The sequence below is a fragment of the Kluyvera cryocrescens NBRC 102467 genome, assembly GCF_001571285.1.
Lineage (GTDB): Bacteria > Pseudomonadota > Gammaproteobacteria > Enterobacterales > Enterobacteriaceae > Kluyvera > Kluyvera cryocrescens.
In genome coordinates this window covers 1-57441 of the sequence record NZ_BCTM01000024.1, presented here as the reverse complement: position 1 = coordinate 57441, position 57441 = coordinate 1, and the positions used below count along the sequence as shown (strand labels likewise).

54 protein-coding genes and 1 pseudogene (1 of these 55 only partly in view) are annotated in these 57441 nt (G+C 55.1%); 35 read left to right on the top strand and 20 right to left on the bottom strand.

The window, feature by feature from the left end:
- The 10 genes from hflX to KCR01S_RS17075 form a co-directional block, all read left to right on the top strand.
- A protein-coding gene (gene hflX, locus KCR01S_RS17120; RefSeq protein ID WP_052284692.1) for a ribosome rescue GTPase HflX crosses the window boundary here: on the top strand, positions 1-736 show its 3' portion. The gene continues 545 nt to the left of window position 1, outside the view; only the last 736 of its 1281 coding nucleotides appear in the window; the start codon falls outside the window, past its left edge; its stop codon occupies positions 734-736.
- Positions 737-892: 156 nt separating this feature from the next.
- A complete protein-coding gene (hflK, locus tag KCR01S_RS17115; RefSeq protein WP_061284263.1) occupies positions 893-2152 on the top strand; it encodes an FtsH protease activity modulator HflK in 1260 nt (419 codons plus the stop codon).
- Positions 2153-2154: 2 nt separating this feature from the next.
- Positions 2155-3159, top strand: a complete 1005-nt coding sequence (gene hflC, locus KCR01S_RS17110; RefSeq protein ID WP_061284262.1) for a protease modulator HflC — start codon at positions 2155-2157, stop codon at positions 3157-3159.
- Between the two features lie 146 nt (positions 3160-3305).
- The gene (locus KCR01S_RS17105) at positions 3306-3503 is read left to right on the top strand and encodes a DUF2065 domain-containing protein (protein ID WP_052284695.1); all 198 of its coding nucleotides are present in this window, start codon (positions 3306-3308) and stop codon (positions 3501-3503) included.
- A 102-nt stretch (positions 3504-3605) separates the two neighbouring features.
- On the top strand, positions 3606-4904 hold the full coding sequence (gene purA / locus KCR01S_RS17100) for an adenylosuccinate synthase (RefSeq protein WP_061284259.1): 1299 nt from the start codon (positions 3606-3608) through the stop codon (positions 4902-4904).
- Between the two features lie 228 nt (positions 4905-5132).
- Positions 5133-5558 (top strand): nitric oxide-sensing transcriptional repressor NsrR, encoded by a 426-nt coding sequence (gene nsrR, locus KCR01S_RS17095; protein WP_061284257.1) that lies wholly within the window; start codon positions 5133-5135, stop codon positions 5556-5558.
- Between the two features lie 41 nt (positions 5559-5599).
- Positions 5600-8041 (top strand): ribonuclease R, encoded by a 2442-nt coding sequence (gene rnr, locus KCR01S_RS17090; RefSeq protein ID WP_061284255.1) that lies wholly within the window; start codon positions 5600-5602, stop codon positions 8039-8041.
- A gap of 58 nt (positions 8042-8099) precedes the next feature.
- Complete coding sequence (locus tag KCR01S_RS17085; protein ID WP_061284251.1) at positions 8100-8381, top strand: maltose acetyltransferase domain-containing protein; 282 nt, start codon at positions 8100-8102, stop codon at positions 8379-8381.
- 90 nt (positions 8382-8471) lie between these two features.
- Positions 8472-9203 (top strand): 23S rRNA (guanosine(2251)-2'-O)-methyltransferase RlmB, encoded by a 732-nt coding sequence (gene rlmB / locus KCR01S_RS17080; protein WP_052283246.1) that lies wholly within the window; start codon positions 8472-8474, stop codon positions 9201-9203.
- Between the two features lie 110 nt (positions 9204-9313).
- Positions 9314-10936 (top strand): isovaleryl-CoA dehydrogenase, encoded by a 1623-nt coding sequence (locus tag KCR01S_RS17075; protein WP_061284249.1) that lies wholly within the window; start codon positions 9314-9316, stop codon positions 10934-10936.
- A gap of 60 nt (positions 10937-10996) precedes the next feature.
- On the opposite strand, the gene yjfN is transcribed toward KCR01S_RS17075, so the two are convergent.
- Together yjfN and bsmA are read right to left on the bottom strand one after the other, a co-directional pair.
- The gene (gene yjfN, locus KCR01S_RS17070; RefSeq protein WP_061284247.1) at positions 10997-11284 is read right to left on the bottom strand and encodes a DUF1471 family protease activator YjfN; all 288 of its coding nucleotides are present in this window, start codon (positions 11282-11284) and stop codon (positions 10997-10999) included.
- Positions 11285-11400: 116 nt separating this feature from the next.
- Positions 11401-11709, bottom strand: coding sequence for a biofilm peroxide resistance protein BsmA (gene bsmA / locus KCR01S_RS17065; RefSeq protein WP_061284244.1), 309 nt, complete (start codon positions 11707-11709; stop codon positions 11401-11403).
- A 206-nt stretch (positions 11710-11915) separates the two neighbouring features.
- Here bsmA and yjfP point away from each other — a divergent pair, with 206 nt between their 5' ends.
- The gene (gene yjfP, locus KCR01S_RS17060; protein WP_061284242.1) at positions 11916-12653 is read left to right on the top strand and encodes an esterase; all 738 of its coding nucleotides are present in this window, start codon (positions 11916-11918) and stop codon (positions 12651-12653) included.
- A gap of 126 nt (positions 12654-12779) precedes the next feature.
- On the opposite strand, the gene KCR01S_RS17055 is transcribed toward yjfP, so the two are convergent.
- Positions 12780-13055 carry a YdgH/BhsA/McbA family protein gene (locus KCR01S_RS17055; RefSeq protein ID WP_061284240.1) on the bottom strand — a complete coding sequence of 92 codons (276 nt, stop codon included), beginning with the start codon at positions 13053-13055 and terminating at the stop codon, positions 12780-12782.
- A 347-nt stretch (positions 13056-13402) separates the two neighbouring features.
- On the opposite strand from KCR01S_RS17055, the gene rpsF reads away from it, so the two are divergent.
- The 5 genes from rpsF to KCR01S_RS17030 all read left to right on the top strand — a co-directional run bounded on the left by rpsF (position 13403) and on the right by KCR01S_RS17030 (position 15916).
- Complete coding sequence (rpsF, locus tag KCR01S_RS17050) at positions 13403-13798, top strand: 30S ribosomal protein S6 (protein ID WP_035893279.1); 396 nt, start codon at positions 13403-13405, stop codon at positions 13796-13798.
- Between the two features lie 6 nt (positions 13799-13804).
- Entirely contained in the window at positions 13805-14119 is a 315-nt protein-coding gene (gene priB / locus KCR01S_RS17045) for a primosomal replication protein N (protein WP_061284238.1), read from the top strand.
- 4 nt (positions 14120-14123) lie between these two features.
- A complete protein-coding gene (gene rpsR, locus KCR01S_RS17040) occupies positions 14124-14351 on the top strand; it encodes a 30S ribosomal protein S18 (protein WP_002210155.1) in 228 nt (75 codons plus the stop codon).
- Positions 14352-14390: 39 nt separating this feature from the next.
- Positions 14391-14840: a 50S ribosomal protein L9 gene (rplI, locus tag KCR01S_RS17035; protein ID WP_052283253.1), complete on the top strand. Its 450-nt coding sequence runs from the start codon at positions 14391-14393 to the stop codon at positions 14838-14840.
- A 146-nt stretch (positions 14841-14986) separates the two neighbouring features.
- Entirely contained in the window at positions 14987-15916 is a 930-nt protein-coding gene (locus KCR01S_RS17030; protein ID WP_061284236.1) for a DMT family transporter, read from the top strand.
- Positions 15917-15963: 47 nt separating this feature from the next.
- Here KCR01S_RS17030 and KCR01S_RS17025 read toward each other — a convergent pair whose 3' ends face one another.
- Complete coding sequence (locus KCR01S_RS17025) at positions 15964-16608, bottom strand: OapA family protein (protein ID WP_061284234.1); 645 nt, start codon at positions 16606-16608, stop codon at positions 15964-15966.
- Positions 16609-16808: 200 nt separating this feature from the next.
- Between KCR01S_RS17025 and fklB the strand changes: the two genes are divergently transcribed.
- The 3 genes from fklB to nudI all read left to right on the top strand — a co-directional run bounded on the left by fklB (position 16809) and on the right by nudI (position 19693).
- Complete coding sequence (gene fklB, locus KCR01S_RS17020) at positions 16809-17429, top strand: BamJ family beta-barrel-assembly machinery protein (RefSeq protein WP_061284232.1); 621 nt, start codon at positions 16809-16811, stop codon at positions 17427-17429.
- Positions 17430-17731: 302 nt separating this feature from the next.
- Positions 17732-19138 (top strand): D-serine/D-alanine/glycine transporter, encoded by a 1407-nt coding sequence (gene cycA / locus KCR01S_RS17015; protein WP_061284230.1) that lies wholly within the window; start codon positions 17732-17734, stop codon positions 19136-19138.
- Positions 19139-19267: 129 nt separating this feature from the next.
- Positions 19268-19693, top strand: coding sequence for a nucleoside triphosphatase NudI (gene nudI, locus KCR01S_RS17010; RefSeq protein WP_061284228.1), 426 nt, complete (start codon positions 19268-19270; stop codon positions 19691-19693).
- A 36-nt stretch (positions 19694-19729) separates the two neighbouring features.
- Here the strand turns inward: nudI and ytfE are convergent, their stop codons facing one another.
- Complete coding sequence (gene ytfE, locus KCR01S_RS17005) at positions 19730-20392, bottom strand: iron-sulfur cluster repair protein YtfE (protein WP_061284226.1); 663 nt, start codon at positions 20390-20392, stop codon at positions 19730-19732.
- Positions 20393-20624: 232 nt separating this feature from the next.
- Between ytfE and KCR01S_RS17000 the strand changes: the two are divergent.
- Positions 20625-22274: pseudogene (locus KCR01S_RS17000) on the top strand (methyl-accepting chemotaxis protein).
- 3 nt (positions 22275-22277) lie between these two features.
- Here the strand turns inward: KCR01S_RS17000 and KCR01S_RS16995 are convergent.
- From KCR01S_RS16995 to KCR01S_RS16985, 3 genes are all read right to left on the bottom strand, one after another.
- Positions 22278-23243 (bottom strand): DMT family transporter, encoded by a 966-nt coding sequence (locus KCR01S_RS16995; RefSeq protein WP_061284299.1) that lies wholly within the window; start codon positions 23241-23243, stop codon positions 22278-22280.
- A 75-nt stretch (positions 23244-23318) separates the two neighbouring features.
- Positions 23319-24143, bottom strand: coding sequence for an AraC family transcriptional regulator (locus KCR01S_RS16990; protein WP_061284222.1), 825 nt, complete (start codon positions 24141-24143; stop codon positions 23319-23321).
- Positions 24144-24224: 81 nt separating this feature from the next.
- On the bottom strand, positions 24225-25073 hold the full coding sequence (locus KCR01S_RS16985; RefSeq protein WP_061284219.1) for an SDR family oxidoreductase: 849 nt from the start codon (positions 25071-25073) through the stop codon (positions 24225-24227).
- A gap of 84 nt (positions 25074-25157) precedes the next feature.
- On the opposite strand from KCR01S_RS16985, the gene KCR01S_RS16980 reads away from it, so the two are divergent.
- A complete protein-coding gene (locus KCR01S_RS16980; RefSeq protein WP_061284217.1) occupies positions 25158-25565 on the top strand; it encodes a winged helix-turn-helix transcriptional regulator in 408 nt (135 codons plus the stop codon).
- A 70-nt stretch (positions 25566-25635) separates the two neighbouring features.
- Here KCR01S_RS16980 and cpdB read toward each other — a convergent pair whose 3' ends face one another.
- On the bottom strand, positions 25636-27579 hold the full coding sequence (gene cpdB / locus KCR01S_RS16975; RefSeq protein WP_112202503.1) for a 2',3'-cyclic-nucleotide 2'-phosphodiesterase: 1944 nt from the start codon (positions 27577-27579) through the stop codon (positions 25636-25638).
- A gap of 345 nt (positions 27580-27924) precedes the next feature.
- Between cpdB and cysQ the strand changes: the two genes are divergently transcribed.
- Positions 27925-28671 carry a 3'(2'),5'-bisphosphate nucleotidase CysQ gene (gene cysQ / locus KCR01S_RS16970; protein WP_061284211.1) on the top strand — a complete coding sequence of 249 codons (747 nt, stop codon included), beginning with the start codon at positions 27925-27927 and terminating at the stop codon, positions 28669-28671.
- A gap of 62 nt (positions 28672-28733) precedes the next feature.
- Positions 28734-29588 (top strand): D-alanyl-D-alanine carboxypeptidase family protein, encoded by an 855-nt coding sequence (locus KCR01S_RS16965; RefSeq protein ID WP_061284209.1) that lies wholly within the window; start codon positions 28734-28736, stop codon positions 29586-29588.
- Here the strand turns inward: KCR01S_RS16965 and KCR01S_RS16960 are convergent.
- Positions 29577-30131 (bottom strand): YtfJ family protein, encoded by a 555-nt coding sequence (locus tag KCR01S_RS16960; protein ID WP_061284206.1) that lies wholly within the window; start codon positions 30129-30131, stop codon positions 29577-29579. The genes KCR01S_RS16965 and KCR01S_RS16960 overlap by 12 nt on opposite strands.
- A 323-nt stretch (positions 30132-30454) precedes the next feature.
- Between KCR01S_RS16960 and KCR01S_RS16955 the strand changes: the two genes are divergently transcribed.
- The gene (locus KCR01S_RS16955; RefSeq protein WP_052282454.1) at positions 30455-30661 is read left to right on the top strand and encodes a DUF1107 domain-containing protein; all 207 of its coding nucleotides are present in this window, start codon (positions 30455-30457) and stop codon (positions 30659-30661) included.
- 75 nt (positions 30662-30736) lie between these two features.
- Here the strand turns inward: KCR01S_RS16955 and paeA are convergent, their stop codons facing one another.
- The 6 genes from paeA to KCR01S_RS16925 form a co-directional block, all read right to left on the bottom strand.
- Positions 30737-32080 (bottom strand): polyamine export protein PaeA, encoded by a 1344-nt coding sequence (gene paeA, locus KCR01S_RS16950; RefSeq protein WP_061284204.1) that lies wholly within the window; start codon positions 32078-32080, stop codon positions 30737-30739.
- Positions 32081-32226: 146 nt separating this feature from the next.
- Positions 32227-33771: an MFS transporter gene (locus KCR01S_RS16945; RefSeq protein WP_061284202.1), complete on the bottom strand. Its 1545-nt coding sequence runs from the start codon at positions 33769-33771 to the stop codon at positions 32227-32229.
- Between the two features lie 90 nt (positions 33772-33861).
- On the bottom strand, positions 33862-34884 hold the full coding sequence (locus tag KCR01S_RS16940) for a Gfo/Idh/MocA family protein (RefSeq protein WP_061284200.1): 1023 nt from the start codon (positions 34882-34884) through the stop codon (positions 33862-33864).
- A gap of 12 nt (positions 34885-34896) precedes the next feature.
- Positions 34897-35964 (bottom strand): Gfo/Idh/MocA family protein, encoded by a 1068-nt coding sequence (locus KCR01S_RS16935; protein WP_061284197.1) that lies wholly within the window; start codon positions 35962-35964, stop codon positions 34897-34899.
- Positions 35965-35966: 2 nt separating this feature from the next.
- The gene (locus KCR01S_RS16930) at positions 35967-37145 is read right to left on the bottom strand and encodes a Gfo/Idh/MocA family protein (RefSeq protein WP_061284195.1); all 1179 of its coding nucleotides are present in this window, start codon (positions 37143-37145) and stop codon (positions 35967-35969) included.
- Positions 37146-37164: 19 nt separating this feature from the next.
- Positions 37165-38319 carry a Gfo/Idh/MocA family protein gene (locus tag KCR01S_RS16925; RefSeq protein ID WP_061284193.1) on the bottom strand — a complete coding sequence of 385 codons (1155 nt, stop codon included), beginning with the start codon at positions 38317-38319 and terminating at the stop codon, positions 37165-37167.
- 189 nt (positions 38320-38508) lie between these two features.
- Between KCR01S_RS16925 and KCR01S_RS16920 the strand changes: the two genes are divergently transcribed.
- Positions 38509-39564: a LacI family DNA-binding transcriptional regulator gene (locus KCR01S_RS16920; protein ID WP_061284297.1), complete on the top strand. Its 1056-nt coding sequence runs from the start codon at positions 38509-38511 to the stop codon at positions 39562-39564.
- Between the two features lies 1 nt (position 39565).
- Here the strand turns inward: KCR01S_RS16920 and msrA are convergent, their stop codons facing one another.
- Positions 39566-40204 (bottom strand): peptide-methionine (S)-S-oxide reductase MsrA, encoded by a 639-nt coding sequence (gene msrA / locus KCR01S_RS16915; RefSeq protein WP_061284190.1) that lies wholly within the window; start codon positions 40202-40204, stop codon positions 39566-39568.
- 269 nt (positions 40205-40473) lie between these two features.
- On the opposite strand from msrA, the gene tamA reads away from it, so the two are divergent.
- The 3 genes from tamA to KCR01S_RS16900 are packed head-to-tail and all read left to right on the top strand — an operon-like array spanning position 40474 to position 46327.
- Positions 40474-42207 carry an autotransporter assembly complex protein TamA gene (gene tamA / locus KCR01S_RS16910; protein ID WP_061284188.1) on the top strand — a complete coding sequence of 578 codons (1734 nt, stop codon included), beginning with the start codon at positions 40474-40476 and terminating at the stop codon, positions 42205-42207.
- Positions 42204-45980 carry an autotransporter assembly complex protein TamB gene (tamB, locus tag KCR01S_RS16905; protein WP_061284185.1) on the top strand — a complete coding sequence of 1259 codons (3777 nt, stop codon included), beginning with the start codon at positions 42204-42206 and terminating at the stop codon, positions 45978-45980. Before tamA ends, tamB begins: the two co-directional genes overlap by 4 nt.
- A 2-nt stretch (positions 45981-45982) precedes the next feature.
- Entirely contained in the window at positions 45983-46327 is a 345-nt protein-coding gene (locus KCR01S_RS16900; RefSeq protein ID WP_061284184.1) for a gamma-glutamylcyclotransferase family protein, read from the top strand.
- A 146-nt stretch (positions 46328-46473) separates the two neighbouring features.
- Here KCR01S_RS16900 and ppa read toward each other — a convergent pair whose 3' ends face one another.
- Positions 46474-47001, bottom strand: coding sequence for an inorganic diphosphatase (ppa, locus tag KCR01S_RS16895; RefSeq protein WP_005134479.1), 528 nt, complete (start codon positions 46999-47001; stop codon positions 46474-46476).
- 402 nt (positions 47002-47403) lie between these two features.
- Between ppa and ytfQ the strand changes: the two genes are divergently transcribed.
- The 5 genes from ytfQ to KCR01S_RS16870 all read left to right on the top strand — a co-directional run bounded on the left by ytfQ (position 47404) and on the right by KCR01S_RS16870 (position 53677).
- The gene (gene ytfQ, locus KCR01S_RS16890) at positions 47404-48360 is read left to right on the top strand and encodes a galactofuranose ABC transporter, galactofuranose-binding protein YtfQ (protein WP_061284182.1); all 957 of its coding nucleotides are present in this window, start codon (positions 47404-47406) and stop codon (positions 48358-48360) included.
- Between the two features lie 143 nt (positions 48361-48503).
- Entirely contained in the window at positions 48504-50006 is a 1503-nt protein-coding gene (gene ytfR, locus KCR01S_RS16885) for a galactofuranose ABC transporter, ATP-binding protein YtfR (protein ID WP_061284180.1), read from the top strand.
- 10 nt (positions 50007-50016) lie between these two features.
- Positions 50017-51042, top strand: coding sequence for a galactofuranose ABC transporter, ATP-binding protein YtfT (gene ytfT, locus KCR01S_RS16880; RefSeq protein ID WP_156478778.1), 1026 nt, complete (start codon positions 50017-50019; stop codon positions 51040-51042).
- Positions 51029-52030, top strand: a complete 1002-nt coding sequence (gene yjfF, locus KCR01S_RS16875; protein ID WP_061284176.1) for a galactofuranose ABC transporter, permease protein YjfF — start codon at positions 51029-51031, stop codon at positions 52028-52030. The genes ytfT and yjfF overlap by 14 nt, the downstream gene beginning before the upstream one ends.
- Before the next feature lie 84 nt (positions 52031-52114).
- Complete coding sequence (locus KCR01S_RS16870) at positions 52115-53677, top strand: methyl-accepting chemotaxis protein (protein ID WP_061284295.1); 1563 nt, start codon at positions 52115-52117, stop codon at positions 53675-53677.
- Positions 53678-53725: 48 nt separating this feature from the next.
- Here the strand turns inward: KCR01S_RS16870 and fbp are convergent, their stop codons facing one another.
- A complete protein-coding gene (fbp, locus tag KCR01S_RS16865; protein ID WP_052282435.1) occupies positions 53726-54724 on the bottom strand; it encodes a class 1 fructose-bisphosphatase in 999 nt (332 codons plus the stop codon).
- Between the two features lie 175 nt (positions 54725-54899).
- Between fbp and mpl the strand changes: the two genes are divergently transcribed.
- Positions 54900-56276, top strand: coding sequence for a UDP-N-acetylmuramate:L-alanyl-gamma-D-glutamyl-meso-diaminopimelate ligase (mpl, locus tag KCR01S_RS16860; RefSeq protein WP_061284174.1), 1377 nt, complete (start codon positions 54900-54902; stop codon positions 56274-56276).
- Positions 56277-56355: 79 nt separating this feature from the next.
- Positions 56356-56886, top strand: a complete 531-nt coding sequence (locus tag KCR01S_RS16855) for a GNAT family N-acetyltransferase (protein ID WP_061284172.1) — start codon at positions 56356-56358, stop codon at positions 56884-56886.
- A 347-nt stretch (positions 56887-57233) separates the two neighbouring features.
- On the opposite strand, the gene KCR01S_RS25485 is transcribed toward KCR01S_RS16855, so the two are convergent.
- A partial coding sequence (locus KCR01S_RS25485; RefSeq protein ID WP_218007476.1) for a hypothetical protein occupies positions 57234-57441 on the bottom strand: 208 nt, incomplete at its 5' end.

Below are 57441 nucleotides of genomic sequence, written 5' to 3'. Positions count from 1 at the left end.
CAAACAGCGTGAGCAAGGACGCCGTTCGCGCGTCAAAGCCGATGTTCCGACGGTATCGTTGGTGGGGTACACCAACGCCGGGAAATCGACGCTGTTTAACCATCTGACTGAGGCGGAGGTCTACGCCGCCGATCAGCTGTTCGCTACCCTCGATCCGACGCTGCGTCGTATTGATGTTGCGGATGTAGGTGAAACGGTATTAGCCGATACCGTTGGTTTTATTCGCCATCTGCCGCATGACCTCGTGGCGGCGTTTAAAGCCACATTGCAGGAAACCCGCGAAGCGACGCTGCTGCTCCACGTGATTGATGCCGCAGATGTTCGCGTGCAGGAAAATATCGATGCGGTTGATACGGTGCTCGAAGAGATTGATGCACATGAGATCCCGACTCTGCTGGTGATGAACAAAATCGATATGCTCGATGAGTTTGAACCGCGTATCGATAGAGATGAAGAGAACAAACCTATTCGGGTGTGGCTGTCTGCGCAAACCGGAGTAGGGGTACCACTTCTTTTTCAGGCGTTGACGGAACTGCTCTCCGGCGAAGTCGCGCAGCACACGCTGCGTTTACCTCCGAAGGAAGGGCGTTTGCGTAGTCGCTTTTATCAGCTTCAGGCAATCGAAAAAGAGTGGATGGAGGATGACGGCTGCGTCAAATTGCAGGTTCGCATGCCGATTGTCGACTGGCGTCGCCTCTGTAAACAAGAACCGACACTGACAGACTACGTCGTCTGACCGTGCAGCTTGCCTGAAAACATTAGCCCATTGGGCACCCAGCGGTTCAGATCGCCTCAACGCGACGGCGACAACCAGGATGGAGTCGCGGTTAACAGCGAAAAGATCTGAACTGGGAAAAGCTATATCACCGCATAACAAATATGGAGCATAAACATGGCGTGGAATCAGCCCGGTAATAACGGACAAGACCGCGACCCGTGGGGGAGCAGCAATAATCAAGGCGGCAACTCCGGGGGAAATGGAAATAAAGGCGGTCGCGATCAGGGGCCGCCGGATTTGGATGATATCTTCCGTAAGCTGAGCAAAAAGCTTGGCGGTTTTGGGGGCGGTAAAGGCGGCTCCGGCAACTCCTCTCAGGGGCCTCGCACGCCGATGGGCGGTCGCATTGTCGGTATCGCTGCCGCCGCTGTGGTCGTTATCTGGGCGGCTAGCGGTTTCTATACCATCAAAGAAGCCGAGCGCGGCGTTGTGACGCGTTTTGGTAAGTTTAGCCATCTGGTTGAGCCGGGTCTGAACTGGAAACCAACGTTTGTCGACGAAGTGACGCCGGTGAACGTGGAAGCCGTGCGTGAACTGGCCGCATCCGGCGTGATGCTGACCTCCGACGAAAACGTCGTGCGCGTTGAAATGAACGTGCAGTACCGGATCACCGATCCTCAGCGTTATCTGTTTAGCGTGACCAGCGCCGACGACAGTCTGCGCCAGGCTACCGACAGCGCGCTGCGCGGCGTGATCGGCAAATACACCATGGACCGTATCCTGACCGAAGGTCGTACCGTTATTCGTAGCGATACCCAGCGCGAGCTGGAAGAGACCATTCGTCCATACAACATGGGTATCACCCTGCTGGACGTCAACTTCCAGGCCGCTCGTCCGCCGGAAGAGGTGAAGGCCGCATTTGATGATGCGATTGCCGCGCGTGAGAACGAGCAGCAGTACATCCGTGAAGCGGAAGCGTACACCAACGAAGTACAGCCGCGTGCGAACGGTCAGGCACAGCGTATTCTGGAAGAAGCGCGTGCGTATAAGACCCAGACCGTGCTGGAAGCGCAGGGTGAAGTGGCTCGCTTCGCTAAGATCCTGCCAGAATATAAAGCCGCACCGCAGATTACCCGCGAGCGTCTGTATATCGAGACCATGGAAAAAGTGTTGAGCCATACCCGCAAAGTGCTGGTTAGCGACAACAAAAATGGCAACCTGATGGTTCTGCCGCTGGATCAAATGCTCAAAGGCGGTAACGCTGCCCCTGCGGCAAAGAGCGATAGCAGTGGTGCGAATAACCTGTTGCGCCTGCCGCCTGCATCCTCATCCAGCAGCAGCGCAAGCAACACGTCGTCTGCCAATCAGGGCAACATCATGGACCAACGCCGTGCTAACGCGCAGCGTAACGATTACCAGCGTCAGGGGGAATAACGATGCGTAAGTCAGTTATCGCGATTATCATCATCGCGCTGGTAGTGCTTTACACCTCTATTTTTGTGGTTAAAGAAGGCGAGCGCGGGATTAAATTCCAGTTCAGCAGCGTCGTGCGTGACGGCGACAAGAAACCGTTGATTTATGAGCCGGGCCTGCACTTTAAGGTTCCGTTTATTCAATCGGTTAAAATGCTTGATGCCCGTATCCAGACCATGGATAACCAGGCTGACCGCTTCGTGACCAAAGAGAAGAAAGACCTGATCGTCGACTCTTATATTAAGTGGCGTATTAGCGATTTCAGCCGTTACTTCCTGGCCACCGGCGGCGGTGACGTCTCGCAGGCCGAAGTGCTGCTGAAACGTAAATTCTCTGACCGTCTGCGTTCTGAGATTGGTCGTCTGGACGTGAAAGACATCGTCACCGACTCCCGCGGTCGTTTGACCCTGGAAGTTCGCGACGCGCTGAACTCCGGTTCTTCTGGCGCAGATGATGAAGTGGCGACCCCAGCGGCGGATAACGCCATTGCGGAAGCGGCAGAGCGTGTAGAGCAGCAGGCTAACATCAAAGGGCCAACCGTTAATCCGAACAGCATGGCGGCGTTAGGCATTGAAGTGGTCGATGTGCGTATCAAGCAGATCAACCTGCCTGCTGAGGTCTCTGAAGCGATCTACAACCGTATGCGCGCCGAGCGTGAAGCTGTTGCCCGTCGTCACCGTTCACAGGGTCAGGAAGAGGCAGAAAAACTGCGCGCTACCGCAGACTATGAAGTGACGAAGACGCTGGCAGAAGCTGAACGTCAGGGTCGTATTATGCGCGGTGAAGGTGATGCGGAAGCGGCGAAACTGTTTGCCGATGCATTTAGCCAGGATCCAGACTTCTACGCCTTTATCCGTAGCCTGCGTGCATACGAAGCCAGCTTCGATAGCAATCAGGATGTGATGGTTCTGAGCCCGGATAGCGATTTCTTCCGCTACATGAAGACACCGGGTACCACGACGCGCTAATTGCGCGAATGTATGACCAAAACCACCGCCTCCCTTGGGAGCCGGTGGTTTTCTTTTTATGCCCACCATCATTTGTGTCGCTGGAGCGTTGGCAACGTTTGTCGATCCGCGCACAAAGCGTTCAGGGCATATCACGGGGATGAATAATGAATTCGACTATCTGGTTGGCGCTCGCGCTGGTATTGGTGCTTGAAGGTCTTGGACCGATGCTTTATCCCAAAGCCTGGCGCAAGATGATTTCTACTATGACCCAATTACCCGATACGATGTTACGTCGATTTGGCGGCGGTCTTGTGGTTGCAGGTATCGTCATCTACTACATGTTGACGAAAACGGTTGGCTGATTATAAAAACAGCATTTCTGTGCGATTTTGTGGTTAAAAAGTGCTGTATATCTGAAAAAGCGATGGTAGAATCCATTTTTAAGCAATCGGTGATTTTGAAAAATGGGTAACAACGTCGTCGTACTGGGCACCCAATGGGGTGACGAAGGTAAAGGGAAGATTGTTGATCTTCTTACTGAGCGTGCAAAATATGTTGTTCGCTATCAGGGTGGCCACAACGCAGGCCATACTCTCGTAATCAACGGTGAAAAAACCGTCCTCCATCTTATTCCATCAGGTATTCTCCGCGAGAATGTAACCAGCATCATCGGTAACGGTGTTGTGCTGTCTCCAGCCGCGCTGATGAAAGAGATGAAAGGCCTGGAAGACCGTGGTATCCCGGTTCGTGAGCGCCTGCTGCTGTCTGAAGCATGCCCGTTAATCCTTGATTATCACGTCGCCCTGGATGGCGCTCGCGAAAAAGCGCGCGGCTCTAAAGCTATCGGGACTACCGGTCGTGGTATCGGTCCTGCTTACGAAGACAAAGTGGCTCGTCGCGGTCTGCGCGTGGGCGATCTCTTCGATAAAGCCACCTTCGCCGACAAACTGAAAGAAGTGATGGAATATCACAACTTCCAGCTGGTGAACTTCTACAAAGTGGAAGCGGTTGATTACCAGAAAGTTCTGGACGATGTGATGGCCGTTGCCGACATCCTGACCAGCATGGTTGTTGACGTTTCCGATCTGCTCGATCAGGCACGTAAACGCGGTGACTTCGTGATGTTCGAAGGCGCGCAGGGTACGCTGCTGGATATCGACCACGGTACCTATCCGTACGTGACCTCTTCCAACACCACCGCGGGTGGTGTAGCAACTGGTTCTGGCCTCGGCCCGCGCTATGTTGACTACGTACTGGGCATCATCAAAGCGTACTCCACTCGCGTGGGTGCAGGTCCATTCCCGACCGAACTGTTTGATGAAACCGGTGAGTTCCTGTGCAAGCAGGGTAACGAATTCGGCGCCACTACCGGCCGTCGTCGTCGTACCGGCTGGCTGGACTCCGTTGCCGTGCGTCGTGCGGTACAGATTAACTCCCTGTCTGGCTTCTGCCTGACCAAGCTGGACGTTCTGGACGGCCTGAAAGAAGTTAAAATCTGCGTTGCTTACCGTATGCCGGATGGCCGTGAAGTCACTACCACTCCGCTGGCAGCAGATGATTGGGAAGGTATCGAACCAATCTATGAAACCATGCCTGGCTGGTCTGAAACCACCTTTGGCGTGAAGGAACGTAGCGGTCTGCCGCAGGCAGCACTGAACTACATTCAGCGTATTGAAGAACTGACCGGCGTGCCGATTGATATTATCTCAACTGGCCCAGACCGTACTGAAACCATGATCCTGCGCGACCCGTTTGACGCATAATTCATGGCTCTGGTGCAGCGCCTGCTGGCGCTGCGCTTGTCAGGTCTCCTGACCCTGTAAGCCGGATAAGACGCCTGGCGTTGCTATCCGGCTTAATCGTGCTTTATACCCTCGCTTTTTTCCTTCCCGTCATGAAATAAATTAGCGGCTCAGAGGCTGGCTGGTTTATCATCAATATAATTAATATCAGCAAACTTACTCTTTATTCCCCATTTCCCTGAGGTTGATGTGCAGTTAACAAGTTTTACCGATTATGGATTACGCGCGCTGATTTATATGGCGTCGCTGCCGGAAGGCAAGATGACCAGTATCTCGGAGGTGACCGAGGTCTACGGCGTGTCGCGTAACCATATGGTTAAAATCATCAACCAGCTAAGCCGCGCCGGATACGTCACGGCGGTGCGAGGCAAAAACGGTGGCATCCGCTTGGGCAAACCGGCAAAAGATGTTCGCGTGGGAGATGTGGTTCGTGAACTTGAACCCCTAACGTTGGTGAACTGCAGCAGCGAGTTTTGCCATATTACGCCGGCCTGTCGTTTGAAACAGGCACTTTCTCAAGCCGTGCAAAGTTTTCTCAAGGAACTGGATAACTACACACTGGCTGATTTGGTTGAAAAGAATCAACCGCTCTATAAATTATTGCTGGTGGAGTAATTATTACTACCGCCGGCAGCGATGATGACGGAGGAACCGACATGTCAAAAGATCCTTTCCTGGAACGTGAAACAGAAAAGTACGCCAACCCTATCCCGAGCCGGGAATTTATCCTTGAACACTTAACAAAACGCGAAAAACCGGCAAATCGTGAAGAACTGGCCATTGAACTGAATATTGAAGGCGAAGAGCAGATTGAAGCTCTGCGTCGTCGCCTGCGCGCTATGGAGCGCGACGGGCAGTTAGTCTTTACCCGCCGCCAGTGCTACGCGCTGCCGGAACGTCTCGACCTGCTCAAAGGCATGGTTATCGGCCATCGCGATGGCTTTGGCTTCCTGCGCGTGGAAGGCCGCAAAGACGACCTGTATCTGTCGAGCGAACAGATGAAGATGTGCATGCACGGTGATGAAGTGCTGGCACAACCGCTGGGCGCTGACCGTAAAGGTCGTCGCGAGGCGCGTATTGTTCGTGTCCTGGTTCCGCGCAACGCGCAGATCGTCGGTCGCTACTTTACCGACGCGGGCGTAGGTTTTGTGGTACCCGACGACAGCCGCCTGAGCTTCGATATCCTCATCCCGCCTGAATCGGTGATGGGAGCGCGTATGGGCTTTGTGGTGGTGGTCGAACTGATCCAACGCCCAACCCGCCGCACGAAAGCGATCGGTAAAATCGTTGAAGTCCTTGGCGAAAATATGGGTACCGGTATGGCCGTTGAGATGGCGCTGCGCACTCATGAAATCCCTCACGTCTGGCCGCCAGCGGTGGAAGCGCAAGTGGCAGGGCTGAAAGAGCAGGTGCCGGAAGAGGCGAAAGTCGGCCGTGTTGATCTGCGCGATCTGCCGCTGGTCACCATCGATGGTGAAGACGCCCGCGACTTTGATGATGCGGTTTACTGTGAGAAAAAACGCGGTGGCGGCTGGCGTCTGTGGGTAGCGATTGCCGACGTGAGTTACTACGTTCGTCCACCGACGCCGTTGGATGGTGAGGCCCGCAACCGCGGCACTTCCGTTTACTTCCCAACGCAGGTTGTTCCTATGCTGCCGGAAGTACTCTCTAACGGCCTGTGCTCGCTGAACCCGCAGGTTGACCGCCTGTGTATGGTGTGCGAAATGACCGTCTCGACCAAAGGGCGCTTAACCGGCTTCAAATTCTACGAGGCGGTGATGAGCTCGCATGCGCGTCTGACCTATACCAAGGTCTGGCACATGCTACAGGGTGACCAGGAGCTGCGTGAACAGTACGCGCCGCTGGTTAAACACATTGAAGAGTTGCACAACCTCTACAAAGTGCTGGATCAGGCCCGCGCCGAGCGCGGTGGGATCTCGTTTGAAAGCGAAGAAGCGAAGTTTATCTTCAACGCCGATCGCCGTATTGAGCGTATCGAACAGACCCAGCGTAACGATGCGCACAAGCTGATTGAAGAGTGCATGATCCTGGCGAACATCTCGGCGGCGCGCTTTGTTGAGAAAGCGAACGAGCCAGCGCTGTTCCGTATCCACGATAAGCCGACGACTGAAGCGATTACCGCTTTCCGCTCCGTGCTGTCCGAACTGGGTCTGGAGCTGCCAGGCGGCAATAAACCAGAGCCGCGCGACTACGCCGAGCTGCTGGAGTCCGTGGCCGACAGGCCGGATGCGGAAATGCTGCAAACCATGCTGCTACGTTCGATGAAGCAGGCGATTTACGATCCGGAAAACCGTGGTCACTTCGGCCTGGCGCTGCAGTCTTATGCGCACTTCACTTCGCCGATTCGCCGTTATCCTGACCTCTCGCTGCACCGCGCGATTAAGTATCTGCTGGCGAAAGAACAGGGCCATAAAGGCAACAGCACCGAAACCGGCGGCTACCATTATTCAATGGAAGAGATGCTGCAACTGGGTCAGCACTGTTCGATGACCGAACGCCGCGCTGATGAAGCGACGCGCGACGTCTCCGACTGGCTAAAATGCGACTTTATGCAGGACCAGGTGGGTAATGTCTTTAAAGGCGTTATCGCCAGCGTCACCGGCTTTGGCTTCTTCGTTCGTCTGGACGAGCTGTTCATCGACGGTCTGGTCCACGTTTCTTCACTGGATAACGACTACTATCGCTTTGACCAGATTGGTCAACGCCTGATCGGTGAGTCTGGCGGTCAGACCTATCGCCTTGGCGACCGCGTTGAAGTCCGCGTCGAAGCGGTCAACATGGACGAGCGCAAAATTGACTTCTCGCTGATCTCCAGCGAGCGTGGTCCGCGTAATGTCGGTAAGACGGAGCGTGAGAAAGCGAAAAAAGCACCAGCAGCGAAAGGCAACGGTCGTCGTCGCCAGGTCGGCAAAAAAGTGAATTTTGAGCCAGACAGTGCGTTCCGCGGCGAGAAAAAACCGAAGCCAAAAGCGGCTAAGAAAGACGCGAGAAAGGCCAAAAAACCGTCGGCGAAAACGCAGAAAATTGCGGCAGCCACGAAAGCAAAACGTGCGGCGAAGAAAAAAGTCGCCGAGTAATGATTAGGCCAGCGAACCGTTCACAGAAAGGGAGATAAGTATCTCCGTCAGGGAAAGGATGAATCTGGGGTTACTGTATACCGACCACTGTGAAGGGCTACCGGAAGAACGTTGCGCCGGGAAAGAGCTGGCTTATGATTACAATATGACGCGTCCGTCAGAGGAAACGCGTCGACGTGAGCTGTTGCCAAAACTGTTCGACAGCGTTGGCCGCAACAGCGTGAGTGGTGCGAGCAGCGCGGTGACAAAGTCTATACCGCCTAAGGTGGTCGCAGTTGGCGTTCCTTGCCGGGTGTTATGTGAAATTAGCGAAGCTGATAAGGCCACTTTCAGAGAGTAAGGCGTAAAAGCCAGCGGTGATGAGAATGGTCGTCTTTGTCGGGTATAATGGCGCAATATCGCCAGTCCCGCTTAAAAATGAGAATCTTTAATGAGTGAAATGATTTACGGCATCCACGCAGTGCAGGCACTGCTGGAGCGCGCCCCTGAACGTTTTCAGGAAGTCTTTATTCTGAAAGGCCGCGACGATAAGCGCCTGATGCCGCTGATCCATGCGCTGGAAGCGCAGGGCGTGGTTATCCAGCTGGCGAACCGTCAGTACCTGGATGAGAAAAGCGAAGGTGCTGTGCACCAAGGGATTATTGCGCGCGTGAAGCCGGGTCGTCAGTACCAGGAAAACGACCTGCCGGATCTGATCGCCTCTATTGATAAGCCATTCCTGCTGATCCTGGACGGAGTTACCGATCCGCACAACCTTGGCGCTTGCCTGCGTAGTGCGGATGCCGCGGGCGTCCATGCGGTTATTGTTCCAAAAGATCGTTCGGCACAGCTGAACGCGACGGCGAAGAAAGTCGCTTGTGGTGCGGCGGAAAACGTTCCGCTGATCCGCGTGACTAACCTTGCGCGCACCATGCGTATGCTGCAGGAAGAGAGCGTGTGGATTGTCGGAACTGCCGGCGAAGCGACCCATACGCTGTTCCAAAGCAAAATGACCGGCGCTATGGCGCTGGTGATGGGTGCAGAAGGCGAAGGCATGCGCCGTCTGACGCGTGAACACTGCGATGAGCTGATCAGCATTCCCATGGCTGGCAGCGTTTCATCACTGAACGTGTCGGTTGCAACCGGTATTTGCCTGTTTGAAGCGGTACGTCAGCGCAGCTGATTGCGACGTCACGCTTCACGATCATAAGCCATCCTTCGGGGTGGCTTTTTATTGTGTATTACCCTCTACCGTCCATACTTAAAATATTGCCTATTGACGGAGGGAGACAAATGCACTGGCAAACTCACACCGTTTTTAATCAACCTACTCCATTAAATAACAGCAATTTATTTCTTTCGGACACGGCGTTATGTGAGGCGGTGGCCCGCCATGACGCTGGCTGGGATACCGAGCTGCTGGCCAGTATCGGCCAGCAGCTCGGTACCGCCGAATCTCTTGAACTTGGGCGACTCGCCAACGTACACCCTCCTGAATTGATTCGCTATGACCCGCAGGGGCAACGGCTGGATGATGTGCGTTTCCACCCGGCCTGGCACCTGCTGATGCAGGGGCTGTGCGCTAACCGCGTGCATAATCTTCCCTGGGAGGAGACGGCGCGAAATGGCGCGTTTGTCGCCCGCGCCGCGCGTTTTATGCTGCACGCTCAGGTCGAGGCGGGAACGCTCTGCCCGATTACCATGACCTTTGCCGCCACGCCGCTGCTGCTAAAGGCCCTGCCGCCTCTATTTTCTGACTGGCGTACGGCATTATTAAGCGATCGCTATGACTCGCATCAGCTAACCGGAGGACAAAAGCGCGGACTGCTGATTGGGATGGGGATGACCGAAAAGCAGGGTGGCTCGGATGTTTTGAGCAACAGCACCCGCGCTGAGCGGCTGGCAGACGGCAGCTACCAACTTACCGGGCATAAATGGTTCTACTCGGTGCCGCAAAGCGATGCCCATCTGGTACTGGCACAGGCTGGCGGCGGGCTAACCTGCTTTTTTGTGCCGCGCCTGCTGCCTGATGGCACGCGCAACGCGATTCGCCTCGAGCGCCTGAAAGATAAACTGGGTAATCGTGCCAACGCCAGTTGCGAAGTAGAGTTTCAGCAGGCCCTCGGTTGGCCGATAGGGGAAGAGGGGGAGGGTATCCGCCAGATCCTCAAAATGGGTGGGATGACGCGGGTGGACTGCGCTCTGGGTAGCCATAGCCTGATGCGTCGAGCGTACTCCGTGGCGCTGTATCATGCCTTCCAGCGTCAGGCATTTGGCCGTAATCTCGTGGATCTTCCGCTGATGCGACAGGTGCTGGGCAGGATGGCGCTTCAGCTAGAGGGACAGACGGCGTTTATGTTCCGCCTGGCCAGTGCCTGGGGGCAGCCTCAATCATCACAGCAGATGCTGTGGGCGCGGTTATTTACTCCGGCGGCTAAATTTGCCGTTTGCAAAGCGGGGATCCCGTTTGTAGCTGAGGCGATGGAGGTGCTGGGCGGTATTGGTTACTGCGAAGACAGCGAGCTACCGCGGCTGTTCCGTGAGATGCCGGTTAACAGTATCTGGGAGGGCTCGGGCAATATTATGTGTCTTGATGTCCTGCGCGTAGTGGCGAAGCAGCCCGATGCGCTGGAGCTTTTGCTGGACGAGTACGCGGAAGTCAAAGGCCAGGAGCGTCATTTCGATCGCCATTGGCGGCAGCTACAGCAAAGGTTACGCAGGCTTTCCGAGGCCCAGGGGCGGGAAATCACCAGCCAGTTATATCTCTTTGGCGTTGGCGCGCAGATGCTGCGCTATGCGTCCCCACCGGTGTCTCAGGCATGGTGTCGGATGATGCTTGACCCGCGAGGCGGTGCGATGCTGAGCGAGCAGGTGATTAACGAGTTGCTGATTCGGGCGACGGGCGGGGGAAGGTAAAATATCGAGGGCGTGGAAGAAGCGTTATGGGATTAACGCATCTTCCACTATTGGCTCATGTTAGGCATAGATAATCGCCTGTGCACGCCAGTTATCCTGCTGTGGCTCTTCATACATCTGAACAATGCGATACCAGGATGCGCCCTGCTCGTCCGCTTTGAGGGCGATAACCATCTCAACATCTTCCAGGCTGCCGGTGACGTTGTTAACCGAAATTAAACCAATTTCATTGAGCCCGGTGACACAATCTGCGCTGGCGAACTCTGCGGATTGCGCCGCAGCGACGTGCCTGCCGCCGGGCAAAAGCAGGGTAGATAAGGTAAATGATTGTTTCATCGTCAGCTCCATTTCATATGACCCAGTGGGGGCATTCCATAGCAGACGCCTATCCTGTCTTCAGGCCAGGCGCCATTGTGCATCAGGGAAACGTGAAACGGTGCCAACTAACGTAAAGCTGATAAAGGTTACTTACGGTAAAGAATGGCCTGTGAGTACCACTGTCCGGGCACTACCGTGTCATCAATCATTATGATCACATAGTAGTCCGCTTTCTGCGCGGTGGCTTTTGCCCTGATCGTCTCTTCGACGTCCATCGGCGAGCCGTACACCAGCGCGCTGACGGTACCCATGCGCTGCAAACCTTCCGTTTGGTTGCGGCGAATCTCTTGCGGGTGGTCGGTTGCTGGTGGTGGTGCTTCAGGCGTACCTTCCAGCAGGGTGCAACCGCTCAGCATGAGCGCCAACAACATAGGGATAAACCGTTTTATCGCCATTTCCCGTTTCCTGATAGCCATAGTGTAGTGGGGAAAAATTTCCCTTTTGGGTTAATGTTCCTGATTTGTTAACCACAGCGCTATTTTCGAATGAAAATATCACGAAATCGTAACCGGGTTCTCAATGTTATAAATCAGGGGTATTGTCGTCATATTACTGCATCAATTTTCGTATGCCATCGCAGCGTGGCTAAAGGAGTTTACCCATGATTGAACTGGAAATGCGCACTCTGGCAGGGCAACAAATTCTGCACGCTTATCCCAAAGGATACGCAGAAAAAGCGCTACCCAGCATAGTTTTTTATCACGGATTTAGCTCCTCAAACGTTGTTTACAGCTATTTCGCAGTCGCACTGGCGCAGGCAGGTTTTCGAGTGGTTATGCCAAGCGCGGCCGATCACGGTGAGCGTTTTAGCGGCGATAGCGCAGGGCGGATGCAGCATTTCTGGCAGATCCTGGTGCAAAACTTTACCGAATTTCCGGCGCTGCGGGATGCGCTGCTGGCCAGTTCGTTGGTGAGCGATGGGCGGCTGGCGGTCGCGGGGGCGTCGATGGGCGGCATGACTGCGCTGGGATTGATGGCGCAGCATCCGGAGCTGAAATGCGTCGCCAGCCTGATGGGGTCGGGCTATTTTACTTCGCTCTCACAAACGCTGTTTCCGCCATCGGCGGCAACAGTGCTTGAGCAGGAGCGACTGCTGGCACCGCTGGCAAAATGGGAGATAGGGCATCAGTTGGCAAGAGTTGCCGATCGCCCGCTGCTGCTGTGGCACGGTGAAGACGACGATGTGGTGCCCGCGGGAGAGACGTTCCGTCTACAGCAGGCGTTACGTGATGCTGGGTTGGATGAACAGTTAACCTGCGTCTGGCAGTCGGGCGTTCGCCATCGGATTACCCCGGAAGCGCTGGCCAGTACCGTCACGTTTTTCCAGCAGCATCTATAACCGCCAATTGACCATTCGATCTTTGCCTTAGGGTATGGCGGGGAGCGGTTCAGGGCGAATGAAGGGGGCTGATGTGGTGGATTTATGCTTCGCCCCCGGGCGGGGGCGAAGGGCTAAGGCCGGGTATCAGCGGTAAAGTGCGGCGCTGGCGTGGATTAATCCACCGCTTCCCGGTTCATGCATCAGGATAGGCTGGAAATATTTAGCCCCCTGAGCATCGCTCTCCTGACTGAGCGCCAGATCGGCCTCTTGCTCAGTAGCGATATTATGATTGATATAGATAACTCCCAGGCTCTGCACATCGTCCATGTTACGTGCCTGACGGCCATCAATCTTAATGGCGGCCTGTGCGCTGACGCTAACCAGTAGCGCAGCCATAACGGCAATAATGATGTTTTTCATATCCTACTCCTGACTAACAGTCCTGACGTTAACTCAAGGTTCTCCTCTGGCTGTGGCGATGTGAATGACTTCTGACTTAAGTGTAATCCTTCCACGGCAACTCTACCGAGACCATTTCTGATTGAGTTGTTCAAAAAATTACCGGATCTGGTGCTGTTTAATTTTAAATCACTGACTTAGGCAGGCTTTGCGCTTTGTGCGAATTATTTGTGCAATCAGCTTGAGTTTCCAGGGGGAGACAAGTATTATGACGCGTCATTTTTCAGCCGACCTTTAACACGTTCCTTGCCTCCATGGGCCTCGGCTGACCCAGACAGGAGGCTGAATAATCCGTAAGGAGCAATTCGATGCGTCATTACGAAATCGTTTTTATGGTCCATCCTGACCAGAGCGAACAGGTTCCGGGTATGATCGAACGCTACACTGGTGCAATCACTGCAGCAGAAGGCACGATCCACCGTCTGGAAGACTGGGGCCGCCGTCAGCTGGCTTACCCGATCAACAAACTGCACAAAGCTCACTACGTTCTGCTGAACGTTGAAGCGCCGCAGGAAGTTATCGATGAGCTGGAAACAAACTTCCGCTTCAACGATGCCGTTATCCGTAGCATGGTAATGCGTACTAAGCACGCTGTTACCGAAGCATCTCCAATGGTTAAAGCGAAAGACGAGCGTCGTGAACGTCGCGATGATTTCGCAAACGAAACCTCTGATGATGCTGAAGCTGGGGATTCTGAAGAGTAATTTCTGATGACCAACCGTCTGGTGTTATCCGGCACAGTGTGCAGGACGCCGCTTCGTAAGGTCAGCCCATCAGGAATTCCTCATTGCCAGTTCGTGCTTGAGCATCGTTCTGTGCAGGAGGAAGCCGGTTTTCACCGGCAGGCGTGGTGTCAAATGCCAGTTATTGTTAGCGGGCAAGAGAACCAAGCTATTACTCACAGTATAACGGTCGGTAGTGCAGTTATCGTTCAGGGTTTTATCTGTTGCCACAAAGCAAAGAATGGCCTGAGCAAAATGGTTCTGCATGCCGAGCAGATTGAATTGATAGATTCTGGAGACTAGCCATATGGCACGTTATTTCCGTCGTCGCAAGTTCTGCCGTTTCACCGCGGAAGGCGTTGTTGAGATCGATTACAAAGACATCGCAACGTTGAAAAACTACATTACCGAAAGCGGTAAAATCGTCCCGAGCCGTATTACCGGTACTCGTGCAAAATACCAGCGTCAGCTGGCACGCTGCATCAAGCGCGCTCGCTACCTGTCCCTGCTGCCATACACTGATCGTCATCAGTAATCGGCCGCTGTCTATTAACGACTTTAAGAGGATAAGGTAATGCAAGTTATTCTGCTTGATAAAGTAGCAAACCTGGGTAGCCTGGGTGATCAGGTTAACGTTAAAGCGGGCTACGCTCGTAACTTCCTGGTACCACAGGGTAAAGCTGTTCCTGCTACCAAGAAAAACGTTGAATTCTTCGAAGCACGCCGTGCAGAACTGGAAGCTAAACTGGCTGACGTTCTGGGTGCTGCAGAAGCTCGCGCTGCACAGATCAGCGCACTGGAATCAGTAACCATCGCGTCTAAAGCTGGCGACGAAGGTAAACTGTTCGGTTCCATCGGTACTCGCGACATCGCGGATGCAGTTACTGCTGCAGGCGTTAAAGTTGCTAAGAGCGAAGTTCGTCTGCCGAACGGCGTTCTGCGTACTGTTGGCGAGCACGAAGTGGACTTCCAGGTTCACAGCGAAGTCTTCGCTAAAGTTATCATCAACGTTGTTGCTGAGTAATCTGCAACCCACGTTTTGGTAACAACAAATCGCCGGCCTTGTGCCGGCGTTTTGCTTTTTAAAACCCCGCACTTTTCATCTGGCTATCTTTCATCCTTTTCGCGATAATCAAAAAATAAAACATTATTTTAATTTTTGGTGAAAGAATGGACACTCTCCGCCAGCATCCGCTATTTTCCCGCAAGAACATCGTTTACCTCTCCGCCGCCTTCTGCTGTCTGCTATGGGGGAGCGCCTATCCCGCGATTAAAAGCGGCTACGAGCTGTTCCAGATTGCCGCCGACGACATTCCCGGTAAAATCGTTTTTGCCGGCTATCGCTTTTTGTTTGCCGGGCTGCTGCTGTTGCTGCTGGCGATGGCGCAGCATAAACCGATTGCCCGACTGAGCCCGCGCCAGTTTGGTCAACTGACGCTGCTGGGGCTGACGCAAACCTCGCTGCAGTACATCTTCTTCTACATCGGTCTTGCCTTTACTACCGGGGTGAAAGGATCGATCATGAACGCCACCGGCACCTTCTTTAGCGTGCTGCTGGCACACTTTATCTACCAGAACGACAGGCTCAGCTATAACAAAACACTGGGCTGCATTCTCGGCTTTGCTGGGGTGATGGTGGTCAACTTCAACAGCGGTCTGCTGGACTTTAGCTTTAGCCTGCTGGGCGATGGCTCGGTGGTACTGGCGGCGTTTATTCTGTCCGCGGCCTCGCTGTACGGAAAACGTATCTCGCAGACGGTGGACCCAACGGTCATGACCGGCTATCAGTTGGCGCTGGGCGGCTTAGCGTTGATTGTGGGGGGATACCTCAGCGGCGGTACGTTGACCTTCCACGGCATCGCCTCGGTGGCGATTCTGGGCTATCTGACGCTGCTCTCTTCTGTGGCCTTTGCCCTGTGGAGTATTTTGCTCAAATACAACCGGGTTGGGATGATTGCGCCGTTTAACTTCCTGATCCCCGTCTCGGGCTCGGTACTGTCGGCTATCTTCCTCGGCGAGAATATTTTCGAATGGAAATATGCGCTGGCGCTGATACTGGTGTGTTCGGGAATTTGGTGGGTCAATAAGGTGAAATCGTAGCCTGAATGAAAGGCTGGATGGGGAAATGTGCCATCCAGCCGGATAGTTTAGCGTGCGCGAATAAAGCTACCGTCCGCCTGACGAGTAAACAGCACTTGTCCGTTATCGGACTCAATGGTTAATCCTGTCACCACGCCGTTGGCGTTTTTGCGAATCTGCACCTTCTGACCATTTTTCAGCGTGCTGAGCGGCTTACCTGCGCCTTCAACCTGCGCCATGGCATAAACGTCGGTTGGGGGCAGATTATTGTCACGGAACAACTGTGCCAGCGTTTTCCCGGCTTCGACCTGATAGGTACGCCATTCGCTGCTGCTGCGGTTTTCCTGGTATGGCTGCTGAGTACGCGGCGGTGCGGCCTGTTCGGTTGGCTGCTCTTCCTGCACCGGCTCGGGCTCGACCGGCGCGACCTGATCCAGATCGTTAGACGGTGTCACCAACTGAGCGTGTAACGGTTGGCTATCCGGCTGCGGCGTTGGCTGCGACTGTGACTGGAAATCCAGCTGCGCGGTGCGGCTTACCGGCGTTGGCGGGCTATCGTCAGCAGAAGGCAACAGGAAGCCGATGACCACGACCAGCGCGGCGATAATCACGCCGCGACGATGGGCAAGCGGCAGCGGGTCCAGGATGCGGAGATTGTCCGGCGCGTGCCAGAGCTTCTCAAGCAAAGGTTTCACTTCAAATCTCCCGGGCATGGCTCTCCTCCTGCTCCGTGTCTTCGCAATCAACTAACTGCCTGATGAACGTGGTAAAGCACTCTTTCATCATATCCCATAGGTAATATTTATTGTTTCTTTTTCCCGGCAATTTGTCATCTTTCCTGACACAAAGTTTTACCCTATGCGGCGTGGCTGCTATGCTGCCCGCTACTTTATACCCGAAGAAAGGAAAGACGATGGCCTCCCCGACTTTTGACACCATTGAAGCACAAGCAAGCTACGGTATCGGCCTGCAGGTAGGACAGCAGCTGAGCGAGTCCGGTTTGCAGGGTTTACTGCCGGAAGCGCTGGTTGCCGGCATTGCCGACGCACTGGAAGGCAAACAGCCTGCTGTACCGGTAGACGTTGTTCACCGTGCGCTGCGTGAAATTCACGAACGTGCGGATGCCGTCCGTCGCGAGCGTTTTGCCTCAATGGCAGAAGATGGCGTGAAATACCTGGAAGAAAACCGTGAGAAAGAAGGCGTAAACAGCACCGAAACCGGCCTGCAGTTCCGCGTTCTGACCCAGGGTGAAGGCGCAATCCCAGCGCGTACCGACCACGTTCGCGTACACTACACCGGTAAACTGATTGACGGCACCGTATTCGACAGCTCCGTGGCACGCGGCGAGCCGGCAGAATTCCCGGTTAACGGCGTGATCCCTGGCTGGATTGAAGCGCTGACCCTGATGCCAGTCGGTTCTAAATGGGAGCTGACTATTCCTCACGAGCTGGCATACGGTGAGCGCGGCGCAGGTGCAGCGATTCCTCCGTTCAGCACGCTGGTCTTCGACGTTGAGTTACTGGAAATCCTGTAATTCTTGCGTTTATCCTCTCTCCGCCCGGAGAGGGGATATAAACTCCTGAAGTTTGATATATCCTGGGATTTAATCTTGCAAATGCCGCTGTTGCGTGTATTTTTGTGAGCTGTTTCCCATAGGTGAGGTGATATAACACTCACTTTAAACATAAAATTAACATTATATTTAAATCATAGTATTCATCCCTCCGATTCTTACCTAATATCGAGGCATCCTATAGATAGGATCGTCTTGCTTGACGACATAAAGGGCCAGTAGAGCCCGCACAACACAGACAGAAACAACAGGAAGAAAAATACATGGTTGATCAGATCAAAGTCGCTGCTGCCGCTGAGCAGGAGCCGGCTGAACAATCGCTACGGCGAAACCTAACGAACCGACACATTCAGCTTATCGCGATCGGCGGTGCCATCGGGACAGGCCTGTTTATGGGGTCGGGAAAAACTATCAGTCTCGCTGGGCCATCGATCATTTTCGTTTATATGATCATCGGTTTTATGCTCTTCTTCGTCATGCGCGCTATGGGTGAGCTGCTGCTCTCTAATCTGGAATATAAGTCGTTTAGCGACTTTGCCGCAGACCTGCTTGGCCCGTGGGCGGGCTATTTCACCGGCTGGACCTATTGGTTCTGCTGGGTGGTGACGGGGATGGCCGACGTGGTGGCGATTACCGCCTACGCCCAATTCTGGTTCCCCGGCCTCTCCGATTGGGTTGCTTCGCTGGCGGTGGTTGTCCTGCTGCTGAGCCTGAACCTCGCCACGGTGAAAATGTTTGGTGAGATGGAGTTCTGGTTTGCGATGATTAAAATCGTCGCCATCGTAGCGCTGATTGTCGTGGGGCTGGTGATGGTGCTGATGCACTTTAAATCTCCAACCGGCGTAGAAGCATCGTTCGCACACCTGTGGAATGACGGCGGCTGGTTCCCGAAAGGCATTAGCGGCTTCTTTGCTGGCTTCCAGATAGCGGTCTTCGCCTTCGTTGGGATTGAGCTGGTAGGGACCACTGCCGCTGAGACCAAAGACCCGGAGAAATCTCTGCCGCGTGCGATTAACTCGATTCCGATTCGTATCATCATGTTCTACGTCTTCGCGCTGATCGTGATTATGTCGGTGACGCCGTGGAGCTCCGTGGTACCGGATAAAAGTCCGTTTGTTGAACTGTTTATGCTGGTTGGCCTGCCGGCCGCGGCGAGCATTATCAACTTTGTGGTGCTGACTTCTGCGACCTCTTCCGCCAACAGCGGCGTATTCTCGACCAGCCGTATGCTGTTCGGTCTGGCACAGGATGGCGTAGCGCCGAGCCTGTTTGCCAAACTGTCTAAGCGCGCGGTGCCGGCGAAAGGCCTGACCTTCTCCTGCATCTGCCTGCTGGGTGGCGTAGTGATGCTGATGGTGAACCCAAGCGTAATTGCCGCGTTTACCATGATCACCACCGTATCGGCGATTCTGTTCATGTTCGTCTGGACGATTATCCTGTGCTCTTACCTGGTTTACCGTAAGAAGCGCCCGCATCTGCATGAGTCTTCTAAGTACAAAATGCCGCTGGGCAAAGTGATGTGCTGGGTTTGTATGGCATTCTTCGCCTTTGTTCTGGTTCTGCTAACGCTGGAAGCCGATACCCGCGAAGCGCTAATGGTGACGCCAATTTGGTTCATCGTACTGGGGCTGGGCTGGATGTTCTTGCGTAAGAATCAGCAAGCTAAGTAAGCTGATTGTTCTCAGATTTTTGAAAGCGCCCTTCGGGGCGCTTTATTTGTTTTTGCGTCCTGCCTCGTAGAACCCTGGCAGCCAACGTGCTAGTTTCCCCGCCTCACCTGAAAGCATATGGAGATGGAAATGCGTCAGAGAACAATTGTCTGCCCGGTAATTCAAAATGAGGGCGAGTACCTGCTGTGTAAAATGGCTGATGATCGCGGAGTCTTCCCCGGCCAATGGGCACTCTCCGGTGGCGGTATGGAGCCTGGCGAAACCATGGAGCAGGCGCTGCTGCGCGAAATTCGTGAAGAGCTGGGTGACGCGTTAGTGATAAGCGAAGTGAAGCCGTGGGCGTTTCGTGACGATGTGCGGGTGAAAACCTATGCGGATGGAACAACCGAACAGATCTATATGATTTACCTCATCTTCGATTGCGTTAGCGCCAATCGCGATGTGACCTTCAACGAAGAGTTTCAGGAAATTGCGTGGGTCAAAGCGGAAGCCTTAGCCGGTATGGATCTCAACGTGGCGACGCGGGAAACGTTCCGCCAGAAGGGACTGTTGTAAAACATCCGCCTCCGGGCTGGAGGCGGAACTGCGAACTTATTCCCCGGCGAGCGCGCGTGGGAACAGCACGTTATTTTCAAGGCTGATGTGTTCCATCAGATCGTCGATCATTTCATTGATGCCGTTGTACATCGCCTTCCAGGTGGTGCAGGCTTCCGGCGGGATGGTGACGTTTTGCGTGGTGTGCTTAATGACTTCCAGCAGTTCACCGGCTTCGTCATGCTCGCTTTCCATCACGCTGATAGGCCCCATTGCCTGGCTGCCCATCCCTTGTTTGATCATCGGGAACAGGATCTGCTCCTCTTTCATCATGTGGCTGGAGAGCTCCTGGTGCAGCATGGTCAGGTATTTCGCCAGACCTTTCGGTACGTTTGGTTTATCCGCGTGAACGCGCTCAACTTTGGTCGCTTGCAAAATCAGCTCTGGCAACTGCTCACGGTGGCGGTCGTGGTAACGCACGATGATGTGGTCGATGATTTCCGGCAGCGGAGCAACGCGCCAGTCTTTCTCAACCGGTTCTTCCGCCAGCTTCGCCAGCTCAGCTTCTATCACGGCAACATCCAACTCTTTCCTGCTCGCCGCACGCGCGAGCGTCTGTTTGCCGCCGCAGCAGTAGTCCATATCGTATTTACGGAACAGCGCGGATGCGCGTGGGATGGAGAGCGCCAGCTCGCCTAATGGTTGGTCGCGAAAGGCCATAGCAGTTACCTCGTCATCAATAATATAAGATGTATTTTAAATGCATCTTTATGGCGAAGATATACCCCTTTCGAGGGAGCGGATTTACGTGATAGCTGTCACAAAAAATTATTTTCTTTTAAGGTGCTGAATCTTATTAAGAATGACTCTGGTAAGACCTGAATCGATTAAATAACCCCGCCGCGCTGCCGATAGTGAGACTTCAAGACCACCTGCACTAGAAAGGCAAATGATGTTCAAACGAATAAAAGTCATTACCGTACTAATTATCGTGCTGTTCGCGCTGGGCGCGATGCAGCTTATTTCTGCGGGCGTATTCGTACGCGCGCTCAACAACGACAAGCAAAACTTTACCGTTTCCCAGCTTTCCAGTCAGAACGTAGCGGAGTTTACCGACGCGTGGATTAGCTTAAACCAGGCTCGCGTCACCCTAAACCGCGGTATGCTGCGTCTGCAAGGCACGATGGCGAGCAGCACCAACGGCGGTGAACTGAAAACGCTGGTGGATACCGCCAACAACCTGCTGGCCGAGGCGAAGCGTCATTACGACAAGTACTATGCTCTGCCGGAAACTCCGGGGTTGGATGGGCATCTGTCGGACAGTCTGGAGAAGCAGTACGGCATCTATTCTGCAACGCTGGCGCGGATGAATGAACTGCTGGCGGAAGGCAAACTGGAAGAGATGTTTAAGCAAAACGCCGAACAGAAACAGCAGGCCATGCAGGCCGTGTATCAGGACTGGCGTGCCGCGCAGGCTTCGTTGACCAACGCCGGTATTAAGCAAAATGAAAGCGATTATTCCCGCATTCTGTGGGCCCTGGCGGCGATTATGCTGCTGGTGGTGGCGGTGATAGTCGTCAGTTGGGTAGCGATGCAGCGGGTGCTGCTCAAGCCTCTGCATACGGTGATGGCGCATATTCGTCATATCGCGGAAGGTGACCTGACCAATAACATCAACACCGAAGGCAGCAACGAAATGGCGCTGCTGGCGCGTAACGTGAACGAGATGCAGCAGTCGCTGGCAAAAACCGTTGGCGTGGTGCGTGAAGGTGCAGACACCATTTACACCGGTGCGGGCGAAATCTCTGCCGGCAGCAACGATCTTTCTTCGCGTACCGAGCAGCAGGCGGCATCGCTGGAGGAGACGGCAGCGAGCATGGAACAGCTGACCGCGACCGTGAAGCAAAACGCCGATAACGCCCGTCAGGCGACTCAACTGGCACAGAACGCCTCAGAGACCGCGCAGAAAGGTGGCAATGTTGTGGATGGCGTGGTGCGTACCATGGATGAAATCGCCGCGAGCTCCAGCAAAATTGCGCAGATCACTAATGTGATTGATGGCATTGCTTTCCAGACCAATATTCTGGCGCTGAACGCCGCGGTAGAAGCCGCGCGCGCCGGTGAGCAAGGGCGTGGCTTTGCCGTTGTGGCAGGGGAAGTGCGCACGCTGGCGCAGCGGAGCGCGCAGGCGGCAAAAGAGATTAAGGGACTGATTGACGATTCGGGTAACCGCGTTAGCGCGGGTTCCGCGCTGGTACATGAGGCCGGTGAGACGATGGCCGAGATCGTCAACGCCGTGACTCGCGTGAGCGACATTATGGGCGAAATCGCCTCGGCTTCTGATGAACAGAGCCGTGGCATCGACTAGGTCGGTCAGGCGGTGGCCGAGATGGACCGCGTCACACAGCAGAATGCCTCGCTAGTGGAGGAGTCTGCAACGGCCGCTGCCGCGCTGGAAGAGCAGGCCGCGCGTCTCAACGAAACGGTCGCGGTATTCAGGATTACCCGCCAGCAGCAGGCGCAGAAAACACCGGTGAAAAAGCAGCCCGCCCCATCGGCCAAAATGGCTGTGCACAACGAAGCGAACTGGGAAACCTTCTAAGCCTTAGGCCTCAGAAACCGGCACGACCGCCGGTTTCTGCGGTTTCGACCGCACGGCAATCACCACGCCTATCACCAGCAGCGTAATCCCGCTCAGCGTCAGCATTGGCGGCATTTCCTGACGCAACAGGAAGGTATAGAGCAGCCCCGCCAGCGTTTCAAAGACGATTAATGGCCCCAGGATCACCGTTGGCAGCCGCTGGCTCGCCACATTCCAGCACAGCGCGCCGACCCACGAACACAGCACGGCAATGGCGATCATCAAACCGATAAACACGGCAGGACGCGGGCCGAATGGCAGTGCAAAATCAGGTGTCTGCAGGTGCAGCCAAAGGCAAGCCGCGACGTAACCGACCAGCGATACCGGCAGCGTCACCAGCGCCTGAGCTGTCGCCCACATCAGCGGTGGTTTCTCTGGGTTTTCCCGTAGCCAGCGGGCGTTGCGCAGCGCATACCACGCCCAGCACACCACTGAAATAGACGCGAGTGCGATGCCTGAACCATAGCGCCAGCCGCTGAAATCGGGCAGTCCCTGACGCAGCTCGGCAATGTTAACGCACATCAGACCGATGCCAATCAGCACCAGCGCCGGCATGAGCCGCATCCACGACAGCTTTCCATCTCGCTGGCTGTACAGCAGGTTGGCGAAAATCGGGATGACAACCGGTAGCGTGGCAATAATCATCGTCGATACCGGCGCGCCGGTGCGCTGAATGGCGCTGGCAAGGCAGATGTAGTACACCACATTCCCGACCAGGGTCAGCGCCAGCGCCGTCCACCAATCCTGACGGCTCAGTTGGCGCAGGCGTTTACGTCCCATCCAGGCCAGCGGCAGAGCAATCAGCCCCAGCGCCAGATAGCGTCCCATCGACTGTAATACCGCCGGGTAATCCGGCACGATAAGCGGCCCGACAAAAATCAGCCCCCACATTAAACCCGCTAACAGGGCGTACAGCACACCGCTAATCATCATCCGATCCCAATCGATTTATCATGGGCAAAGTGTAGGAAGGGAACGGTGCGAAGTATTGTATGAGATTGCTGATTAGCGACGGCTAACCTGTTTTTGATAGCGTACCGGCGTAATGCCATAGCGCTGGGTGAAGGCGCGGGTCAGGTGAGACTGATCGGTCAGCCCGGTGGCGGCAGCCACTTCGGCGGCAGGCATGCCGTAGGTGAGAAACTCCTTCGCCCGCCACAGGCGCACCGCCATCAGCATTTGATGCGGAGTGACGTGAAAATGCGCCTTAAACTGCCGCTGGAAATGCCACGGGCTGAGGGCCGCAACGTTCGCCAGTTCATCGAGGGTAATGGAGTGCATGTAGTTGTCATACAGGTACTCCCGCACGCGGGCAAAGCGATGGGCCGCTTCCGGCAGCACCGGGGCGTGGCAGGCCAGCGGCTGAAAGGTGTCGATCATATCCAGCAGCAGCCCTTTCTGCGCCAACGGGTCGTCGGTGTGCCAGAGCGCATGGATCTGACGGCCAATCATCTGCGAGCGCAGCGGGTCATGGCGGGTAACATCGGCAAACCACCAGTGGCGGATGCCGGTGACCTCTTCAAGCAGCTGCGGCTCCAGATAAATCATCCGATAGCGCCAGCCATCGGCGGTTTCGGCCTCGCCGGTGTGCAGCTCGTCGGGGTTCATGGTGACAACGGAGTGGACGGGGGCGACATACTGACTGCCGCGATAGCGAAAACGCTCGGCCCCGGCTTCAATGACACCGATGCCAAACGCTTCGTGAGTGTGCGGTTCGAAAGCGTAGCGCGAGATATGCGCATGATACAGCTCAACGCCCGGCACCTGCGCCAGGTGGCGAAAGCGCGCGCTGTCTTTCTCGTCGTTAAACTGTTCCGGTACGCCTTGCACGTGATAATTCCCCCTGGGCCATCTGTTTATTATCAGAGATGGCCCGCGGGGGCGCTACCACATTTAACCGATTTTTAACGCTTACAGAATGCCTTTGACGCTGTCGGCAAGCGCAGTGGTTGGGCGGCCAATCAGTTTACTCAGAGTATGGCTGTCATCGAACAGACCGCCTTTGGACGCGCCAACGTCGGAATCGGCCAGCATATCCGCCAGCCCGGCAGGCAGACCCACACTCTTCAGGGCGGCGGCGAAATCGGCCTGGCTCAGGTTCTGATAGACCACTTTTTTCCCGCTCTGCTTAGCCAGTTCGGCCGCCAGTTCGCTCAGCGTCCAGCCGTTATCGCCCGCCAGTTCGTAGACTTTCCCGGCATGTCCTTCTTCGCTGATGACGCGTGCCGCTGCGGCCGCGTAGTCGGCGCGGGTTGCGGAGGCAATTTTGCCTTGACCGGCTGCACCGATAAAGACGCCGTGCTCCAGCGCCGGTGGTGCGCTCGCCAGATAGTTTTCGGTATACCAGCCGTTGCGCAGCAGCGCGTAAGGGATACCTGAGTCGGCGAGCATTTTCTCGGTGGCAATATGTTCATCCGCCAGGCCCAGCGGTGATGTATCGGCGTGCAGCAGGCTGGTATAGGCGATAAATTTCACGCCGGCAGCGGTAGCGGCCTGGATGATGTTGCGGTGCTGCGGTGCACGCTGGCCGACTTCGCTTGAGGAGATAATCAGCAGCTTCTCCACGCCCTGCAGCGCTTTGGTCAGCGCACCTTCATCGCCGTAGTCGGCCTGGCGTACGTTCACGCCCTGCTGGCTCAGCGCTTCGGCTTTTGCCGGGTTACGGACTACGGCAACCAACTGGTCTGCCGCGGTAGTCTTAAGCAGGTTAGCAACAACGTGTTGGCCAAGCTGGCCGGTGGCGCCGGTAATTGCGATCATCAGTGTTCTCCTTCGTGTTCGTATGGTGTTGTGGTAAGCTAACACCATAACTAACTTTTAGTAAGTACGTACAAAAAGGTAAGTATGAAAGAGCCGAAACCCACGCTGACGCAAAAGCTGCGTAATGGCAATTTGTTCGCCGAAAGCTGCCCTTCGCGGGACGTGTTAAAACACGTGACCAGCCGTTGGGGAGTATTGATTCTGGTCGCGCTGCGGGAGGGGACCCACCGTTTTAGCGATCTGCGCCGTAAGATGGGCGGGGTCAGCGAGAAAATGCTCGCTCAGTCGCTACAGGCATTGGAGCAAGACGGTTTTATTCATCGTCGCTCCTACCCGGTCGTTCCGCCGCACGTTGAGTATAGCCTGACGCCAATGGGGGAAGCGGTAAGCGAGAAGGTCGCGGCGCTGGCCGACTGGATTGAGGTTAATTTGCCCGACGTCATGGCAAACCACCCGGCGGTAGAAGAGGGTGAAGTTTCCGCGTCGGCGTAAAAAAACTGGCCGGGTCACAAGACCCGGCCAGCGATAATCCGGAGAAGCGATGCGCTCACCGGTATGGTGGTTATTTGCTTAAATCCACCTGATAGATAGCAAAGCCAATATCATCGGTCGCCACCTGTTTCATCGGATACTGCGCTTTCTCTTTGATAAACGCCGCCGCTTTTTCTGACGGCGAAGTTTCAAAGCGGATATCCAGCTTGGTGTCGCTGTGGATAGGGGCCAGGCGCCAGTTGTTATCGGCCGCAGGATGAATTTCCCCGGCTTTCTTCGATTCGGCGCTTATCCATGCCGCCAGCACGGAACGGTTCTCGTCCGGTGAGGCGAAGGCGATATGACTGTCCCCGGTGCCCGCAAACTTGCCGCCGTAGGCGCGGTAGTTGTTAGTAGCGACGAGGAACATAGCGTTCGGATCGATAGGTTTGCCGTTAAAGGTCAGATTTTTAATGCGCTCTGATTTCGGGTTAATGCTCTGGCATTCGCCGTCGTAGCGCGCCGGCTGGGTAATATCGACCTGATAGTTCACGCCATCGATAACATCGAAGTTATAGGTGCGGAAACCGTCCCAGTTAATCAGCGACTGCGGCTTGCTGCTGTGGACATCGATCTGATTAAACTGCCCGGCGGAGCACTCCAGCCACTCTTTTACCTCTTTGCCGCTGGCTTTAACCACTACCAGCGTGTTCGGGTAGAGATAGAGATCGGCGGCATTACGGAAGGTGAGTTGGCCTTTTTCGACTTCGACAAAGCTTGCCGGGTCATTTTTACGGCCACCGGCTTTAAACGGTGCGGCGGCGGAAAGTACCGGCAGTTTTGCCAGGTCCGGATCGCCCTGAATATAGTGCTCAACGTAGGCTTTCTGCGCCATGTTAACCACCTGAACCGTCGGGTCGTCCTGTACCAGCGACAGGAAACTGTACATATTGTCGGAGGACTTACCGATAGGCTTGCTGACAAATTCACGCGTCGCGTCGTGATCGGCCTTCAGGGCATCAACCAGTTTGCTGTCTTCCGCCGCCAGCGATTTTTTCGCTGCTGCATCGTAAATCGGCCGCGCCTGCGCCTGAGCGGAGGTGACCTGCCATTTGCCGCTATCGTTGTTGAGCACCAGATCGACCACCCCCAGATGGTCGCCCCACATGCCTGGCATTACCGCAGGAATGCCATTGAGCGTGCCTTTGGCAATATCCGCGCCTTTAATATTGGCAAAATCTTTACCCGGGAAGACCGCATGGGCATGGCCAAACATAATCGCGTCAACGCCCGGCACCTGGCTTAAGTAATAAACGGAGTTTTCGGCCATCGCCTGATATGGGTCGGCGGAAAGACCGGAGTGGGCAATCACCACCACCACGTCAGCGCCGTTGGCGCGCATCTCTGGGACATATTTACGCGCCGTTTCGGTGATGTCGTTGACCGTTACCTTGCCGCTGAGGTTGGCTTTATCCCAGGTCATAATTTGCGGCGGCACAAAACCGATATAGCCTATTTTTAGTTGATGCTTGCTGCCGTCTTTATCGACCACTTCGGTCTCTTTAATCAGATACGGAGTAAACAGCGGCTTTTTAGTCTTAACGTCGATGATATTGGCGTTAACGTACGGGAATTTCGCCCCGGCTAGCGCTTTGTGTAGATAGTCAAGACCGTAGTTGAATTCGTGGTTGCCGAGGTTGCCCACCGCGTAATCGAGCAGGTTCATTGCCTTGTAGACCGGGTGGATATCACCCTGTTTTAGACCTTTTGCCGCCATATAGTCGCCCAGCGGACTGCCCTGAATCACGTCGCCGTTATCGACCAGCACGCTATTTTTCACCTCGTCGCGCGCGGCGTTAATCAGGCTCGCCGTCCGCACCAGGCCAAATTTCTCGGTGGCGGTATCTTTGTAGTAATCAAAATCCATCATATTGCTATGTAGATCGGTGGTTTCCATTATGCGGAGATCCACCGTTGCCGCATTGACGCTGGCGGCAATCAGCGTAGCCAGGAGCGTTGCGCTAAACTTGATCATCAGAGGCATCCTTTTTTAGATCTAAGACACAGATTTAAATGTATTTGTTTTCTGTTACTTACGAAGGTGTGAATCATGCCAGAAAATCATGACGGGAAATCGGCAACGGTTCACAGTTATCCGGAACAATGATGGGAATATGCCCGTCATACTTAAAGCTGCAGGTGCGTTGGCCGCGTGATTCGGCCTTTGGCCTCACCCCTTCGGGGCCAGCGCAGGCGCTGTTCAAATGGCTTCGCCTTTTTGTCCCGCAACTCGAATTATTTAGGGCATAGCGGAATTAACGGCGATGCGATATAAGTAAAACAATAGGTTAACGCCACTGTAATATTAACGAGGTGGAGAATGTTAGAACAAGTCAGTCAGCTTGCGCGTGACGCGGGCGATGCCATCATGCAGGTTTACGATGGTAAGCAGCCGTTAGACGTTGCCAGCAAGAAAGATGATTCCCCGGTAACGGCGGCCGATATTGCCGCCCACCATGTGATTGTGAACGGCCTGAAGGCCATGACGCCAGACATCCCTATCCTGTCTGAAGAAGATCCGCCAGGCTGGGATATACGCCAGCACTGGCAGCGCTACTGGCTGGTCGACCCGCTGGATGGCACGAAAGAGTTTATTAAACGCAACGGTGAATTCACCGTGAATATTGCGTTGATTGAAAACGGCAAAGCGGTACTCGGTGTGGTGTATGCCCCGGTACTGAAAGTGATGTACAGCGCGGCGAACGGTAAAGCGTGGAAAGAAGAGTGCGGCGTGCGTAAACCGATTCAGGTTCGTGACGCGAATCCACCGAAGGTGGTGGTCAGCCGTTCGCACTATGCCAACGATGACGAACTGAAAGAGTACCTGCAGCAGTTAGGTGAGCACCAGACGGCGTCTATCGGTTCATCGCTGAAGTTCTGCCTGGTGGCGGAAGGTGAAGCCCAGCTGTATCCGCGCTTTGGGCCAACCAATATTTGGGATACCGCCGCCGGTCACGCGGTTGCCGCCGCCGCCGGTGCCCACGTCAACGACTGGCAAGGTAAAACGCTGGATTACACTCCCCGCGAATCTTTCCTCAACCCGGGCTTCCGGGTATCTATTTTCTAAGTTTTTGCCAACAGCAGCATTGAATCTCGATGCTGCTGTTATTCCTGTCCGGAGACTGTTGTATGTCTGTACTATGGCGCGACTCGCTCGGCGAGACGCTGAGCGCGCGCAGCGCCTGCTGTTACCTGGCCACATCGGTCAGTGAGCCACTGTTTCTTCATAATGAGCGGCTATCCGTCGCCCCCGCGTCCTTGACGAAAGTATTGGCCGCGATCACTGCTTTGCAGATCCAGCCCGACATTACGCTGAAACTGATAATGCGGGAGGGGGAAGAAACTCCTGGCTCTGGCAACAATCTGATGCCGGGCGATACGTTAACCCTGTGGGATGCACTACACAATATGCTTATCCCCTCCAGTAACGTGTCGGCAACCATCGTTGCGCGTACGATGGGGGAACGCCTGTTGGCGCTCGAAGGGGGAGAGGGCGATCCTCGTCAGCGCTTTGTGCAGCAGATGAATCGGGTGGCGATGTCGCTCGGTATGTTTCGCAGCCGTTTTATCAATGCCCACGGTTTAGCTGCCAGAGGGCAGGTCACCTGTGCGCGGGATATTGCGCGTCTGGGGCTGGCTGCGCTGCATTATCCGGCGATTACTGATATCTGGGGAAAACGGCGATATACGCTGTCTCTTGAGGGCTCCAATCCGCGACAAAAAAGGATCATATCATCGCTCACTTTTGTCGAGACGATTGGTGCCGAGGTATTAGGCGGAAAAACCGGAACTTTAGGGGCCGCACTTAACCATCTGTTGGTTTATACCCGCGCCCCAGGCGGCGCGGATTTGATCAGTGTGGTGCTGCATGCATCAAGTAACGAAGGGCGCTATGCCGATATGAAGACGATGCTGACGGCAGTCCATAATGGCTACCGCTGGCCGCAGTGCGCCCCCACGTTAATCGAACAATTAACCCAGTAACTTATGTAGCAGGGCGATGACCTGCTTCACTTCATCTGCCGTCAGCGTGCCGTCCTTCGACCACTGAATTCGCCCGTCCTTATCCAGCACGACGATGGCAGAGCTACCTTCATCAAGCTGCCAGGCCTTGCGGACGACGCCATCGCTATCAACCACAAACTGCGACCAGGGGAATAATTTTTTATTGCTCTCAATGCTGCTGCGAACAAACATCGATGAGCCTGGAATGGCGTCATCGGTGTTGACGATCGTGGTGGTCTGGTAGCGGTCGTGCGGTAGACCTGCGGATTTAATCGCCTCGATTAGCGCGGCGTTTTTCTCTTTGGCGGATGAGCGGCCGGCAATATGTTGCACCACCCGCACTTTTCCAGATAGCTGCGCGCTATTCCAGTTTTTATAGCTAAACTTATCATTATCGAGAATCAATTCACCTCGATCTGCCACGCCGACGGGGGCGACACGTTGTCCATTTGTGAAGTTATGTGCGGCTGCCATTAACGGCATTAACAGGCATGAAACCGCCAGAAGCGTACGTAGGGTCATGGTTTTTCCTTTTTTTATGCAGGTGATCCGACCACTTGGTCGATAGTTTTAATCATAAGTGCGATTTATGGACTTTTCCCGCAAAGACGGTGCCAGTTTGTGGAGGACCGCACACAATCTCGTAAAAATGAAGCCTTATACTGTGTTCATCGTATGGTTGAAAAGAAAGTTCTGAATTATTGTAATAAATTGGTAAATAAGGCCCCCTATGATGGAGGCCCTTAGTTTTTATGGACTATAGTTAACGAGTATTTAACTTTGCGCCCCGGAGCGTTGAAGCCAAATGTGGATCAACTAGGGCGTAGTACTCGCAGGAGATTAAAATGAAAATTTTCCAACGCTACAACCCGTTTCAGGTAGCAAAATACGTTAAGACCCTGTTTCGTGGACGGTTGTATATCAAGGACGTTGGCGCTTTTGAATTTGATAAAGGGAAAATTCTTATCCCTAAAATTAGAGACAAGCAGCACCTATCTGTGATGTCTGAAGTGAACCGCCAGGTGCTACGTTTACAGACCGAAATGGCGTAAACGAACCGCGATGCGGCAGAATTGAAAACGGCTCCCAATGGGAGCCGTTGATGTTTGTAGCCAGGAAAAAACGAATTAAGCGTTGCTGTGCTCGCTTTCCATGAGATCGGCCTGTTTCGGCACCAGCACCGTTGGCTTGTTATCAATGCGCGTCACCAGCAGCTGGTCGATGCGATAGTTATCGATATCCACCACCTCAAACTTGTAGCCGGAGAACTTCACCGAGTCGGTGCGTTTCGGGATTTTTCGCAGCATAAACATCATAAAGCCGCCGATGGTTTCGTAGTTGTCCGACTGCGGGAAATCATCGATATCCAGCACGCGCATCACGTCATCGATAGGCGTGCCGCCGTCAATCAGCCATGAGTTCTCGTCGCGCGCTACGATCTGCTCTTCCAGCCCCTGGCCGACGAGATCGCCCATCAGGGTCGTCATCACGTCATTGAGGGTGATAATCCCCACCACCAGCGCATATTCGTTCATGATCACCGCGAAGTCTTCCCCGGCGGTTTTGAAGCTTTCCAGCGCTTCGGACAGCGTCAGTGTATCCGGCACAATCAGCGTATTGCGGATCTGTACGCCGCTGTTCAGCGCCATGCTCTGATTCGCCAGTACGCGGTTCAGCAGATCTTTCGAGTCCACGTAGCCAATGATGTGGTCGATATCTTCGTTACACACCAGGAACTTTGAGTGTGGGTGCTCGGCGACTTTGTTTTTCAGGCTCTGCTCATCTTCGTGCAGATCGAACCAGATAACATTTTCACGCGGCGTCATGGAGGACGGGACGGTACGGGATTCCAGTTCGAACACGTTTTCAATCAGTTCGTGTTCTTGCTTACGCAGTACGCCGGACAGCGCACCGGCTTCAAATACCGCATAAATATCGTCGGAAGTCAGATCGTCTTTACGCTCCATCGGCAGCTTGAAGATGCGGAAGATGATGTTAGCCATGCCGTTGAAGAACCAGACCAGCGGGCGGAAGACGAACAGACAGAAGCGCATCGGGTTGATGATACGCAGAGCCACAACTTCAGGCGCCACCATACCGATGCGTTTCGGAGTTAAATCGGCAAACAGAATAAACAGGCCGGTGACCAGCGAGAAGGAGAGAATGAAGCTCAGCTGCTCGGAGAGTTCCGGGGACATATATTTGGAGAACAGAGAGTGGAAAGCGGGAGAGAATGCTGCATCGCCGACGATACCGCCGAGAATGGCGACCGCGTTAAGACCAATTTGCACCACGGTAAAGAACATACCGGGGTTTTCCTGCATTTTTAGTACACGCTGTGCGTTAATGTTGCCTTCATCGGCAAGAAGTTTCAGTTTAATTTTGCGCGATGCGGCAAGTGAAATCTCGGATATCGAGAAGAACGCACTGACAGCGATCAGGCAAATTATGATGAATATACTGTTTAACATATCTTATCCGGCCCGTTAGGCCAGATCCTCGAAAGGGAGAAGTGGATAAATCCGCGTGAAATACACATTGAAAACCGGCCCGAAGGGGAGGGGCCGGCATTTTCAGAAGCTAGTATAGCGTAAGGGACTGTAAAGCTGCCAGAGGGTTAACCGTTTGTCGGAACAGCCCTGTTTTTTACATGGTTATCCGATACGGCATCCCACACTTTGTCGTAGGGGTAGCCAGTCAGCGCGAGAATAACGTCGCGAGTTTCCTGATCGCAGTCCTGTGCGCTGCCACCGAGCTTACGACGGGCCACTTCTTTGATCAAAATACTGTGCGTTTTCTGCGTGAGCTTGAAACGGTAGGTGATGTAGAAGCTGATGGCCAGTAGCCCGGCGGTGGCGAATACCATCAGGCCGATAATGGCATGCAGTGCGCTTGCGGGTTGTGAACCGCCGCCTTTCACAAAGCCGCTCTCTTCCAGCACGATCCCAATCAGCATAATCGCCAGCGCTACGGTACTTTTACGCGTCAACACCATTACGCCAGCGAAAATTCCTTCACGGCGCTGACGGGTGACGATTTCATCCACGTCGGGAATAAAGCTATAGATGTTCCACGGAATGTAATACAGCCCAGCTTTTGCCAGCCCCAGTAAAACAAATACCGCGGAGAACAACAGTGCAGGTACCTGTAGATGGCCGATATAGGTGATAAACAGGAAGGCCAGTACCAGCATAATGCTGCCGTAAGAGAGCCTCAGTGCGCCGGAAGGCGTCAGGTTAAACTTATTCATCAACATCATGAATCCAAAGGTACCGGGGATTGAAACAAAGGCGGCAATACTTAATAACCCGGAAACCATTCCAGCATCATGATGTAAGGCGTACACCACGTAGTAGGTAAATACCGAACCAAATACATCCATGGCGGTAAATGAACAGATATAAATCAGAATATGCTGGCGAAATATTCTTATGCGGAAAGACGAAATAAGATCGATAACCAGATATTTTAAATGATTAAATAGCCCACTGCTTCGTTGATTATCGGGCTGGAATTCATACTCTTCACGCACGTCTTTGGCCTCCCAGGTGCAGGCCCAGGTGGTAAATACGGCAACACAGTAAATTACGGCAAAAACAATCCCGGTTAAGGTGTAAGTGAAGGCGTTATCCTGACCGGTGTACTGCATAATAATACCGGGAACCGAGACCGCCAAAAAGCCGCCCAGCGCCGAGCACATCATACGCACGCCGGACAGGCGCGTACGCTCGCTGAAGCGGTTGGTCATCTCCGCGGCTAGCGTCTCCCATGGCACCAGCACCATCGCGGACAGCAGCTCGATAGAGAGATAGGTCCCAAGATAGTACCAGTAGTTCATGTCGGTGACCCAAACCAAGGCATAGAGAAACATTAACGGGGAGCTAATTAACAAAAAGAAACGGCGTCGGCCGAATCGACGGCCAAGCCAGGTGTGAGCAAAGTTATCAGTGATGTAGCCCATCACCGGACTTAAAATGGCATCGATAATACGAGCAATCGCGAATATTGAACCGGCCTCTAATACGGTTAATCCGCAATAGGTGGTATAAAAAAATAACAGCCATGTTCCTATAACGGCAAATGCGCCGCCGCCAAAAAGATCTGTTACGCCGTAGCCTATAGCAATGCCATAGCCCACACGGCGTTCGGTTGGTTTTACCATGATATTATTATTCCTGTACTGGTAGGGTTTATCAGTGCAGAGTTGCCCCTGCACCTTATATTATTGACAGCAGGAAAAACTGGATGACCATCACTCTGTTATATGCACCCATTTCCTCAATAGTGACGATTGGTAAATAGCATTAACCATTTGCAATGATTTTGCGGCTTCCGTGATGCCGCAATAATGCCCCTCAGGGTGATTGTCCAGCGCTCGATAAAACTGCCGTATGGCCTGCTGGTGGCCAATCCCCCAATAGCTTTTGCCGACGCCGTCCGGCGATGCATCACTGGCAAGCTTCACGCGATCATCGCCGCAGAGTTGCCACAGCTCGTTGTCCGTCAGCCGCAGCAGGCCGCGTTCGAACTCCAGTTCGAGCAGCAGCGGCGAGTCGCTGGCATGACAGTTGCTGGCGTAGAACAGCCCGCGGGCGCCGTTGTTGAAACACATGGTCGCCATCGCGCTATCTTCGGTATCAATTTCATCGGCCAGCAGCGTGCTGTCGACCACCCCTTTCAGGCGGCTTACGCCCTGGCCAAACCATTGCATTAAATCCAGCGTATGAATGGCCTGGTTTATCAGCAGGCTGCCACCTTCGGTGGCGAAACGGCCGCGCCAGGGGCTGGCAGCATAGTAGCCACCCGATCGTGACCAGGTCAGCACCGCTTTAATTGCGCGCATCGGGCCAAGCGCGTTTTCCTCAATGCAGCGGGCGATGGCCAAACTGGTGGGGTTGAGACGGTTTTGATAACAGACGCCGACGTGACGCTGGGCGATAGCGGCGGCGGACTTGATTTCCGCCACGTCCAGGGGGTTCATCACCATGGGCTTCTCGCAGAATACCTGTTTCCCTGCCGCCAGCGCGGCAAGGATCATCGGTTTATGCTGATGGTGCGGCGTGCAGATGTGCACCACGTCAACGGCATCGTCCAGCAGCATCTCGCGGTAGTCCTGGTAAAACTGGCAGCCGTAGCCCGCAGCCAGACGGCTTCCTTTGTCGCTGTCGATATCGACAAGCGCGCGTAGCGCCACATCAGGAACATGGCTTAGCGCCTCCACGTGACAGGTGTGGATGGCTCCCGCGCCGATAATAGCCGCTTGACGTGTTTTCATCTCCGCCTCCCGTTACGCCACGGCGTTCGCCTGCATCTGCGCTTTCACGCACAATTCGGCCGCTTTAAAGGTGTGTTCCTGGGTCATCGCGTTTTCCGTCCGGTTCAGACAGTCGAGAATCAGTTGGCCGAAGTACGGGAAACCAACCTGACCGGCGACCGGATAGCGGAACTCACCCTCTTTGTTGACCAGATAGACCACGTCCTGCTCACCGCGAGTGATATCGACGTATTTGCGAATTTCGATATAGCCGTCGGTGCCAAGCAGCGTCAGTCGACCATCGCCCCAGCTAGAGAGGCCATCAGGGGTAAACCAGTCGCAGCGGAAGTAACCGGTCGCGCCGTTGTCACCGGCCAGCATCGCATCGCCAAAATCTTCAAACTGCGGATACTGCGGGTGATTCACGTTGCGCACTTGGCTTGCCACAATGTGGGCGTCGCTGTTGCCGGTATAAAACAGGAACTGTTCAATCTGGTGGCTGCCGATATCGCAGAGGATGCCGCCAAAAAATTCTTTCTCGTAGAACCAGTCCGGGCGGCCTGTGCCTTCGCGGTGGGGGCCGACTCCCAGCGTTTGCATGACGCGGCCAATCGCACCTTGCTGTACCAGTTGTCCGGCAAAGACGGCGCTTTCAACGTGCAGACGTTCGCTGTAGTAGACCGCGTATTTGCGCCCGGTTTGCGCGACTTTGCGTTTGGCGGCCTCCAGTTGTGCCAGCGTGGTTAACGGGGCTTTATCGGTAAAGTAGTCTTTACCTGCGTCCATGACTTTCAGCCCTAACGCACAGCGTTCGGAGGGGATGGCAGCACCGGCGACCAACTGCACAGTGTTATCGTTGAGGATAGCGTCGAGGGTAGGGGCAATTTGCGCCTGTGGGTACTGCTGGACAAATTTATCGACCTTGGCGGGATCGGGGTCATAGACCCATTTCAGCGTGGCACCCGCTTCAATCAGGCCGTTACACATTCCGTAGATATGGCCGTGATCCAGCGCGGCGGCGGCAATGACAAACTCACCCGCAGCAACAACCGGCTGGGGTTTGCCCACCGGGGCGTAGTTCATACCGTCTTTGATGCTCATGTTTATGCTCCTTTGTCCAAATCTTTACCCAATGGGATTGCGCCTACTTCACTGAAGTTTTCCACCGATGCACCCTTTTCGTAGAAATGGGGGGCGAGGGAAACCAGGCCGCCGGTCTTATACCAGGGCTCTTGTGGATTGACGGGCAGGGAGACCACCCGTCCGGTAATTGATGATTGATAAATGGCGGTAATCAGCTCCAGCGAGCGTTTGCCCTGTACGCCGTCGATCAGCGGCTCACCGCGCTGCTCAACCGCATTCAGCAGATCGTTAATTTGCCCAGTGTGGAGGGTGTATTTCAGTTTTGGCGTATTGCGGAACAGGGCATCCAACCGCGCCTCGCGCTCGCTGTCGTGCTGTTCCTGCGGAAAGCCGTTGTCGGCGGAAACGCTCGCCCAGACATCCCACGGCGCTGAGATGCGCGCTTTATCGCCCTGGATGACAATTTTCTGATCTTCACCGTGATGCACCACCGATGCGGTGAGCTGGGTCAGCGCGCCGCTGCTGTAGCGAAAAATAGCGGCAGAGAGATCTTCAACCTCGGCGTTATCGTGGGCAACGTTGGTCATCATGGCGACCACTTCCGTTGGGAAGCCGAGCATCCACTGGATGGCATCAATGTGGTGTACCGCATGATTGAGGGTACAGCCGCCGCCCTCTTTTTCCCAGGTACCGCGCCACCACAGATCGTAGTAGCAATGGCCGCGCCACCAGAATGAGTCAACCTGGGCGTGGCACACTTTGCCCAGCTCACCGGAATCAACAACCTGTTTGAGCCGCCAGAAGGCATCGGTAAAACGGTTCTGGGCGATGATCGACAGGATTTTGCCGCTGGCCCGTTGGGCTGCGATCATCGCATCACACTCTTCCAGCGAAGCGGCCATCGGTTTTTCGCACAGCACGTGCTTGCCGGCGTTCAGCGCGTCAATGCTGATTTCAGCGTGTACATACGGCGGCGTGCAGACATCGACGATATCGACTTCAATCCCGGACTCGAGCATTGCCTGATGGCTGCTAAAGACGGTAGCGTGGTCCAGGCCATAACGTGCTTTCTTTTCCTGTGCTTTTTCCGGATAGATATCGACCAGTGCCACAATTTGGCAGCGATCGGCAAATTCCTGATATCCCTGAATATGGTTATGAGAAATGTTCCCTGTTCCCACAATCGCAATACGTAACATCATTATCTCCTGCTGCGGATTACCAGGTGCCGGAGGCATCCAGCGTTTTGCTTTCAACTTGCTTGTCGATGGAGCTAGCAATGCGTTCATCAAGCAGCTTTTTAAACAGCGCTTCGTCGAACGGCAGGTCGACCCAGTCGTCGGTCCAGGTGGATAAGTGCATGGCGTTGGAGAGCGTCAGGCCATGAATGCCGTCGCAGCCGGGGGCCAGCAGCGGCGTACCGTGCAAAACGGCGGCGGCAAAGTTGGCGGTGATGACGTGGTGATCGCTGCACTCGGGGGCGACGGGAATAGTGACTTCCCAGCACTCCGGTTCACCAAAGCCGTTTTCCCAGCGGGCATTAAACTCGGTTTCTGACTCTCGCAGGCGCCAGAAGCGCAGCTTGCCGTCTTCGACGACCACTTTGCCGCGATCGCCGGCGATCTCCAGGCGATTGGTACCGGGCGCTTCGGCGGTGGTGGTGATAAACACGCCGGTGGCACCGTTAGCATATTCGGCATAGGCCGTGACCTCATTTTCCACCTCAATCTGACGGTGTTTACCGAACTGGCAGAACGCGCGCATGCGCACCGGCATGCCGACCAGCCATTGCCACAGATCGAGCTGATGCGGATCCTGATTGAGCAGCACGCCGCCGCCTTCACCTTTCCACGTGGCGCGCCAGCCGCCGGAGTTGTAGTAGCTCTGCGAGCGATACCAGTTGGTGATAATCCAGTTGGAGCGGCGCAGTTCACCCAGCTCACCGCTATCGATAAGATCTTTCACTTTCTGATACAGCGGGTTTGGGCGCTGATTGAACATCATGCCGAATACCACGCTGCAGCCGTGGGCAAATTCGTTCATCTCCCGCACCTGAGCGGTGTAAACGCCCGCTGGTTTCTCGCACAGCGTATGGATACCGTTGCGCATTGCCATCATCGACAGGCCTGGATGGTCGTAGTGTGGCGTAGCGACAATCACGGCATCAATCAGCCCGCTTTTCACCATCTCTTCCGCGTCGCTGAATATCGCCACCTTCTCGCCCACCAGTTGGCGAATGGCCGGGTGTTTGCCTAAGTTGTTGTCGCACACTGCCGTCAGGCAGGCCTCTTTTACCGTATCTGCCAGCAGGTAACGGGCGTGAACGGTCCCGATATTACCCACGCCAATAATGCCAAAACGCACCTTATCCATGTTGCACCTTACGTGATAGGAATGACTGATACCTGAAAATAGGCAGGGCGCTCAGGCCGGACAAACGGAATTTGTGAGAATGCTCGCAGGCAGAAAAGGAATATGGGCGGGAAACTGAAAATAGGTTTTAAAATCAGCGAACTGTTACTGCAAAAATTTGCAAAACATGATTGCGACAGAGGTCACACTATGTCCGGCAAGCTAAAAATGGATGAGATTTCCGCTCAAACCGGCTATTCGGTGAGCACCGTTTCCCGGGTACTGAGCGGCAAATCCTACACCAGCGAAAAGGCGCGCGAAGCGATCGTTAGCTGCGCCCGTAGGCTGGGAGTATTAGATGATTTGGCCAGCGGCCGCCTGCTGATAAACGGCATCGCGGTGTTTGCCCCGCAGCGAACCTTTACCGCTCAAGGGGATGCCTATTACTTAGAAGTCACGCGTGGAATCGCCGAAGCCGTAGCGCCGCACGATGTCTACGTAAGCTACTGCGGCCTGGACGAGCAGCGCGCGGATATCAAGGCGTTTCTCGACAAGGTGAGCCATAAAAATATCAACGCCATTATCCTTATCGGCATTGATGACCCTACCGTTCACAAGCTGGCGCAGTCGCTCGATAAACCGTGCGTGCTGATTAACTCGCGGGACAAAGAAGGGCTGCTCGACAGCGTTTCGCCGGATCATCGGGCCATTGGCTATCGGGCGGCAAACTATCTGTTTGAACAGGGACACCGGCGAATTCTCAGCGTGACGAGCCTGCGGCGCGAAACCATGTACTGGCGTCTGGAAGGGATCAAAGAAGTGTATCGTCAGTACCAAATTCCTTTCGACGTGCAGCACGACCTGTTGGTGACGGAAGGCTTCTCCGAGGAAGAAGCGGAAAGGGCGATAAGCGATTGGCTACAGGCTATGCCGCGTGAGCAGTGGCCAGAGGTGATTTTCTGCGCCGGGTTGTCGATGTCGATGGGGGCTCAGCGCGTGTTGCAACGCCTCGGCGTGCGGGTGCCGGAAGAGATGTCGCTGATGACGACCGACGTTTGGGAGCTGGATGCCCGCATTGGCTCCACCACCACCGGGATCACGATTCCCTGCCGGGCGCTGGGCGTGGAAGCCGTGCATCTGCTGCAAACCCGGCTTAACCGCCCGCATGCGCCGGTCTATAACCTGCTACTGCAGGGGAAAGTGGTTGAGCGCGACACGGTAACGCACGCCACGCGTCATGCTGCACGCGTGGTGATTTCCCGCTGACTCAGGCTTGCGGCGGTAAGCAGACGCCAATCCCGCCGATACCGCAATAGCCGTACGGGTTTTTGTGCAGATACTGCTGGTGTTCATCTTCCGCGTAATAGAACGGTTTAGCGGCGGCAATTTCGGTGGTGATCGTGCGTTCATCGCCGGCAGTTCGCATGGCCTGCTGGAACTGTTTCAGGCTGGCGTTGGCTTCCTGCTCTTGTTCCGGCGTAGTGGGGTAAATGGCGGAACGGTATTGGGTGCCGTGGTCGTTGCCCTGACGCATCCCCTGTGCTGGATCGTGATTTTCCCAGAAAACTTTCAGTAAGTCGCCGTAGCTCACTACCGCCGGGTCATACACGACGCGTACCGCTTCGGCGTGTCCGGTTTCACCGGAACAGACTTCGCGATAGGTTGGATTCGGGGTAAAACCGCCGGTATAACCCGCCGCCGTGCTATATACACCGGGTAACTGCCAGTAGAGACGTTCTACGCCCCAGAAACATCCCATGGCGAAAATTGCGACCTCCATGCCTTCAGGGACGTGCGTCATTGAGTGTTCGGTCACAACATTTAGCGTGGCGACCGGCATCGGCGTATTTCTTCCACTCAATGCATCCGACTGAGATACAAGGTGTTTTTTATCAACTAGACTCATGGGAAAGACCTCCGGGGAACAGTAATTTCCGTTAAGGTTGTAACCGGGCGTGTCTTTTAACACAATAAACGCGCCGAATACGTCTAAATTTAAACATAAGAATAATTTGGGGCTCTGTCTTTATTTCAACCCGACAAAGAGTGGGTTTTTTAAACTGACGTTAAATGCCGGGCGCCAAAAGTGCGCCAAAAAGGGCAAAACGCAGTCATGGCCGCGGAGCGGACTTTCGTTTCCCGTTGGGGTGGAAACAAGGATATTCAGGAGAAAATGTGCGACAAATCCGCCAGTTATGTTTGGTGAGCTTGCTGCTGACCAGCGGTGTTGCCAGTGCAGCGAGCATCCGTCTACAGGTTGAAGGGCTCTCAGGCGAACTACAAAAAAACGTTCGAGCGCAGCTTTCTACGATCGATAGCGATGAGGTCACGCCGGACCGCCGCTTTCGTGCGCGCGTGGACGATGCGATTCGCGAAGGGTTAAAAGCCCTCGGCTACTACGAACCGACCATTGACTTTGAACTCAAGCCGCCGCCGGCAAAAGGCCGTCAGGTGCTGCTGGCGAAAGTCACTCCGGGAGAGCCGGTGCTGATTGGCGGAACCGATGTGATTTTGCGCGGCGGTGCGCGCGACGACAGGGATTATCTGGATCTGCTGAAAACGCGGCCGAAGATTGGCAGCGTACTGAACCACAGCGATTACGACCATTTCAAAAGCTCGCTGACCAGCGTATCGCTGCGCAAGGGCTACTTCGACAGTGAATTTAAAAAGAGCCAGCTAGGCATTGCGCTGGAGCGCCGTCAGGCATTCTGGGATATCGACTACGACAGCGGCCAGCGTTATCGCTTTGGCGATGTGACCTTTGAAGGTTCACAAATCCGCGAGGAATATCTTCAGCATCTGGTGCCGTTTAAGAAGGGTGACTACTACCAGTCTAGCGACCTTGCCGAACTGAACCGACGTCTGTCCGCCACCGGCTGGTTTAATTCCGTGGTTGTCGCACCCGAATTTGATAAATCACGTGAAACGAAAGTCCTGCCGCTGCACGGCGTGGTGTCACCGCGCAGTGAAAACACCGTTGAACTCGGCGGCGGCTATTCCACTGACGTGGGTCCACGGGTAAAAGCCTCGTGGAAAAAACCGTGGGTAAACTCCTATGGCCATAGTTTTACGACCAGCCTGAGCGTCTCGGCTCCGGAACAGCAGCTTGATTTCAGCTACAAAATGCCGCTGCTGAAGAACCCGCTGGAACAGTATTATCTGGTACAGGGCGGCTTCAAAAGTACCGATCTCAACGATACCAAAGCCGACTCCACCACGCTTGCCGTCTCGCGATTCTGGGACCTCTCCAGCGGTTGGCAGCGAGCCATTAACTTGCGCTGGAGTCTCGACCACTTTACCCAGGCTGACGTTACCAACACCACCATGCTGTTCTATCCTGGCGTCTCTATCAGCCGCACCCGCTCGCGCGGTGGCCTGATGCCGACCTGGGGTGATTCCCAGCGTTATTCCATTGATTACTCCAACACGGCCTGGGGCTCGGACGTTGACTTCTCGGTCTTCCAGGCTCAGAACGTATGGATTCGAACCCTGTATGACAAACACCGTTTCGTGATGCGCGGCAACCTTGGCTGGATTGAAACCGGCGACTTTGACCGTGTGCCACCGGATCTGCGTTTCTTCGCCGGTGGCGATCGCAGTATTCGTGGCTATAAGTACAAATCCATTGCTCCGGAGGACTCCAAAGGCAAACTGATCGGTGCTTCGAAGCTGGCGACCGGTTCGCTGGAGTATCAATACAATGTCACCGGGAAGTGGTGGGGGGCGATGTTTGTCGACGGCGGTGAAGCGGTCAGCGATATTCGCCAGAGCGACTGGAAAACCGGTGCTGGTGTCGGCGTGCGCTGGCAGTCTCCCGTTGGGCCAATCAAGCTCGATTTCGCCGTGCCAGTTGGCGATAAAGATGAACATGGATTGCAGTTTTATATCGGACTGGGGCCTGAACTATGACGTTATGGAAAAAAATAAGCCTCGGCGTTCTGATTTTCCTGCTGGTGCTGGTGGGGAGCATTGGCTTCCTGGTTGGCACCACGACGGGTTTACATCTGCTGTTTAATGCGGCTAATCGCTGGGTGCCGGGGCTGGAAATCGGCCAGGTGACCGGCGGCTGGCGTGATTTGACGCTGAAAAAAGTGCGTTATACCCAACCGGGCGTGGCGGTGGATGCTGGGGAGTTTCACCTGGCGGTTAATCTGAACTGCCTGTGGCACAGCAGCGTGTGCGTGAATGATATCGCGCTACGTGACATCAATGTGGCTATCGACAGCAGCAAAATGCCGCCTGCTGCCCCCGTTGAAGAAGAGGATACGGGGCCGCTGAACCTGTCGACGCCGTACACGATCACCCTGAGCCGGGTATCGCTTAACAACATCAATATCAAGATTGACGACACCACGGTGTCGGTCATGGACTTTACCAGCGGCCTGGCGTGGCAGGAGAAAAACCTGACGCTGACGCCAACGGCCCTCCAGGGGTTGCTGATTGCGTTGCCGAAGGTGGCGGACGTTGCGCAAAAAGAGGTGGTAGAACCGAAGATCGACAATCCGCAGCCGCAGGAGAAACCGCTGGGCGAAACCATGACCGAGCTGTTCTCTAAGCCGGTGCTGCCAGAGATGACCGATGTCCATCTGCCGCTGAATCTCAATATCGAATCCTTTAGCGGCGAACAGCTGCGTATTACCGGCGATACCGACCTGACGGTGTATAAAATGTTGCTGAAGGTGAGCAGCATTGACGGCAACATGAAGCTCGACGCGCTGGATATCGACTCCAGCCAGGGCACGGTCAATGCCAGCGGTACGGCGCAGCTCATCAATGACTGGCCGGTGGATATGACCCTCAACAGCACGCTGAATATCGATCCGCTAAAAGGCGAAAAGGTGAAGCTGAAAGTCGCCGGTGAGGTGCGTAAGCAACTGGAAGTGGGGGTTAACCTCTCAGGCCAGGTGGATATGAATCTGCGAGCGCAGGCGCAGCTGGCAGAAGCCGGCCTGCCGTTTAACGTGGAGATCAACAGCAAACAGCTGTATTGGCCGTTTACCGGCGAGAAACAGTTCCAGGCCGATGACCTCAAACTGAAGCTGGGCGGCAAAATGACCGATTACACCCTGTCATTCGCCACGGCGGTGAAGGGGCAGGGCGTACCGCCGGCGAAGATCACCCTTGATGCCAAAGGCAACGAGCGGCAGGTTAATCTCGATAAGCTCGCGATTGCGGCGCTGGACGGCACCACCGAGTTCAAAGCGCTGCTCGACTGGCAGCAGGCGATAAGCTGGCGTGGTGAGCTGGCGCTGCACGGGATTAACACCGGCAAGTTGGCACCAGAATGGCCATCCAAGCTGGAAGGGCTGATTAAAACCAATGGCAGCCTGTACGGCGGTACCTGGCAGATGAGCGTGCCGGAGATGAAAATCACCGGTAACGTGAAGCAGAACAAGGTGCTGGTCGACGGTTCCGCGCGGGGTAACAGCTACCTGCAGTGGACCATCCCTGGACTGCACGTGGCGCTGGGCAATAACAATGCCGACATTAAGGGTGAGCTGGGCGTTAAGGATCTTAACCTCGACGCCAATATTGATGCGCCGAAGCTCGATAACATGCTGCCAGGTCTTGGTGGGACGGCAAAAGGTCTGGTGAAAATTCGCGGTACCGTGGATGCCCCGCAGGTGCTGGCGGATATCACCGCGCGTGGCCTGCGCTGGCAAGAACTGTCGATTGGCCAGGTGCGGGTGGAGGGTGATGTCAAATCCACTGACCAGATTGCCGGTAACCTCGACGTGCGCGTTGAGCGCATTGTGCAGCCGGACGTCAACATTGGTCTGGTGCATCTGGCGGCGAAGGGCAACGAAAAACAGCACTCCCTCCAGCTGCAGGTTCAGGGTGAACCGGTGTCCGGCCAGCTAGCGCTGGCGGGCAGTTTCGATCGCGAAGAAGAACGCTGGAAAGGGGCGTTGAGCAATACGCGCTTCCAGACGCCGGTGGGGCCGTGGTCCATTAACCGCGATATCGCGCTGGACTACCGTAACCTCGAACAGAAAATCAGTATTGGGCCGCACTGCTGGGTGAACCCGAATGCGGAGCTGTGCGTGCCGCAAACCATTGATGCTGGAGCGGCAGGGCATGCCATCGTCAATCTGAACCGGTTCGACCTGGCGATGCTCAAGCCGTTTATGCCGGAAGCAACGCAGGCTAGCGGTGTGTTTAGCGGTAACGCAGATGTCACCTGGGACACCACTAAAGAGGGGCTGCCACAGGGTAAAGTGACGCTTTCTGGCCGCAACGTGAAGGTGACGCAGTTGGTCAACGATGCGCCGCTACCGGTCGCATTTGATACGCTGAATCTCAGCGCTGACCTGCATAACAATCGTGCCGAACTGGGCTGGCTTATCCGCCTGACCAACAATGGTCAACTCGATGGTCAGGTGCAGGTCACCGATCCGCAGGGGCGGCGTAATCTTGGCGGTAACGTCAATATTCGCAACTTCTCACTGGCGATGGTCAACCCGCTCTTCTCCCGCGGCGAAAAAGCTGATGGGAAGCTGAACGCTAATCTTCGATTGGGTGGCAACCTGCAAAGCCCGCTGATGTTTGGCCAGCTCCAGCTAAACGGCCTCGATGTCGATGGCAACTTTATGCCGTTTGATATGCAGCCAAGCCAGGTAACCATGAACTTCAACGGCGCCAGCTCAACGCTGCAAGGGGAAATTCGTACCCAGCAGGGACAAATTAGCCTCAACGGTGATGCGGACTGGCGGCAGATTGAGAACTGGCGGGCGCGTGTTGCCGCGAAAGGCAGCCGGGTGCGCATCACCGTGCCACCAATGGTTCGTCTCGATGTGTCTCCGGATGTCGAATTTAACGCCACACCAAGCCTGTTTACGCTCGATGGCAGCGTAGACGTACCGTGGGCGCGCATTGTGGTGAAAGAGGTGCCAGAGAGCGCGGTAGGCGTTTCCAGTGATGAAGTGATGCTCAACAACCAGCTACAGCCGGAAGAGACCAAATCAGCGTCAATTCCAATCAACAGCAACCTGATGATCCATGTTGGCAACAACGTGCGTCTGGATGCCTTTGGACTGAAAGCGCGTCTGACCGGCGATCTGAAGGTGGCGCAGGATAAACAGGGGCTGGGGCTTAACGGGCAGATCAACATTCCGGAAGGGCGTTTCCACGCCTACGGTCAGGATCTGCTGGTGCGCAAAGGCGAGCTGCTGTTCTCCGGTCCGCCGGATCAGCCGCTACTCAATATCGAAGCCATTCGTAACCCAGAGTCTACCGAAAACGATGTTATCGCCGGCGTTCGTGTCACGGGTACGGCCGACCAACCGAAGGCTGAAGTCTTCTCAGACCCGGCAATGTCGCAGCAGGAAGCGCTCTCCTACCTTGTCCGCGGACAGGGGCTGGACAGCGGCCAGAGCGACGGCGCGGCGATGACGTCTATGCTTATTGGTATGGGGGTTGCACAAAGTGGTCAAGTTGTGGGTAAAATCGGCGAGACGTTTGGCGTGAGTAACCTGGCTTTAGACACACAAGGGGTGGGTGATTCCTCCCAGGTGGTGGTCAGCGGTTACGTCTTGCCGGGTCTACAGGTGAAATATGGCGTGGGGATCTTTGACTCTTTGGCGACGCTCACGTTACGCTATCGCCTGATGCCTAAGCTGTATCTGGAAGCGGTGTCTGGCGTAGACCAGGCGCTCGATTTGCTCTATCAGTTTGAGTTTTAGCAATGCGAATATTTGTGTACGGCAGTTTACGGCGCAAACAAGGCAACAGCCACTGGATGACTAACGCCCAGTGGCTGGGCGATCACAGCGTTTCCGATTATCAACTGTACAGCCTGGGCCACTATCCAGGCGCGGTGCCCGGCGTTGGCACAGTACACGGTGAAGTCTATCGGATCGACGCATCGACGCTGGCCGAACTGGATGCGCTGCGCACCAAGGCGGGCGAATACGCACGCCATCTTATCCAGACGCCTTATGGTAGTGCCTGGATGTACGTCTATCAGCGCCCAATCGCGGGATGTACGCTGATAGAAAGCGGCAACTGGTTGGATAAAGACCAGTATTGAATACGGCAACGCCACCTTCGGGTGGCGTTGTTTTTTTATGGTTTTGCTATTGTCGCCGTGAGGCCAATACCTGGAGTCAGGCCACCGCGCTGCCACAAATAAAAACACCGCCCGGAGGCGGTGTTTTCAAGGCGTGAAAAGAAATCTTATTTCTTCGCGCGCTCGAAGGAAGCAACGATTTCAGCTTTAGCCGCTTCAGCGTTGTCCCAACCGTCAACTTTAACCCATTTGCCTGCTTCGAGGTCTTTGTAGTGCTCGAAGAAGTGGGTGATCTGCGCTTTCAGCAGGTCCGGCAGGTCGTTCACATCTTTGATGTGATCGTATTCTTTGCTCAGTTTGGTGTGCGGTACCGCAACCAGCTTCGCATCTTCACCGGATTCGTCGGTCATTTTCAGCACGCCAACTGGACGGCAGCGAATAACGGAACCTGGCTCCAGTGGGTATGGCGTTGGGACCAGAACGTCAACCGGGTCACCGTCCAGAGACAGGGTGTGGTTGATGTAGCCGTAGTTGCATGGGTAGAACATCGCAGTGGACATGAAACGGTCAACGAACAGTGCGCCGCTCTCTTTGTCGACTTCGTATTTGATCGGATCTGCGTTAGCTGGGATTTCGATGACAACGTAGATATCTTCCGGCAGATCTTTACCCGCAGGGACGTTGAGTAAGCTCATGTCTGTTTCCTTTAGAATGTATGGCAAACTAGTGCCCGGTATTATAGCCAACTCGCCGCGAATGTCTTGGCCTGTTTTACGTCCTACCCCCATGAACCCGCCTTTTTCAGCCGCTTCTTATGGCAGGAAAATCCATAATCTTAGCCGCATACTGAATAAATTCATGAAACCGTTTACATCGTGCGAAAAAATGAGGGGAAAGCCCGTTTTTTTTCGACAAAACCGATAGCGCTCAATGGGTGCGTGACGCCTTCTCCTTCCTGCTCTCTTCGTCAGAGCGATGCTTAACAAATAATTTACTTTTTTGAAGTGTGATGTAACTCATTCCGTTACATATCCCATTGTCTATAGTTTTTCCGCAGGTGGATATTTAACCAACAATAACCCTACGAGGATACCTCTATGTGGAAGCGCTTACTCCTTGTCACAGCAGTTTCCGCAGCCATGTCGTCTATGGTCATGGCTGCCCCTTTAACGGTGGGTTTTTCGCAAGTCGGCTCTGAATCCGGCTGGCGCGCGGCGGAAACGAACGTCGCGAAGCAGGAAGCGGAAAAACGCGGTATCACGCTGAAGATTGCCGATGGGCAGCAAAAACAGGAAAACCAGCTCAAAGCGGTACGCTCCTTTATTGCCCAGGGCGTTGACGCCATCTTCATCGCACCGGTCGTGGCGACGGGGTGGGAACCGGTCTTAAAAGAAGCGAAAGAGGCCAAAATTCCGGTGTTCCTGCTCGATCGTTCTATCGATGTGAAAGACAAATCGCTCTACATGACCACCGTCACCGCCAACAACGTACTGGAAGGCCAACTGATTGGGGAATGGTTGATTAAAACCGTCGATGGCAAACCGTGTAACGTGGTTGAACTGCAGGGAACGGTAGGGGCAAGCGTGGCCATTGACCGTAAAAAAGGCTTTGCGGACGCCATCTCGAAAGCGTCAAACATTAAGATCATTCGCTCCCAGTCCGGTGACTTTACGCGCAGTAAAGGCAAAGAGGTGATGGAGAGCTTTATCAAAGCCGAAAACAACGGCAAAAACATCTGCATGGTTTACGCGCACAACGATGACATGGTGATCGGTGCGATTCAGGCCATCAAAGAAGCCGGGCTGAAGCCAGGCAAAGATATCCTGACCGGTTCAATTGATGGCGTGCCGGATATCTACAAAGCGATGATTGCCGGTGACGCTAACGCCAGCGTCGAGCTGACGCCAAATATGGCGGGTCCGGCATTTGATGCACTGGAGAAATTCAAGAAAGACGGCACCATGCCGGAGAAAGTGACGCTGACCAAGTCCACCCTCTACCTGCCGGATACGGCAAAAGAAGAGTTAGAGAAGAAGAAAAACATGGGCTACTAAGCTGCCGATCCCTTCACCCCAACCCTCTCCCTAAACGGGAGAGGGAGCCGAGCGGTGCAGGGCGTCAGATTCCGAGCGAGCTGTTGGCACAATATATCCCCTTTCCCCCGCGGGGAGAGGGTTAAGGTGAGGGGGAGCGCATAATGACCACTGAAACCAACCAGGAAATCCTCCGCACCGAGGGGCTTTGCCAGTATTTTCCCGGCGTTAAGGCGCTGGATAACGTGAATTTCAGCCTACGGCGCGGGGAAATCATGGCGCTTCTGGGCGAAAACGGGGCCGGGAAATCGACGCTGATTAAGGCGCTGACCGGCGTCTACCACGCAAACCGTGGCACCATCTGGCTGGAAGGTCAGCAAATCAACCCAAAAAATACCGCACATGCCCAGCAGTTGGGGATTGGCACGGTGTACCAGGAAGTGAACCTGCTTCCAAACATGTCGGTGGCGGATAATCTATTTATTGGCCGTGAGCCAAAACGCTTTGGCCTGCTGCGACGTAAAGAGATGGAGAAACGCGCCACGGAGCTGATGGCTTCTTATGGCTTCTCTCTTGATGTGCGCGAGCCGCTAAACCGTTTTTCGGTGGCGATGCAGCAGATTGTGGCCATCTGCCGGGCCATCGATCTCTCCGCCAAGGTATTGATCTTAGATGAGCCGACCGCCAGCCTCGATACCAAAGAGGTGGAGATGCTGTTTACCCTGATGCGCCAATTGCGCGATCGGGGCGTCAGCCTGATCTTCGTCACCCACTTCCTCGATCAGGTGTATGCGGTGAGCGATCGTATCACCGTCCTGCGCAACGGTAGCTTTGTTGGCTGCCGGGAAACCCGCGAGTTGCCGCAGATTGAGTTGGTCAAAATGATGTTGGGCCGTGAGCTGGAGCACCAGGCGCTACAGCGCGCCGGGCGCACGCTGCTTAGCGATAAGCCAGTGGCCTCATTTGAAGGCTACGGCAAAAAAGGCACCATCGCACCGTTCGATCTTCACGTCCGCCCTGGAGAAATCGTCGGTCTCGCCGGGTTGTTGGGATCGGGGCGCACGGAGACCGCCGAGGTGATCTTCGGTATTCGTCCTGCCGACAGCGGCCAGGCGACGATCAAAGGCAAACTGCAAACTCTGCGATCGCCGCACCAGGCATCCTGTCTGGGGATCGGTTTCTGCCCTGAAGATCGTAAAACCGACGGCATTATTGCCGCCGCCTCGGTGCGAGAAAATATCATTCTGGCGCTGCAGGCTCAGCGCGGGTGGCTGCGGCCGATTCCGCGTAAAGAGCAAAACGACATTGCCGAGCGTTTTATCCGCCAATTGGGGATCCGCACCCCCAGCGCTGAACAACCGGTGGAATTTCTCTCTGGTGGCAACCAGCAGAAGGTGCTGTTGTCCCGCTGGCTGCTAACGCGACCGCAGTTTCTGATCCTTGATGAGCCAACGCGCGGGATCGATGTCGGGGCGCATGCGGAGATTATCCGCCTGATTGAAACCCTGTGCGCCGACGGTCTGGCGCTGCTGGTGATTTCGTCCGAACTTGAAGAGCTGGTGGGCTATGCCGATCGGGTGATTATCATGCGCGATCGCCAACAGATCGCCGAGATCCCTCTGGCTGAACTTTCCGTTCCCGCCATCATGAACGCTATTGCGGCCTAAGGAGTTAACCGTGATGCCTCGATCCGTTGGGCAAACTGAACCGTCCAGTCGCCGCTTTCGCTGGCCGCCGGGCATGCCGCAAATCGCGGCCCTTATCCTGGTGCTGCTGGTCGATAGTCTGGTGGCTCCGCATTTTTTCCAGATAACCCTACAGGATGGCCGTCTGTTCGGCAGCCCTATCGACATTCTTAACCGCGCCGCGCCGGTCGCCCTGTTAGCAATTGGCATGACGCTGGTTATCGCCACCGGAGGGATCGATCTCTCGGTGGGGGCGGTGATGGCGATTGCCGGGGCAACCGCCGCTTCGATGACCGTCGCTGGGCACAGCCTGCCGATAGTGCTTCTGGCGGCGCTAGGTTCCGGCGTTTTGGCTGGCCTGTGGAATGGCATTTTGGTGGCCATCCTCAAGATACAACCCTTTGTGGCGACGCTCATCCTGATGGTTGCCGGGCGCGGCGTCGCGCAGCTCATCACTTCCGGACAGATTGTCACCTTCGATTCGCCGGCGTTGGCCTGGCTCGGCAGCGGTAAAATGTTGCTGTTTCCAACGCCGGTTATTATTGCGCTGATCACCCTGGTTATTTTCTGGATGATCGCCCGCAAAACGGCGCTTGGTATGTTTATCGAAGCGGTGGGGATCAACATCCGCGCGGCGAAAAACGCCGGGGTGAATACCCGTATTGTGGTGATGTTGGCCTATGTACTCAGTGGAATTTGTGCGGCCATCGCCGGGATTATTGTGGCCGCGGATATTCGCGGGGCCGACGCCAACAACGCCGGGCTGTGGCTGGAGCTGGATGCTATTCTGGCGGTCGTGATCGGCGGCGGTTCGCTGATGGGCGGGCGCTTTAACCTGCTGCTGTCGGTGATTGGTGCGCTGATCATTCAGGGCATGAACACCGGTATTTTGCTCTCCGGTTTCCCGCCAGAGCTCAATCAGGTGGTGAAAGCCGTGGTGGTGATGTGCGTGCTGATTGTTCAGTCGCCGCGCTTTATTCAGATTCTGAAAAGGATACGGGGCCATGATAAAACGTAATTTGCCGTTGATGATCACCCTCGGCGTCTTTGTCCTTGGCTACCTCTACTGCCTGACGCAGTTTCCGGGTTTCGCTTCGACTCGGGTGATCTGCAATATCCTCACCGATAACGCCTTCTTAGGGATCGTCGCGGTGGGTATGACCTTTGTGATCCTCTCCGGCGGGATCGATCTGTCGGTCGGGTCAGTGATCGCCTTCACCGGCGTGTTCCTGGCGAAAGCCATTGGCTTCTGGGGATTGTCGCCGCTGGTGGCTTTTCCGCTGGTGCTGGTGATGGGGTGTGCCTTTGGTGCCTTTATGGGCTGGCTGATTGATGCTCTGAAGATCCCGGCGTTTATCATTACGCTGGCGGGCATGTTTTTCCTGCGCGGCGTTAGCTATCTGGTCTCGGAGGAGTCGATTCCCATCGATCACCCGCTGTACGATACCCTCTCTGGGCTGGCGTGGACGATCCCCGGCGGTGGGCGCCTTAGCGCTATGGGGCTGCTGATGCTGCTGGTGGTGGTGCTGGGGATCTTTCTCGCTCACCGTACCCGCTTTGGCAACCAGGTTTACGCCATCGGCGGCAGCGCTACGTCGGCGAATCTGATGGGCATCCCGACCCGCAGCACCATTGTGCGTATCTACATGCTGTCGACCGGGCTGGCGACGCTCGCCGGTATTGTTTTCTCCATTTATACCCAAGCGGGCTATGCGCTGGCAGGAGTTGGGGTAGAGCTGGACGCTATCGCGTCGGTGGTGATTGGCGGCACGCTGCTCAGCGGCGGCGTCGGTACGGTGCTGGGGACGCTGTTTGGCGTGGGGATCCAGGGGTTGATTCAAACCTACATTAACTTTGATGGCACGCTCAGCTCCTGGTGGACCAAAATCGCTATCGGCATCCTGCTGTTTATTTTTATCGCTCTCCAGCGCGGGCTGACGGTGCTGTGGGAGAACCGGCAGAATGCGGCGGTAACCCGCGTCAATGCTGAAGTAACAAAGAACTAACATACTGATACGCTAAAGTTTTTCCGGTAGCAGCCGATAGTTTTCTTTTACGCCAAACGTACCCTGCTACCGGACAAAACTATGATGCTAAGAACGCTGTCTATCCGTACCGGCCTGCTGTCCCTGCTTGCCGTGATGACCTTGCTGCTTCTCCTGGTAAGCGGCATCGGTATTTATGCTCTCACCCAAAGCTCCACCTCGTTGCAACGTATCGATCACCTGCAAAGCGACCAAATGACGCAGCTCAATGAAGGCTACACGCTACTGCTGCGTGCGCGTAACGAAGCAAGCCAGGCGGTAAGGCTGATGGAAATCGGCATGCTGGACGATGCGGCGAAGGCGGTCAAACTGCTGAGTGGAGAAGTGGCGCAGGCGCAAAAAATTATTGCCGCCGTCAGTCAGTCGTCGATGGACGATGCTGAGGGGACAAAACTGATGGGCAACGTGGCTAAAAGCTACGAGCTGTATAACGCGCAGGGGATCAAACCGATGCTGGCGGCGCTCGAAGGGCAAAACGTCGATGGCTATTACGATCTGCTGGAAAAGAGCATGATCCCGGTATCCCGCCAGTTTGATAATGCCATTCATGCTTTCCAGGACTGGGGCGAGTCTCGCGGCCAGGTGGAAATTGCTGCGGTTCATGCCACGAAAAATAAGGTGCTGGTGCTGATGGCGATCGCCATCCTGCTGACCGCCGGCGTCATGGCGCTTGGCTGGCTCCAGTTGCGCCACCTGCTGCTCAAACCGCTGGATGCGGCGATTGCTCAACTGGAGCAGGTTGCCTCCGGCGATTTAACCCATTCACCGCTGAAGGCCAATAGCGCTGAGATTAAACGTCTCAACGGGGCGATTGCCGGTATGCGCGAATCGATGATGAACTCGGTGATGCGGGTACGCGATGCCAGTTCGCAAATTGATATCGGCAGCCGCGAGCTGACGGCCGGTAACAATCACCTGGCGCAGCGCACCGAATCGACGGCCACATCGCTTGAGCAAACCGCGGCCAGTATGGAAGAGCTGACGGCGACCGTGAAGCAAAATGCCGACAACGCCGATCAGGCGCACAAGCTGGCGAAAGACGTTTCCGATACCGCCGATCGCGGCAGCGAAATGGTCTGCTACGTGATTGAAAAAATGCAGGATATTGCCGGCAGCTCTAACCGTATTGCCGACATCCTTGGGGTGATCGACGGCATTGCCTTCCAGACCAACATTCTGGCGCTCAACGCCTCGGTTGAAGCCGCCCGCGCGGGTGAACAGGGGCGCGGCTTTGCCGTGGTCGCGGGGGAAGTGCGTAACCTGGCCAGCCGCAGTGCCGACGCGGCGAAAGAGATCCGCCAGCTGATTTCCGCGTCGCAGAATCACGTCAGTGAAGGCAGTGACCTGGCGCAGCAGGCGGGCGAAACGATGGATGAGATTGCCACTGAGGTGATGCGAATGACCAAACTGATGCGCGAGATTGCCAGTGCGTCTCAGGAGCAGAGCCGTGGGATTGAACAGGTGAATATCGCGGTAAGCCAGATGGATGAAACGGCGCAACAGAACGCGGCGCTGGTACAGCAATCGTCAGCGGCAACCCGTTCGCTGGAAGAACAGTCGCAGGCGCTCACGTCGGCGATGGCCTCGTTCCGTCTGCAGATGTCGTAATCGATTTTCCCTCTCCCCGATGGGGAGAGGGAAACTTTCTTCCGAGGCTTACGCGTCCGGGAACTCGCGAATCAAACGCTCAACGTCTTCAACCATGTGGTCGTTACCGACGAAGAACGAACGACGCTGGTGCAGCGTTTCCGGCTGAATATCCAGAATACGCTCTTTGCCATCGCTGGCTTTCCCGCCGGCCTGTTCCGCGAGGAACGCCATTGGGTTGCACTCATACAGCAGACGCAGCTTGCCATCCGGGTGGCTGGCGGTGCTTGGATACAGGTAGATGCCGCCCTTCAGCAGGTTACGATGGAAATCGGCGACCAGAGAACCGATATAGCGAGAGGTGTACGGGCGCTGCGTGGACTTATCTTCTTCCTGGCAGAACTTGATGTACTTCTTCACGCCGTTCGGGAATTTAATGTAGTTACCTTCGTTGATGGAATACGTGGTGCCGCGTTCCGGGAAGCGCATGCGCTCCTGGCACAGGCAGAACACGCCCAAAGAAGGATCGTAGGTAAAGGCGTGTACGCCGCAGCCGGTGGTGTACACCAGCATGGTGGACGAGCCGTAAACCACGTAGCCCGCAGCAACCTGGCGGTTACCCGGCTGGAGGAAATCTTCTTCGGTCACCGGCGTACCCACTGGGGTTACGCGACGGTAGATAGAGAAAATAGTCCCGACAGAGACGTTAACGTCGATATTAGATGAGCCATCAAGTGGATCCATCAGGACCACATATTTCGCGTGTTCGCAGCCGTCAAAGACGACGATTTCGTCTTCTTCTTCGGAGGCGATACCAGCAACGATGTCACGTGCGCGCAGCGCGGCTTTCAGTTTCTCGTTCGCGAACAGATCGAGCTTTTGTTGTACTTCTCCCTGTACGTTTTCTGCGCCGCTGGCACCCAGGATATCGACCAGACCGGCCTTATTGATATCGCGGTGGATGATCTTGGCACCTAACTTTATTGCCGACAGCAAAGCAGTGAGCTCACCGGTAGCATGAGAGAACTCGTGCTGCTTTTCGACAATAAATTCACCTAACGTTTTCATAACACTTTCCCTGCATTGGATGATGAGTAAAGCGACTGCAACAATCTTAACAAAGAATAAAAAAAATACGCACAGGTGAATCGCGCCAGCAAACTACGGAATATCCTTAAATGCATTTCTCTGGCGGCAAACATATGGGTAAAATGCGAGGCAGATTACAAAAGGATAGTGACGTATGCGCATTCATATTTTGGGTATTTGTGGCACGTTCATGGGCGGCCTGGCCATGCTGGCTCGTTCACTGGGTCACGAAGTCACGGGTTCGGATGCCAATGTGTATCCCCCGATGAGCACGCTGCTGGAAAAGCAAGGCATTGATTTAATTCAAGGTTATGATGCAAGCCAGCTTGATCCTCAGCCGGATCTGGTGATCATCGGCAACGCGATGACGCGCGGTAATCCGTGCGTGGAAGCGGTGCTGGAGAAAAACATTCCGTACATGTCTGGCCCACAGTGGCTGCACGATTTCGTGCTGCGCGACCGTTGGGTAGTGGCGATTGCTGGTACGCACGGTAAAACCACCACCGCCGGGATGGCGACCTGGATCCTCGAAGCCTGTGGCTACAAGCCAGGCTTCGTCATTGGCGGCCTGCCGGGTAACTTCGATGTTTCCGCACGCCTGGGCGAGAGCCCATTCTTCGTGATTGAAGCCGATGAATACGACTGCGCCTTCTTTGATAAGCGCTCCAAGTTCGTGCACTACTGCCCGCGGACGCTGGTTCTTAATAACCTCGAGTTCGACCACGCGGACATTTTTGACGATCTGAAAGCGATTCAAAAACAGTTCCACCACCTGGTGCGTATTGTCCCTGGACAAGGCCGCATCATCCTGCCGGAGAACGACGCTAACCTGAAACAGGTGATGGCGATGGGCTGCTGGAGCGAGCAGGAGCTGGTGGGCGAGCAGGGCCACTGGCAGGCGAAGAAGCTCAACACCGACGCCTCCGAGTGGGAAGTGCTGCTGGATGGCGAAAAGGTTGGCGAAGTGAAGTGGGGCCTGGTTGGCGAACACAACATGCACAACGGCCTGATGGCGATTGCCGCTGCGCGTCACGTTGGCGTGACCCCGGCAGATGCCGCCAACGCGCTGGGCAGCTTTATCAACGCCCGTCGCCGCCTTGAACTGCGCGGTGAAGCCAACGGCGTTTGCGTGTATGACGATTTCGCTCACCACCCAACGGCGATCCTCGCGACGCTGCAGGCGCTGCGCGGGAAAGTGGGGGGGACGGCTAAGATCATCGCCGTGCTGGAACCACGCTCCAACACCATGAAAATGGGCGTGTGCAAAGACGATCTGGCACCGTCTTTAGGCCGCGCCGATGAAGTGTTCCTGCTGCAGCCGCAGCATATTCCGTGGCAGGTTGCGGAAGTGGCTGAAGCCTGCGTGCAGCCAGCACACTGGAGCGCCGACGTTGACGCGCTCGCCGATATGGTGGTGAAAAACGCCGAACCGGGCGACCATATCCTGGTGATGAGCAACGGTGGTTTTGGTGGTATTCACCAGAAACTGCTGGATGGTCTGGCGAAAAAAGCGGAACAGCAACAGCACTAATCTGATCGCTCAGGTTTCTCCTCAGCCAATCGGGAAACCGGTTGGCTTTTTTATTTCCTGATTTCAGCAAGGACCGGACATGGAAAGGTTAACGTCACAGAAACTGACTTCAACGCAATCACCCCTTTTCCCTCGTGTTGAAGCGCTGTATGAGCAGGCTTTTCCCTGGCATGAACAGCGGGAGTTAGCGGCCAAGCAGCGCGCGCTGGGCGACCCGCACTATGCGCTGGAAGCCTGGTTTGACGGTGAACAGTTTATTGGCATGAGTGGGACATGGGCGTTTGATGGCTACAGCTATATTGAACATCTGGCGGTGGACAGCACGCTGCGTTCGCAGGGCTACGGGAAACGTCTGCTGGGGCAGATTCTGATGCGCGCGCCGCTCACCGTGCTGGAAATCGATCCGCTGACCACTGAGATTGCCCATAAGCGTCTGCGTTTTTATGAAGGAATGGGGTTTAGCGCCAACCCGTGGCCGCACGCGCACCCGACGTACCACGCGGGTATCGCTGACCATGAATTGATTGTGCTGAGCTATCCGCAGGCGATTGATGCCGCGCAGTATCAACGTTTTAATGATGAGTTACGTCAGGTGGTGATGGCGCTGTAGCCGATAAAAAATGCCCTCATCAGAGAGGTAATGCGCGTTAGTTAAACCATAATCCGTTCAGCTTGCCAGCCGATTGCGCTCCTTGTTCATCTCATGCCTTATAATCTGAGCGGCGCAAGGAGCGCGCAGGGGGCGGACAATTACCTCCGCCCCCCTGCACCCCTGCGCTCTGGCGGCTGAATCGCCGCTACGCGGTTCCCTCAGCTTATGCCTTCCGGCTTTCGGGGCGGGCGCGAGGCAACCTCCCTGTAAAACCGCGCCCTCAGCCCACATCCCCGTGGGCTGCCCCGGCCTGCAGGCAACGCTTCGGCGATTCAGACGCCACCTATGTCGCTTTAGTCTTTCTGCTAACAGTTAAAATCAGTGTCGCTGGAACCGATGAGTCCCCGCTTGAAATCGGTCAGCCGGAGAAAGGAAGACAAGGTCAGTCCGCCTGGATGGCGGGCTGAGGCGAACCGAGACACGACAAAATTGCCGGGAGCAATGTTGAACCACGCTTGCGTTGGCCCGAAGGGCGAGTCCCAGGAATGGGACGAGTAGCGTCGAGTTTCGCCG

Bases quoted from the DNA above. Each gene is read 5' to 3' on its own strand.
- fklB (WP_061284232.1), top strand. From the start codon at position 16,809: ATGGCCTCCCCGACTTTTGACACCATTGAAGCACAAGCAAGCTACGGT.
- KCR01S_RS16935 (WP_061284197.1), bottom strand. From the start codon at position 35,964: ATGAGCATCAAAGACGGTATGAACTACGCCCCGGTGGGCAAACCCCAG.
- ytfR (WP_061284180.1), top strand. From the start codon at position 48,504: ATGACCACTGAAACCAACCAGGAAATCCTCCGCACCGAGGGGCTTTGC.
- KCR01S_RS16995 (WP_061284299.1), bottom strand. From the start codon at position 23,243: ATGATTAGCGGTGTGCTGTACGCCCTGTTAGCGGGTTTAATGTGGGGG.
- KCR01S_RS16930 (WP_061284195.1), bottom strand. From the start codon at position 37,145: ATGTTACGTATTGCGATTGTGGGAACAGGGAACATTTCTCATAACCAT.
- msrA (WP_061284190.1), bottom strand. From the start codon at position 40,204: ATGAGTCTAGTTGATAAAAAACACCTTGTATCTCAGTCGGATGCATTG.
- KCR01S_RS17025 (WP_061284234.1), bottom strand. From the start codon at position 16,608: ATGCCCGGGAGATTTGAAGTGAAACCTTTGCTTGAGAAGCTCTGGCAC.
- paeA (WP_061284204.1), bottom strand. From the start codon at position 32,080: ATGTTAAACAGTATATTCATCATAATTTGCCTGATCGCTGTCAGTGCG.
- KCR01S_RS17105 (WP_052284695.1), top strand. From the start codon at position 3,306: ATGAATTCGACTATCTGGTTGGCGCTCGCGCTGGTATTGGTGCTTGAA.
- priB (WP_061284238.1), top strand. From the start codon at position 13,805: ATGACCAACCGTCTGGTGTTATCCGGCACAGTGTGCAGGACGCCGCTT.
- KCR01S_RS17030 (WP_061284236.1), top strand. From the start codon at position 14,987: ATGGACACTCTCCGCCAGCATCCGCTATTTTCCCGCAAGAACATCGTT.
- nudI (WP_061284228.1), top strand. From the start codon at position 19,268: ATGCGTCAGAGAACAATTGTCTGCCCGGTAATTCAAAATGAGGGCGAG.
- purA (WP_061284259.1), top strand. From the start codon at position 3,606: ATGGGTAACAACGTCGTCGTACTGGGCACCCAATGGGGTGACGAAGGT.
- tamB (WP_061284185.1), top strand. From the start codon at position 42,204: ATGACGTTATGGAAAAAAATAAGCCTCGGCGTTCTGATTTTCCTGCTG.
- rpsR (WP_002210155.1), top strand. From the start codon at position 14,124: ATGGCACGTTATTTCCGTCGTCGCAAGTTCTGCCGTTTCACCGCGGAA.
- cysQ (WP_061284211.1), top strand. From the start codon at position 27,925: ATGTTAGAACAAGTCAGTCAGCTTGCGCGTGACGCGGGCGATGCCATC.
- yjfP (WP_061284242.1), top strand. From the start codon at position 11,916: ATGATTGAACTGGAAATGCGCACTCTGGCAGGGCAACAAATTCTGCAC.
- mpl (WP_061284174.1), top strand. From the start codon at position 54,900: ATGCGCATTCATATTTTGGGTATTTGTGGCACGTTCATGGGCGGCCTG.
- KCR01S_RS16920 (WP_061284297.1), top strand. From the start codon at position 38,509: ATGTCCGGCAAGCTAAAAATGGATGAGATTTCCGCTCAAACCGGCTAT.
- KCR01S_RS16940 (WP_061284200.1), bottom strand. From the start codon at position 34,884: ATGAAAACACGTCAAGCGGCTATTATCGGCGCGGGAGCCATCCACACC.
- yjfN (WP_061284247.1), bottom strand. From the start codon at position 11,284: ATGGAGCTGACGATGAAACAATCATTTACCTTATCTACCCTGCTTTTG.
- rnr (WP_061284255.1), top strand. From the start codon at position 5,600: ATGTCAAAAGATCCTTTCCTGGAACGTGAAACAGAAAAGTACGCCAAC.
- KCR01S_RS16945 (WP_061284202.1), bottom strand. From the start codon at position 33,771: ATGGTAAAACCAACCGAACGCCGTGTGGGCTATGGCATTGCTATAGGC.
- KCR01S_RS17055 (WP_061284240.1), bottom strand. From the start codon at position 13,055: ATGAAAAACATCATTATTGCCGTTATGGCTGCGCTACTGGTTAGCGTC.
- ytfQ (WP_061284182.1), top strand. From the start codon at position 47,404: ATGTGGAAGCGCTTACTCCTTGTCACAGCAGTTTCCGCAGCCATGTCG.
- KCR01S_RS16855 (WP_061284172.1), top strand. From the start codon at position 56,356: ATGGAAAGGTTAACGTCACAGAAACTGACTTCAACGCAATCACCCCTT.
- KCR01S_RS16985 (WP_061284219.1), bottom strand. From the start codon at position 25,073: ATGATCGCAATTACCGGCGCCACCGGCCAGCTTGGCCAACACGTTGTT.
- fbp (WP_052282435.1), bottom strand. From the start codon at position 54,724: ATGAAAACGTTAGGTGAATTTATTGTCGAAAAGCAGCACGAGTTCTCT.
- ytfE (WP_061284226.1), bottom strand. From the start codon at position 20,392: ATGGCCTTTCGCGACCAACCATTAGGCGAGCTGGCGCTCTCCATCCCA.
- KCR01S_RS17085 (WP_061284251.1), top strand. From the start codon at position 8,100: ATGAATCTGGGGTTACTGTATACCGACCACTGTGAAGGGCTACCGGAA.
- cycA (WP_061284230.1), top strand. From the start codon at position 17,732: ATGGTTGATCAGATCAAAGTCGCTGCTGCCGCTGAGCAGGAGCCGGCT.
- KCR01S_RS16900 (WP_061284184.1), top strand. From the start codon at position 45,983: ATGCGAATATTTGTGTACGGCAGTTTACGGCGCAAACAAGGCAACAGC.
- KCR01S_RS16965 (WP_061284209.1), top strand. From the start codon at position 28,734: ATGTCTGTACTATGGCGCGACTCGCTCGGCGAGACGCTGAGCGCGCGC.
- KCR01S_RS16925 (WP_061284193.1), bottom strand. From the start codon at position 38,319: ATGGATAAGGTGCGTTTTGGCATTATTGGCGTGGGTAATATCGGGACC.
- KCR01S_RS17075 (WP_061284249.1), top strand. From the start codon at position 9,314: ATGCACTGGCAAACTCACACCGTTTTTAATCAACCTACTCCATTAAAT.
- hflC (WP_061284262.1), top strand. From the start codon at position 2,155: ATGCGTAAGTCAGTTATCGCGATTATCATCATCGCGCTGGTAGTGCTT.
- KCR01S_RS16870 (WP_061284295.1), top strand. From the start codon at position 52,115: ATGCTAAGAACGCTGTCTATCCGTACCGGCCTGCTGTCCCTGCTTGCC.
- KCR01S_RS16955 (WP_052282454.1), top strand. From the start codon at position 30,455: ATGAAAATTTTCCAACGCTACAACCCGTTTCAGGTAGCAAAATACGTT.
- ppa (WP_005134479.1), bottom strand. From the start codon at position 47,001: ATGAGCTTACTCAACGTCCCTGCGGGTAAAGATCTGCCGGAAGATATC.
- KCR01S_RS16980 (WP_061284217.1), top strand. From the start codon at position 25,158: ATGAAAGAGCCGAAACCCACGCTGACGCAAAAGCTGCGTAATGGCAAT.
- rpsF (WP_035893279.1), top strand. From the start codon at position 13,403: ATGCGTCATTACGAAATCGTTTTTATGGTCCATCCTGACCAGAGCGAA.
- rplI (WP_052283253.1), top strand. From the start codon at position 14,391: ATGCAAGTTATTCTGCTTGATAAAGTAGCAAACCTGGGTAGCCTGGGT.
- cpdB (WP_112202503.1), bottom strand. From the start codon at position 27,579: ATGATCAAGTTTAGCGCAACGCTCCTGGCTACGCTGATTGCCGCCAGC.
- hflK (WP_061284263.1), top strand. From the start codon at position 893: ATGGCGTGGAATCAGCCCGGTAATAACGGACAAGACCGCGACCCGTGG.
- bsmA (WP_061284244.1), bottom strand. From the start codon at position 11,709: ATGGCGATAAAACGGTTTATCCCTATGTTGTTGGCGCTCATGCTGAGC.
- KCR01S_RS16960 (WP_061284206.1), bottom strand. From the start codon at position 30,131: ATGACCCTACGTACGCTTCTGGCGGTTTCATGCCTGTTAATGCCGTTA.
- rlmB (WP_052283246.1), top strand. From the start codon at position 8,472: ATGAGTGAAATGATTTACGGCATCCACGCAGTGCAGGCACTGCTGGAG.
- yjfF (WP_061284176.1), top strand. From the start codon at position 51,029: ATGATAAAACGTAATTTGCCGTTGATGATCACCCTCGGCGTCTTTGTC.